The sequence below is a fragment of the Diaphorobacter sp. J5-51 genome (assembly GCF_001023515.1).
Lineage (GTDB): Bacteria > Pseudomonadota > Gammaproteobacteria > Burkholderiales > Burkholderiaceae_C > Diaphorobacter > Diaphorobacter nitroreducens.
Genome location: NZ_JSYI01000024.1, coordinates 1 through 57,671, shown reverse-complemented (window position 1 = coordinate 57,671; position 57,671 = coordinate 1). Strand labels below are relative to the sequence as shown.

Below are 57,671 nucleotides of genomic sequence, written 5' to 3'. Positions count from 1 at the left end.
GTGCCTGTTTCGCGCGCCGCGGCCTTGATCAGCGCGTCGAACAAGTCGATCTCGTAGTTGCTGTGCACGTGCTGCAGGATGGCGGCCAGGCGCTCCAGGCCCATGCCGGTGTCCACGCAGGGTGCGGGCAGCGGCTTGACGTTGCCTTGCTCGTCCATGTCGAACTGCATGAACACGTTGTTCCAGATTTCGATGAAGCGGTCGCCGTCCTCATCCGGGCTGCCGGGGGGGCCGCCGGCAATGTGCTCGCCGTGGTCGTAGAAGATCTCCGAGCACGGGCCGCAGGGGCCGGTGTCGGCCATCATCCAGAAGTTGTCGCTCTTGTAGCGGCCGCCCTTGTTGTCACCGATGCGGATCACCCGCTCGGGCGGCAGGCCGATTTCTTTGGTCCAGATGTCGTAGGCCTCGTCGTCCTCGGCGTAGACCGTGGCCAGCAAGCGCTCGGGAGGCAGCTTGTAGACCTCGGTCAGCAGCTCCCAGGCCCACTTGAGCGACTCGCGCTTGAAGTAGTCGCCAAAGCTCCAGTTGCCCAGCATCTCGAAGAACGTGTGGTGGCGCGCGGTGTAGCCCACGTTCTCCAGGTCGTTGTGCTTGCCGCCGGCGCGCAGGCAGGTCTGCACCGATGTGGCGCGCACATAGGGGCGCTTGTCCGTACCCAGGAACACATCCTTGAACTGCACCATGCCCGAGTTGGTGAACATCAGCGTGGGGTCGTTGCCCGGCACCAGCGGACTGGACGCCACCACGGTATGCCCCTTGGCGGCGAAGAAGTCCAGGAAGGTCTTGCGAATGTCTGCAACGGAGAAAGTCGGTGTGCTCATGGTGTGTATGGGGTTCGTGGGCGGGTATGGCAGCGCAAGGCATCCCGTCGTGACCAACCTGCCATTATAGATTTCACCCTTGCGCACGCACGGCGCTATCCTGCCCCTTTGCCTTGCCCGCCGCGGCCTTCCAGGAGCCACCCCATGGACATGAAGACATCACCCCTTTCCCTGCTCAAGGATCCGAGCCTGCTCAAGACCGACGCCCTGCTGGGAGGCCAGTGGTTCGCAGGCGGCGCACGCTTTGCCGTGCACGACCCGGCCACGGGCCTGAAGTTGGCCGATGTGGCCAACCTGGGGGCCAAGGAAGCCGAGCTGGCCATCGCCGCCGCCAACGAAGCATGGCCCGCATGGAAGGCCAAGACCGCCAAGGAGCGCAGCACCATCCTGCGCCAGTGGTTTGACCTGCTCATGCAGCACCAGGACGACCTGGGCCGGCTCATGACGGCGGAGCAAGGCAAGCCACTGCCCGAGGCCAAGGGCGAGGTGGCCTATGGCGCAAGCTTCGTCGAGTGGTTTGCCGAGGAGGCCAAGCGCGTGAACGGCGAGACCCTGCCGCAGTTCGACAACAACCGCCGCCTTTTGGTGCTCAAGCAGCCCATCGGCGTGTGCGCGGCGATCACACCGTGGAACTTCCCCTTGGCGATGATCACGCGCAAGGTGGCGCCGGCGCTCGCGGCGGGCTGTCCGGTGGTCATCAAGCCGGCCGAGCTCACCCCCCTCACCGCCCTCGCCGCGGCCGAGCTGGCGTTGCGCGCGGGCATTCCCGCAGGCGTGCTGAGCGTGCTGACGGCCGATGCGGAGAACTCCATCGCCATCGGCAAGGTGCTGTGCGCAAGCGACGTCGTGCGCCACCTGTCGTTCACCGGCTCGACGGAGGTCGGGCGCATCCTCATGGCCCAGTGCGCGCCCACGGTGAAGAAGCTGAGCCTGGAGCTGGGCGGCAATGCGCCGTTCATCGTGTTCGACGATGCCGACCTCGACTCCGCCGTGGAAGGCGCCTTTGCCAGCAAATACCGCAATGCCGGGCAGACCTGCGTGTGCACCAACCGCTTCTACGTGCAGGCGGGGGTGTACGACGCCTTCGTCGCCAAGTTTGCCGCTCGCGTAAAAACCGCGAAGGTCGGCAATGGCTTCGAGGACGGCGTGAACCAGGGCCCGCTGATCGAACCCGCCGCGGTGGACAAGGTACAGCGCCACCTGGACGACGCCATCGCCAAGGGCGCCAGCGTCGTGACGGGCGGAAAGCACCTGGCGGAACTGGGCGCGGGCCAGTTCTTTGAGCCCACGGTGCTGGCCAACGCCACCGCTGGAATGCTGTGCGCGCGCGAGGAAACCTTCGGCCCGCTGGCGCCGGTCTTCAGGTTCGAGACCGAGCAGGAAGCCATCGCTGCCGCCAACGCCACCGAGTTCGGCCTGGCCAGCTACTTCTACAGCCGCGACGTGGGCCGCATCTTCCGAGTGGGCGAGGCGCTGGAATATGGCATGGTGGGTGTGAACGTCGGCATTCTCGCGACCGAGCATGTGCCCTTCGGCGGCGTCAAGCAGTCGGGCCTGGGGCGCGAGGGCTCCCACTACGGCATGGACGACTATGTGGAGATCAAATACCTCTGCGTGGGCGATATCCAGAAGTAGAGAGCACTTTTGCTTCTTTTTTCGTAGCTGCCAGCGCTTGCTCCTATTGCCCGATGGCCAGAAATGTCCACGAACCTATGCACCGGCAGGACAGGCTGGTCGTCGGCCGGCGCAGAACGCACGGTTGCCCGGAAAGCACGCGGCAGTGCGCTAGAATCCACCGACTTCGCGGGCGTCGTTCAATGGTAGGACCTGAGCTTCCCAAGCTCAAGACGTGGGTTCGATTCCCATCGCCCGCTCCACTGCATCATTCTGCGGACTTCCGCAGAAGTCCAAGAGAGTCTGCAAGTCGTTGCCGCACAAGGACTTTTCCTCTCTTTGACGTTCTGCCGTGGTCCACTGCGATCCGCCTACAGCCGGGACTTTTAAGTCCACAAACAAGTCCATTTTTGCGGGCGCAGCTGATTCCGGATTGTTGATGGAGGGGCGAGGTCGACGTGACCAGCATCTGGTTCCTGACTCATGTTCAGGAGCAAGAGCATGGCACTCTCAGACCTGGCCGTTCGACAGGCCAAGGCAACAGGCAAGGCATACACCCTCCCTGACTTGGATGGCCTCTCCCTGGCCGTCACGGCTGCAGGGGGCAGGACTTGGCACTTCCGCTACTACTGGGCGGGCAAGCAGAAGCGGATGTCGCTCGGCACCTACCCGGAGGTGACGCTTCGCGAGGCCCGCAGCCTACGCGACGAAGCGCGCGCCCTGCTAGCCAAAGGCACCAATCCTCGCGTTCACCGCAAGCAGAAGCGCACTGCTGTCCGGCTCGCCGACGAAAACACCTTCGAGGCGGTGTATCGCAAGTGGCTCAAGCATCGCGGGCTCAGCCTCAAGGAAGGCCGGCAGACGACCCTCTCGATACTTCCGCGCATCTTCGACAAGGATGTGCTGCCCGCCTTGGGCAAGCGGTCGGTCTATGAGATCAAGCGTCCCGACCTCTTGGAGGTGATCGCCAAGATCGAGAAGCGCAAGGCGCTCTCCGTCGCCGAGAAAGTCAGGACGTGGTTCAACCAACTGTTCCGCTACGCGCTGGTGATCGTGCCGGGCCTGGAACAGAACCCCGCCTCCGATCTCGATGTGGTGGCGCTGCCACTGCCACCCGTCAATCACAACCCGTTCCTGCGCATGGCCGAGCTGCCGAAGCTGTTGCAGCGGCTACGCAGCTATCGCGGCAGGCGGCAGACCCAGCTCGGGCTGCGGCTATTGCTGCTGACCGGCGTGCGAACCGGAGAGCTGCGACAGGCGACGCCGGATCAATTCGATCTGGACCGTGGGCTGTGGATCATCCCGCCCGACGTCGTGAAGCAACTCCAGTTGGATATGCGCAAGAAGCGGCAGCAGGCGAAGGACATCCCGCCCTACATCGTGCCGCTGTCGATTCAGGCCATGGAGATCGTCCGGCACCTGCTGGATGAGTTCAAGCCGGCCCAGCGCCACCTGTTCCGGCACGACAGCGACTTGAAGAAGCGCATCAGCGAGAACACCCTCAATGGTGCCCTCAAGCGCATGGGCTATCAGGAACGCCTGACTGGGCACGGCATCCGCGGCACGATGTCCACTGCGCTCAACGAGATCGGCTACCCGAAGGTCTGGGTGGATGCACAGCTCTCGCATGTCGATCCCAACAAGGTCAGCGCGACCTACAACCATGCCGAGTACGTGGAGCAGCGTCGCCGCATGATGCAGGACTGGGCCGATCGGCTCGACCTCTTCGAGCAGAACCAGGTCGAGGCGGCCAGCATGCCACTCACCGTGCATCTGGAAGGCGTGCCCGCATTCCCGAGTGAGCAAACCGCAAATGCACCCTCCACGCCGGTTAGCGCTTCGCCAATCCTGCTGGTGACGAAGCCGGGTGACGCCATGCCGTTGGTTTCTGCCGCCGCACATCGGCTGCCGGCGGTTCCGATCCCTCGATCAGCCGCGCCGCTGGTGCCTTCGGACATTCAGCGCGAGAGGATGGAACTGTTCGATGTCTTCGAAGCGCCGCACAACCTTCCCGTCGCGGCGTTTGCCAAGATGGCGGGCAAGTCCCGCAGGTGGATCAGCTACGAGATCAAGGCGGGCAACTTGCTGGCGTTGAACGTAGGCAACCGCGGCCAGCGCGTGCCGGACTGGCACCTCGACCCACTCAAGCACGAGCTGATCCAGTCCGTCCTGAAGCTGACCAGGGGTGCGGACCCCTGGCAGATCTACCATGCACTGCTGCAACCGCGCTCGATGCTGCGGGGGCGTTCGGCACTGGAGGGCGTGACGGCCGGCAACCTCGACAAGCTCGTCATGGCAGTGAGCACAGCCGTGAAGGAGAGCGAATGGACCCCGCCGCGAGTCGGGGTCGCCTAGCAGCAGGAATGCGGGATCGTGGCGAAACCGCGATCCCCGCGCGTCCGTCAGGACACCAAGCGCGCGCGGCGGGCGAATCTTGCCTGGGTGTCCGACAAGGAAGCCTCGCGACGGAGCAGGTAAGCCATCACGATCGTTGGTGCGCCGGCCAGCGGCCGCATGGCGATGCCTCGGCGTAGGTAGCTCGCCAGTCTCGCGGCGGGCGCAATGGTGATCCCGTACCCGGCGGCAACCAGCGTCATCACCACATCGAATGTCTCCACCGTTTGCTCCCGCTCCTGCAGCGCGTTCTCGAACACGCGCTGCACGGTCATGCGCCATGGTTCATCGGCCGTGGACTGCGAGCAGATCAACGGCTGCTTGAGCACTTCCTGGCACGGCACTTCACGGTAGGCCAGCAGGTGGGAGCGCTTGGCCACGGCGACCGCCAGCGTGTCATGCCACAGCGGCTCGCATACCCAGCCAGGCCACTGCCGGGCAACCGCAGACAAGGCGAAGTCGAAGCCGTCGCCCGGCAGCTCCGCGCCTCGACCGGGATCTGTCCAGCCGGCCAGGACGGCATGAGTCTCCGGCTCTTCGGCACGCTGCAGGGCGAGCACGTCGGCGAGCTGGGGAGGCACCCATTCGCCGAGGACGGCCATGCGAATTTCGGCGGTGATGTCACTCGATTCCACGTCCAGCTCCCCCCAGGCGGTGAACTCGTGGCAACTGATCTCGAATCCGTTGAATGAGTTAAGTTTAACGTGGTTTAAATCGTGACCGTGTTCGACGCTCTTGGCAATGCCAAAGCGTTCGATCCAAAGGGGCCGCCCCACCGGCACCACTACCTACGAAGCGGAACCAGCCATCGCGTTTGGGGCTGCCGTGCGGGAAGAAAGAACCAACCAGGGTATCGCTCAGGAAACGCTGGCCCACATGGCCGGCATCGAACGGTCGCACATGGGCAAGATCGAGCGCGGCGAGCATGTCCCCACGCTCCCTCTCATCCTCAAGATCGCCCGTGCGCTGAAATGCAGTTCCGCCCACTTGATGACTCTGACCGAAGCCAAGCTGGCAGAGTCGGCCCCATCCGCGGATTGAAGCCGGCCCGCACAGCGGTCGCATGCCTACGCCTGATCGTCGTCCTTGCCCCCAAGGGCTGAATCATCGCGCTTTGCGGCCTCGTTGAGGAGCCGCAGGTATGGGTTGTCTGGCGGCGTCTCCTGGAACAGCGCATCCGGGCTGACGAGCAGGTAGCCGTGCAGCCGGCGCGACTTGCGCGGCCCCGTGACTTCGCAGGTCCAGATGTTCAGCCCGCTCGGCTGCTTGCGGTGCTGTCCCATCTTCTCGAAGCGCTTCTGTACCCACTGCCACCCCTCCAGCTTCTCCTGCTTGGCCAGCGCGGCGACTTGAAGGTACTCCTGCGCGTAGCGCTGGAACACGCCGGGGCTGACGAGGTAGGTCGTACCGGCGACGGTATGCACCAGGGCCTTGGCGTCGTTGATGATGAGCTTGCGCGTCTGGATGCTCTGGCGCAGCCAGGCCATGAAGTGCGCCCCGGAGGGCTCCGCGCGATCCTGGGAAGGCGCGAGGCTCATTCCTGGCGTGGGCACGGTCGAAGGGGCCGGCTCGGCCTCGGCAACAGGGCAAGTCGGGGTCTCCGATGCTGTGGGTGGAGCGGTGTCGCCCAGCAGATCGAGCAGCGCGGCCACGCCGGTGTCTGTGGCTATGGATGCGATCGGCGCCGTGCTCGCGGGTGCAGCTTCGGTGCCTTCCACGCGCGGCCCATCGGCCACCGCCGGCGCTAGCGGCGGCGGCTCCGCCTGTTCCTCTTCGACCTGCACACGGCCTGCGAACGGCGCCAGCCGGTCGGCGGCATCCCAGATCATGGCCGGCGAGAGTTTCAGGAAGGTGAAGGCATGCGACCAGCCGGCGTCGCTGGTGACGGTAGCCTTCCAGATCGCCTTGCCATCCGGCGTCGGTTGCACGATGCCGTGATCCTGCAGCACGTTGAACACCGCCGTATTGCTCGCCGGGATGCCGTCGATGCCCTGCGACAGCAGATGTGCGCGCAGCTTGTCGGAGACGGTCTTGCTCACCAGCCACAGAGCGTCTTGGGTCAGCCAACCGTCCGCCGGACCGGCTTGGTTCAACTTGAATTCTTCCTTGAGCAGGTAGCGCAAGCCGTCGAGCAATTTGCGTTGCAGCGCATGCTTGGGCGCCGCCAGCGCCTTGCTGGGATCGCCGCCGAGTTCCTGGGCGACCGATGCCTGGTCGGCCTGCACGACCAGTTCGCCGAGCGTGCCAGCGTGCTCGTACTGGCCGGCCAGCACGTACAGCAGCGCGGCCCAGAGGTCGGGATAGCCGCTGAGCCAGTCGAAGATGTCCCGATCGAGAAGGCGCGCGTAGAGCAGCCCGGTGGCGGCGCTGTGCAGGCGGTACTCGCGCTCCTTTCGGTAACGGAAGCGGTAGGGCTTTCGCAGCGGGCCGTGCCAGGGATGCCAGACGCTGCCGTCGGCATGTTCGACGTGCAGATCGACGGCAATCTTGCCGATGTCGTGCAGCAGGGCCGCGTAGGCCGTGCCTGCGGTCCAGGCTTCGGCCTGGGCCGCCTGTGCCTCCGGCGTGACGCCCGCAGGCAGCAGGTATGACTGCCGCAGCTTCAGCGCATAGACGACGATCTCCAGGCCGTGGTCCAGCATGCCGCCCGGATAGGCGTGGTGGTGGTTCTCGGAAGCCGGGAACTGCTGGACCAGCTCGGCGTAGCGCTCCAGCGGGGCGAGGTAGAGCGTGGCGAACTGCCGGCGCGAGAGCGATGTGCGCTGCCAGATGTGTTCCAGCAGTTTCTGCCGGCGCGGCGTGGCCAGCAGCGATGCGGCCGACTCCGGCCGCATCGACCCTTTCGGAGTTTCGATGGCGGAGGTGGGCGGCGTGCCGGCGGTGGGTGGCACCCTTTTGCGCTGGAACAGCGAGAGCATGGCGAACCCCGGATGACGGGCTGCTCGGGGCGCCTTTTGGCCTTTTCAGGATAGAGCCTTTCCCCTTGGCGCCCTTCCTTTGCCCCTTCCCAGCCCTTTGGCCTTTATCGGAAGCCTTTGGGTATAGGGCCGCTGCTGCGCGGGCGCCACGATGAATGCGGCATGGGGCAATCCCGGCAAGTGGGGCGCTGCGGGACGCTCGTCAGCTCTGGCCCAAGCCGGTGTCGAGGGCGGCGGATTGCGCTGCGAAGTCGTCGGGACGGCGCTTGCGGAAGGTTTCGAGATTGGCGAGCTTCCAGCGCAGTGCCGGCAGTTGCGCGGCGTGCTGGCACCGCACCAGCGACCAGTCCGGTTCTGCGCGCGCCAGCCCGCTCAGAAACTGCTTGTGCGCGGTGCTCAGTCGCTGTGGCAGCTCGCGCCGCATCCTGGCGCGAGCATCGAGCAGTGTCTCCAGGGAGCAGTCCACTTCGGTCATGCCGACAAAGGCCCGCTCGTACTCGCCGGCGATGTCCTTGTCGTTGCCGAACAGCACTTCGTGGGGCGGCCGGTTGTGGCCCGCCAGATAGATCACGAAGCACTCGACCATGCCGTCGCTGATGTCGCCCGATTCGTAGAGCTGCCACACGTCGAACAGGTCGCGGGGGTGCTGCCGATCCAGCGCGGCCACCAGCTTGCTGGCGTACAGCTCGTCCGGTGCCAGAACCGGCAGCTCGAACTCGACGCCGAACAGATCGCTGGTCTTGGCGCTCAGCGGCCGCCGCTCGACGGGCAGCACGCTGCCTCGGAACACGACGTTGACCTCGATCTTCACCTGGCTGGCATCGTTCTCGACGATCAGCTTGGTGTCCCCCAGGTCCTTGGCGCGAACCAGGCGTGTCTGCACGCCCAGCGGTGCAAGGCGCGCGGCGATGGCGGCCAGCTCCTGGTTGATGGCTTGCAGCGCTTCGTCGCGCGGCGTCTGCCACGGGAGGTATACCACGTCGATGTCCACCGACAGGCGCGGCATGTCCCGCACGAAGAGGTTGATGGCCGTGCCGCCCTTCATGGCGAAGATGTCGTTGGCGAACACGTCGGGCGCGACGGCCAGCAGCAGGCGAACGGTGTCCGCGTAGGTCTTATCCATGAGGTCTCAGGCTCAGCAAGGTGCCGTCATCGAGCCGGCTCATCCAGCGCGTGTTGCTGCCGGTGCGAACCGGGTACTGCTCCAGCAGGGCACCGACATCCACGAGGCTGATCTCGCGCGCCCAGGTGAGGAACAGGCGCACGGCCTTCACGCTGGCGCAGCAGGACAGCAGTTGTCCGAGCAAGTCCTTGCGGGGGGAACGCAGTCCATCGAAGATGTTGCGAGCCTCTTCGAGGCTCTGCTTGACGCCGGCTTCGTACAGCAGCTCCAGAACGGCACGCTCGGAGGCAGCCACCCGCAGATCCTCGGGCAGGCCAGGCGGCGTGGTCAGGGTCTTGCTGGCCAGCGCCGTGTCCGGCCAGTCGAACAGGCGGGCGTGGACGTAGCGGGCCGGAAAGCGCGAGGTGAACCAGGCCGGCAACACGAAACGACCGTCGCCCCACAGCACCAGCGCCTCCCGGCTGCCCAGGTTGTGCCGCACACCCTGCAGGGCCAGGGCGCTCTTGCCGCCGACGTGCAGGCCGGGCACGCGCTGTTGCAGGAACTTCAGCGCACCGTAGACCCCGAATTCATCGTTCGGGAAGGCATAGACGCCATGGGCCAGGCGCACGAGCCACCCGCCGTCGGCATAGTGGGCGGCGAGCTGGGGCGACACCCCGAACTGGCTCAGGGTGGCAAGGTCGAACGGCGCCCCGCGGGGAAGTCCCGCCTGCAGCCGCTTGATTACCTGGTGCCTAGAATTTCCATCCATGCTATAAAAATAGCACGGAATCCAATCAGCCCCTAGAGCTATCGCAGGAACGTGCATGGAAAGTAGCATAAGGTTTGATTTATAGTGCAGAATCTAATCGACCTGCAACCCGAGCCAACCCAGCTCTGCCGGCCGCAACCCGCCCTCCTGATCGCGGTCTATGCTGGAGGGCAGGCCACGACCGGCCGCTCCGCGAGGTGAGGCACCACTGAAGCCGAGGCATATGAGCATGACCACCAACACGCACAACGGGCGCTGGAGCCACCGGCTGGGCCGGGGGGCTGGCCGTGCCTGGCGTGGATACCTGCGCCGCGAGCAGCGTGTCGCCGGCTGGCTGGTGACGCGCGGGGTGCCCGCGGGCGCGGCGACGGCGGTGCTCTGGATCGTCAAGCTCGCCGTGCTCGGTGCGCTGCTCTACTCCGCGTTCTGGCTGGCCCTGCTGCTTGCCTTTGCGGTGACTGCTGCATGGCTCGTGCAGCACGACGACTCTGATCAAGAGGAACCGCAACCCGAGTGGAGGGAAGGCCCCAACGGCTTCGGGCTTTATGACAAGAGCGACTGGCGCATCGACCCGCATGTGACCGACGACGACTGAACGGCGGTCACTTCTTCGATACGGCGCTCATTGCCATACCAGCGCCACGCCCCCCAGCGCCCTTGGCGTCCGAGGTGGCGGTGGACAACCCCTGCACGATATTTCCCGTGCGAACGCCTGCCCAAGCCAATGCCATGACCCAAAACGTCGGCAGCACGATGAACATCATCGCCATGACGAAGTTGAGCAGCATGTCGCCAAAGGCGTTGTTCAAGCCGATCAGCGGATCGAAGTTCGTGTGCGGCCTGTCGGCGCCAAACCCCCAGCCGTAGAGCGCGTCCAGGATCGTGCTGTCGATCCAGCGCGCGAGCTGGAACCAGAAGTCCACGAAGAACAGCGCGAACTGGACGCAGCTCACCGTCACCACCGTCTTCAGGTCGTAGGTGCCGATCAGCAGCACCAGCGGGATGCAGATGACGAGCGCCATCTTGAGCATCGTCAGCACCATCGGCAGCGCCTGGCGCACCACGTCCATCGCCGGAAAGAAGCCCAGCGAGCCGACGGTCAGCCCCAGGTCGCTCGCGCCGCGCGTGACGATGTTCGGCAGCGTCTTGTCGATCTGGCCGCCGTAATCGGTGTAGACGGCGCCCTGGTTCATCTTCTGCTGCCGCGGTGAGACGACGGCGCGGATCACCGAGTCATTGACCTCGCTCTGCGACAGGAAGCCCACCCAGCGCCCGATGCGGGTCAGCAGGTCCGGGTCGACCTGTGCCAGCAGCCGGCTGCGCAGTCCCTGGCCGCCATCGGCCCACCACTGCCGGCAGGACGGATAGCCGCCGCCGCTGTCCACCTGTGCCAGCCCCGCATCGCGGGTCGCGTCGTAGGGCCAGGCCGTGCGTGGGGTCCTGGCGCGATAGGTGTCATAGAAGCCGGGCGTGTCGAGGAAGTAACTCGACCCGATCCAGGTGACGTCGTTCATCTGCTCGTCGGAGAGCGTCGGCCGGTTCATGAACAGCTTGGCGCGCGACGGCCCGTAGCAGTCGTGCGTGAAGTCGGCGACCTCCTGTGCCAGCACTGGATCGTCGATGCGCGTGGCATCCACATCCATGCGAATCTGACGCAGGTCCGTGCCGCAGGGAATCGCCGCCACCGCGGAGCCCGTCACGGCTTTCGACAGCGCGTGCATGAAGAACCACCACACCGGCACCAGCGCGCTCTGGTCGTTGAGCGCCGTGTAGACGTTGGACCAGCCCGTGTCGTTGGGCAGCGGGACACTGACCTGGCATTGCGCGGAGCGCGTGGTGTCGAACCTGATCGTGGCGAGATCCACCGGGATGAACGGGATGCCGGCGAACATGATGACCACGATCGCCACCCACACCCGGTTCTCGATGCGCATCGACGACAGCACGCCCTTGTTGCCTTCGTCCGCACCTTCGCTGCGGGCCTTGAGCCACTCCTGGATCACGATGGCCACGAACGGCAGCGCGAACACGCCGCTGGCCACGAGAATGCTCCAGATGCCGTTGTTGACCACCCAAGCTACCAGGGTCAGGTAATACTCCAGGTAGTCCGTGGTGTAGAGCGTCATGCCTGCCTCCCGGTCTCAGCCGTGCCGCAGCAGTTGGCTGGCTTCCAGCGCGACCACGGAGATCACGGCCGCGATNGCGCGGATGCGTCTCGCGGGACGGCTCCCGCCGCAACAGGCGCCGACGCATCCACCACCAGCCGTAAGCCGTCGCTCCGTAGAGGCACAGCCGCCACACGAAGAAGTGGCCGGCGTGCGCCTGCAGCCAGTGCTGCCAGCCCTCGACGCCGCCGACCACGTAGATGCCGGCGATGTTCACCGCGACCGCGGCGGCGACCACGAGCAAGGTCCACAGCAGCGCCACACCGACGCGGCGGTTGAACAGCCATGGCAGCCGCAGCCAGGCCAGCCGGCTCATGGCGTACCGCTCCGCGGCCTCTGGACTTCCCGCAGACGGTCGCGCGTGGTGTCGCCCTCGAAGACGCCGCGCGAACCGGCAGCGCGGGTGCTGTGGCGCTGGATGATCGCCATCGCCGAGTTGCCGGCCAGCGTGCGCCGCAGCTCCAGTTCGGTCTTGAGGTTGTTGATCTCCTGCTCCAGCGCGCTGTTCTCCTGGTCTACCGCCTGCACGGCCAGTTCGTTGGCGGCGACGTTCGGCTCCTTCTTGCCAGTGAGCAACGTGCGTTGCAGCAGCAGGGCCTTCTCCAGCACGCTGGACAGCGCCGCCTCCGACGCCAGGCGCTTGCCCAGCACGTCCTGGTCGGGTTCGTCACGCAGGGCCTCGATCACGCCGCGGGTGATCGGCAGCGAGCTGCTGCCGGCCGCGTCGAGATTGGCCAGCGTCGTCGGCCGGGTGCCCGTCACCAGTTCCTGCAGCGCCTGCAGCTTGGTCTCGTACTCTTCCTGGATCATTGGCGTGAGCCCGACGCCAGGCGTGGTCTGGGTCTTCGTGCAGTTTTCGCAGGTGCGCTGCTCACGTTCGCCCAACACGCGGGTCGCCCAGTCCGCGGCCGCCTGGGGCGAGGACCAGGTTTGGCAGGTCAGGCGGTTGCCGCAGGCGTTGCGCGCGATCGACGAGGTATCGGTGGCGCTGCGCCCGTTGAGCAGGTTGTAGCCCGCGCGCGTCACGTCGCCGACCACCTTGATCGAACTCTGACCGGAGCCGCCCGCGTTGCCGCCGCCAACCCATGGCACGCCGTTGTTTCCTTTGTTGGACTCGGCCTGCTCGATGGCGGAGACGGCATCGGTGCTGCTGACCGCATCCCGCAGCGCCATCCCCTCGGCGAGCTGGTCCCAGCCGGCCTGGCCGCCGGCCATATCCGCCATGCGATTGGCGATGGCCCGGCAGGTCATCTTCGAGCGGTCGAAGTCCAGGCGCGCCTGGAGGATGCCGTTGGTCAGCAGGTTGTAGAGCCCCGGGTCGGCGCGCTGGATGATCAGCGCCGGCAGCGAGGCCACGGCGCTGGTGGCGTTCTGGATCACGTTGCTCATGATCGTCTGGAAGCCGTTGGTGATGCCGTTGAGCTGGTTCTGCAGTGTCGTGGTGATACTCATGTCGCCGCAGATCAGGTTGCTGTTCCAGCCGACGCCTACGCCGATGCTCTGCATGTTGCCGGCACCACCCATCGACACGGCCCGGCCGCCGCCGATGCTGTAGAGCACGTCGTCGCCGATCATGCTGCCGCTGACGTTCACGCCATTGGGGTCGATGCGGGTCTGCGCCCAGGCGACGCCGACGACCAGCGTGATGGCCGCCACGAGCAGCGTGGCCCGCAGGGGCGACTTCGCGCGGTGCAGGAAGTCAGGGAGGGAGGCGTTCATCGTGGGTTCCTCACATGAAATCGACGCTGCCGAGGAAGACCTGGCCACGGCGCCGGCAGCAGGAGTACGGCCGCCACAAGGCCCAGGCGTAGTCGCCCTGCTGGGCCTGCACGCGGGTGCGGCTGTGCGGGAAGACCACGCAACTGTTCGAGAGCGTGGGCGTCAGCTCCTGCCACTTGCCCGTCGAGGCGTCGGTCTCCATCAACGCGCCGGCCGGCCAGTACCCGTCGCGGGCGTTGGCCAGCAGTGGCTGGTACACGTGAATCTGGTTGCGGCGCGTCACAATGTCGCCCGCGCGCTGCGCGACCACGGCGCCGCTCTTGTGGTCGTCGGTCTGGTGCAGGAAGCCACCGCGGGGATACACGTTGCCCCAGAGGTTCAGGCCGGTGCGCGTACCGATTTCGCGCCGGCCGGGGATGAGCGCTTCGGGGTAGAGCGCTTCCGGGACGTTGTAGCGCCAAGCCAGCGTGTCGAGCGTGCTCAGCAGATACGGCACGAAGGCCGTGCCCGCGCCTTCGCAGGTGTAGCCGGAGGCCCTGGCGAACTGGCTGAACACCATCCCGGCCGGATGGCCGATGACATCCGCGTTCTTGAACTTGGCGAGGTTGTTCTCGTTGTCGTGATTGGTCGTGCCGTCACCGCCAGCCTTGGCGGTCGGGTTGGGCATGCTCATCGCCCTGACTTCCAGCCACGGGTTTTCGCCGGTGTTCGAGTAACTCGACACCACCGCATCGGGGACATAGTGGCGCACCTTGACGGAAGTGCGCACCGAGCAGCCGAAGGGCGTGCAGTACAGCCAGTAGCAGATTCCGACCACGCGGTATTCGAGGCAGTCGGGGGACAACGCCGACGAGACGATGGTGGCGGTGTCCAGGGCGAACGTCGACGTGGCCGCGCTCAGCAGCAACGAGGCGGCGGTGGCGCGCAGGCGCCGGCGTGCCAGCAGGAGGCTCATGGCTGCGTGCTCCGGTAGGCGTTGATGCGCGCGACGGCACGGGGCACGTCGGACTCGCCGTAGACCACGTAGCGCCGATCGACCACCACGGCGGGAATCTTGGCGATGCCCAGTCCCCAGGCATCCGCGACACCTTGATAGGCGTGGCCGATGCGGCGCTGAAGGGCCTCGCCGCCGCCATGCAACCGCTGCCGCACCACGGCTGCGGCCTGTTGCGGGTCGGCCGGCAGGTGCGCGGCGAGTTCGACCTCGATGCGCGTGGCCTGGTCCAGCTCGATGATCCGCACGCCGGCCGGGGCCTGCACCGGATGACGGCTGTCGGTGACGACGAGCACATCGGCGGCCCAGGCGGAGGGGTCGAGCAGCACAGCCAAGAGTCCGGCCGCAAGCAGGCGCCACTGCGCTACAGATGGGTTGGATATGGGAGCTGGCATGTCGAGCCACCGTGAAAACGATCAGGGTGGGTAGTCGACTCCAGGGGGGCGATGGAAGCGACTGTCAAACCGGAATCGGCACTCTCCGGTTTGATGCGACAACAGCAGCGAGCGTTATGGGCTGCTCAGGATGCAAAAAAACGGGGAAGCTGGAAGCTCCCGTCAAGATCAATACGCTGCCATCTGGAGGACCTTGAGTACGAGGCTGCGCCAGAACCTATCCATCAGCCTCCTTCTTCCGCGAGTTCGTCACTTTCCGGCTGGCATGCACGGCCAGCACGTTCTGCACGAAGCGGATGCCTGTCGTGCGCGCAGCGAATGCCGCGACCAGATATTGACCCAGGAACCAAGCGGTCGAAATCAGAATGCGAGGCGTATCCAACCCACTGAAATACATCACCGCGGGTACTATGGGCACGAGCAGCAGCGACATAGCGGCAATGTCGCGGAACAGCAGATAGTTCTTGTGGCTGTCCACGACCGAGGGGTCTGAATCGACCTGCTTGTAGAGGCCATACCACTTCGCGTTCTGGTCGCGTTCACCCACAGGGAACTCGCCGACGTTCTTTTTCAGCTTCGTCAGGTCGATGCGGTGATCCGCCGGCGCGTGCACGGAAAAGGCACGCGAACCCGGCAACGGATGCTTGCAGCGCCAGAATACGAGGATGGCCTTGTGGTCGGCCGAAATCAGCGACGAGAAGATCAACACCGGGATCGGCAACAGTGCGGTCAGGCTGGCGCGAACGGCCGCTAGTCGAGTCGGCGTCAGATCCTCGATCGCGGTGTGGAAGGCAAGGACCAGAAGGACGAGGAAGTCCAGGATGAGCGTCGCCACCAGCCATGCGAGGTTGCGGCCCTTGAGTGTCTTGCTGCCGTAGTCTTTGGTGTCCCTCATCCATAGCACTCCGTATAGATGGTGAAATCGCCACGATCGTTGACGTTGAATTGAATCCAGCCATCGCGTCGCGTTGTGAGCACACGGCGCTGTTTTCCAGTCGTGGCGACAAGAACACCGTTCGGCCAGTGATCGATGACGCGCTGGCGATAGGTCTGAGTCATCCCCTGCGTATCATGGACGATTGCTTTGTCGGACATCACGATCGCTCGCGGGTGACAGTAGTCGAATAGCGCCCGGCAGTAGCCGTTCTCTCGGCCGTGGTGGGATGCCACGAGCACGGTCGTGTCGATGAGCTCAGCTCGAATTGCCGGCTGTTCGAGCAGCGCCAGCCATCCGTCTTCTTCGAGGTCGCCGGGAAACAGAATCTTGAATGGCCCGTACTTGAAGAATGCCACCATGCTCAGGTTGTTCGTGTCGTAAAAGGGTGGCGTCGAGTTCCAAAACGTCCGCACCGAGATGCCTCCCATACTCTCATCGAAGGGGACGTCCACGGGGTAGACGTAGCCGGCATGAATGTCCAAGTATCGTTCGATGTCCTCGGTCAGTTCGCCGCTGGCCTCCTTGATGATCCTCATGACTTCGGGTGACACGCTGCGATTGCGGAAGAACGTGGATACCGTGATTCCTTCTTTCCACAGGTTGTTCAGATCGCTGATGTGGTCGAGGTCCGCATTCGTCACGAACAGGTAGTCCAGAACGTTGCGCTTCAGGTAGTGCTTGATGTAGGTGCTCGGCTTCCAGCCTGTGGTGCTGTTGTCACCCGAGTCGATCATCGCCAGGCGCCCTTCCACGCCGTAGGCAGAGCGATGTGTGAGCATGGCGCAGGCGCCATGTTCAACGTCCCATATCTTCAAGATCATCTCGCCTGGCATATCACTGCACCGCACCTTGCAAGATTTGCAGGTCTTGCTCTCCGACGATGAGCTGAACGGCCGGCAGGCCGTCATCGGCCATGCCGAGTGCCAGATGGACGAGTTGCACGAGGTCGTGCCGGCTCGGAGATGCGGAGTGGCCAGGCGGATGGCTATGCCATTCGCCGACGTAGCCGACCATGCCCGCGGTGCGCTTGGCGGCGTCCTTGACCGCTTCAGCAAGTCCGGCGACGCCACGCTCGAAGGAGTCGGGGCTGGCCTTGCTGTCGGAGGGCGCTGGCAAACCGGCGACGATGACAACAGCCTTGATGTTGAAATCGTAGTACCCGAGCAGCACGCCACCGGTTTCGTTGGGAAAGCTTTGCTGGCGCAAAGCCCGCAACTGTTGTTCGACGCCGTCGTCGATATAGAGGTCAAGCTCACCCAGCGCGATACGCCGCTCGGGCACTGCTGGCACATCATGCACCTCGACGCCGCCACGCGCAGGATCGCGTTGCCAGATCCGAATCAGGGCATCCTCGCGCGCCACAGCGGCCTGGATCTGCTCCGTCAGCGTGCTTGCCTGGCCCAGGATGCGCGAGTAAGGCATCACGAGTGAGATGTCGCGGCAACTCGCCCCGCTCCAGAAGGTGCTCGCGTGGCCGTCGAGGTGGACTCTCCCCCAGTCCTGCTGGATCAGTGCGCGATAGTACTGCGCCTCCAGTGTGCGAAGCCGTTGCATCCGCTTCGCATCCTCGGCAAGCAGCACTGCAGCGTTGCCGTTCGGCGTGACGAAGACGGAGAAATGTCGCGGAAGGGTATCGACCGCGCTGGCCGCTCGTGGGTATTCAAGTGTGGTCGAGGCGTCGATGGCCAGTGCGGCGCCGGCGAGCGTCTGTGCGAAATCCACCTGTGCAAAGTCGCAGGCATCAGCCGCTAGTGGGACGATCTCGGTCGCTCCTTCCATTGCGGCGGCATGTAATCCTGCGACTACCGTGGCCTTGGTCTCGCCAATGTGTTGCGCGTAGGCACCGTGCCGAGAGAGGTTGTGCGGCTTGATGTGATCCTTGTCGATAACCGTCCAACGTCCCCAGCCGCTGCGGCCCCATAGATTCAGCAGAGCGCTGCCGAGCGAGCCTGCGCCGACCAATACGCCCGCTGGCCCTTCTTCCGTGACGCCGGATTGACGCATCGCCGCCGTTCGGTCGTTTTGAGTCAGGACAGCCATGGGCAGGATGGGCTGCTCGCGCCATGCCGTTGCTGGTTGCTGGTTCAGCAGGTCCTTGTAGTACCGTTTTTCATGGACAAACAATGCACCGCAGGCGATGCCGAGTTCGAGGCCGCCAATCGGTACAAGGAATGCCCGATGCGCGACGCCATCGGGCTCGGCTTCGACGCTTCGGCGAATGGGGATATGCAAGAGGATGATCGTGCCCTTGTCGTCAGCCGAGGCGGTCGTGCCTGCTTCATCGATGTCAGCCTGTAGCGCTTCCCGTAGAGGACCAATCAGGTCTACCTCGCGTCGTGCCAGTACATCCGCCAATTGCCCCAGCGTCACAGGATCACGCTCGACGAGGCCGTGCACGATTGGGGGCAGCGCCAGTTCAATGTGCTTGGTCGTCTTGACACGCGGGGCGGTCTTCGCAATGGGTTCCAGAAAGCAAGTGAAACCGCCGTCAGGGCGTTCATGCCGGAGAACGATGGCGAAACGCAGAGCGGGATCTTTGCGGAGTTCGGTCAGATTCCACGGCAGAACGAGTTCGTACTTGCTGGCAAAGAAGAGATGCTCAACCGGCTGGTCCGCCGCGTGTAGCTCGCCTCGGGCGCTCTTCTCCAGCCACCACTGGATGCGACGAAGGAATGCTTCGGGCGTCCAGGTGCGCATTACCGCTCCGGCTGGCTCGAAATACAGGCATAGGCTCGCAGGGGTGCCGGGTACGCCTTGGTTCTGATGCATCAGGATCGGGAAGTCCTGACGCAGCGCCAACACCTCGATCAGCCTCTTGGGGTCATTGGGGACGCACAGCGCCAAGCGCTCACGGTACCGGATGCCGACCGGATTCTTCGGCGGTACGTCGTCACACTCGACCTCCACGACGAGACATTCGAGCGTCGGATCGCCGTCAACGGGATGGCGGAGAATCTGGACAAGCGAATAGTCGCGCTGACGCTGGACCGCGCCAAACAGCGCTTTCGCACGGGGGATCGTTAGTTCGCTGGCGTCCTTGACCTCTACGACGTTCGCGAGCTCGTGGTACGCATCCGGCATCATCCAGCTCGTCAGCCTGCGCGCGGCGGAGTTGAGGTGATGATGGCCGGCGCGCCGATGGACGCTGAACGCTTCCAGGTAACGCCGCCGCTGGCAATCTCGAAAACGATCGGTTCTGGCTTGTTAGCGTTCGGCTCCTCCATCGTCACCAGAAACTTGCGTCCGTCGACTTCCTTCAAGTAGCGCTCGTAGGTGTTGCGGGCTTGGATGTGCGGTGGTTGCACTTGCTCGTAGGACTCCTTGATGTCTGGAATGGGCTTGCTGCAACTGACGATGTAGGCGTCGCGCTTCCCTTGGAGCAACAGTTCCTTGACCAGCGGCTTCGGCTCAGTCTCTTTGTCGCCTTTCTGGCCTTCCTCGTTGAGTGCCAGATAGCTGCAATGGTGCGGGATGTTGTACAGATTCCAGGCGAGGCGATCATCGTTCTTGTGGTACCTCGTCGTGCGGACGATGTCTTCCATTTCCTCCCAGGTGGCATCGCCCACTTCTAGGTAGTCGTAATACGCGCCATCTGCCAGGAAACGTACGTTGAACACCAGCGAGGCGCGGTTGCGGATGATGTCTCCTTCGTCACAATGCTTGATGAAAGGCGAGTGGCAGAAGAACTCAACCCCATCGCTGGCCAGCGAGAATCCGGGGACAATTGTGCCGGCGTCTATGAAGAGATGATCGCGCGCCGAAGCCGCTTCTCCCCGTTCTTTCAGTCGAGGTTCGAGCCAATCGGCGAGCGCCTTCGGCTTCGAGAACACAAGGATGTCCTTGCCTTCCAGTAGGCGGTGTCGCGCCTCTTGCCGGAGCAGTACAAACTCTTCCTGCTGATGGTCCTTGTCGGCCTCCTCCAGCAGCATGGCGGCGGGTACCCAAAGCTCCCAAATCTTGATCCGGCCTTCGCCTTGGTACTTCTTGGCATGCTGAAGCTCGAAGAAGTCGGTGCTGCCTTGGATGTGATCCAGGTCCGCATGAGTGAAAGCCACCACGTCGAAGTAGTCGCGATCGACTGCCTTCAGTTCGTCCTTGAGACGGGACTTCAGGTCGATTTCCGGGGTGTCGGTATCTTCGGCTCTATCGCGGTGGCAAAAGTCGAAGAGAACTCGGCGGCCGCCAGACAGGACAATCTGGGTGGTGTCCCCGTTTCCGACCGGGTAAAAGACAACCTTATGCACGTCTGCCACGGAGTACTCCTTGTTCAGGATAAGTGGCAGCTTTGCTATTAGCACTTTACCACCGAGAGTGCTAACACTATATATAGGAATCCACTGACGATCAACACACTATATGTAGATTGTCAAGCGAAGTGCATCGCAAAAGGTGCGCTCCGTCGTGCAGGCAATACCGCCTGAGTAGCTGGGGTGATCCCAGTGGTCCATCATTGGGACGCGACGGCCCCGCGTCCATGCTAGGTAAAAGGTCCACAGGCGCCCCGGAAGGGACGCCTGCGGTGCGGACTACAACAAGCCGGCTTCGGCGAACGAGTACGGGCTGCCCTTGCCGACGATGAAGTGATCCAGCACCCGGACATCGACGGTGGCCAGGGCGCTCTTCAGCCGCTCGGTGATCGCACGATCAGCGGCCGAGGGCTCGGTGTTCCCAGAGGGGTGCTGATGCGAGAGGATCAGCGCCGAAGCGTTGAGCGCCAGCGCACGCTGGACAACCACCCTCGGATACACCGAAGTCTGGTCGGCCGTGCCCTGGAACAGCGGCTCAAAGGCGAGCACCTGGTGCTGGCTGTCGAGAAACACGACGGCGAAGATTTCGTTCGGCTCCGCGACCAGTTTCAGGCGCAGGTAGTCGCGCACGGCGGCGGGACTGCCCAGCGCCGGACCGGCCTTGAACACGCGGTTCTCCAACAGGGTGATGGCCTGCCGGATGATCCAGTCTTCGTGCTGGGCGGCGATCAGGGTGAGCGACTCCGGGCGGGAGTCGGCGATGACAAGAGACATGGCGAACCTCCAATGGATGAGATCGGAGGGCGCCTGCCCCTGGAGGGCAAACCCTCCTGGGGACGATGGGGATGGAACAGGTGACGAGCGGGCATCCACCACCGCGGGTGCGGTGGCTGTTCGCGTCAAGGGATGCGATGCGAACGGGTTTCGATCAACGCGGACGAGCCGCGCCGCAGCCTTGAAGATCGATGGCTACCTGGGCATGTCACCGGCAACGCCGGCGGGCATGTCTGGGGAATGGGTGGGTTCGGCTGCGGTCGTGCTGCCGGCGGCGAGCAGATCGATGGCCGACAGCAAGGCATCGCCTTCGACGGGACCGTGCAGCAGGAGGGTCTTGCCGGACTCGCGGTCGCGCAGTTGCAAGGCCGGCGTCGCCGCGATGCCCTGCTGTGCCGCTTCCGCCGCCTGGGCACGGATGACGGCATCGGGGCGATCGCTGTCGAGACAACCCTGCATGGTTGGTGTGAGGTCGGGATAGCGCAGGCCCTCCGGCAGGCCCTGGCCGTCGCCACGGGTATTCGAGTAGAGCCACACCACGGCCTGCCAGAACGTGGCATGTCCGCCCGTCTCGCCCGCGCACTCGGCCAGGCGTGCCCCGGCGGTCGCGGCCGGCTCGTGCATGGACAGCGGCAGGTGGTGCCACTGCCAGTTCACCTCGGGATGGGCGTCGATCCAGCGCTTGAGCGCGGGGAAGTAGGCCCGGCAGTACGGACACTCCAGGTCGGCGTACCCGACCACCGTGAAGCGCGCATCGGCACGGCCATACAGCCAGGGCGGGCCGGCCGGTTTCGACGCTTCGGACCCGGCGGCGGCCAGGGACATGGGCTCGGTTGCCGGATGCGGCGCGCGCAGCAGCATCCACGAGGCAACCCCAGTCGTCGCCACGATCAGCAGACCGATCCAGGGATGACGGCGGGCGAATGAAGGCATGCGCATCGTGTTGCTCCTGTCAGGCCAACGTGTCCAGCGCCAGCGGTTCGATGCCCCGCGCACGGTCGATCTTCTCGGCCACGCGGAAGGCGGCATCCAGCTCGCTGATACCGTGCTGCTGCATCAACTGGAAGCGTTCGGCCTTCTCCTCGGGCTCGGTCATCGCCATCGCCAGGTAGAGGCTGGGCGGCACGGCGCGGAACAGCACCTCCATCGACTTGGACAGGATGACGCCCTCGCTGAACTTGCCGGCCTCCTTGCGGGCCGAGAGCATCAGCGCCTTCTGCGAAGCGTTGAGTTCGCGGAAGCGCGCGATCTTCTCGACTTCATCGGGCGGCATGGACAGGCAGATCCACCACTCGATCATGTTGAGCATGGGCTCGGCCGCTTTCGGCAGGTCGTCCAGGTTCTGCGTGGCGAGCCAGAACCAGGCGCCGAGCTTGCGCCACATCTTGGTGATCTTGACCACGTAGGGCGCGAGCAGCGGGTTCTTGGTGATGATGTGGCCTTCGTCCGTCACGTTGATGATCGGGCGGCCCAGGAACTGGTCGCGCTCGGCGATGTTGTTGACGGTGTTGATGAGCGAGATGTAGGCGATCGAGAGTTGGGCGTTGTAGCCCTCGCGCGCGAAGGTGGCCAGGTCCACGATGGTGATGTCCGCCTCGGGCCACGGCGTGCCGGACCGGTCGAACATCTCGCCGTCCACGCCCTGGCAGAACATATCCATGGCGTCGGCCATCTCCAGCAACCGTGCGCGCCGCATCTCAGGCAGCGTGGCGTCGCGGGCGCGCTCGCGCAGCGCGTCGCGCACATCGCGCGTGAGCACCGTGCGTCTGTCCGTCACGCAATGCTGGGCCGCATCGAGAATGCACTGGCGGATCAGGCTGCGGTCGGCGCGCGTCATGCGCGCTTCTTCCTTGTCCTCGCCGCCGGTGATCATCAGTCGTGCAGTGATCTCCAGCTCGCCGAGCACGTCGCGCTGCTCGTCGCCTTCCACGGCCAAGCCGGCATCGGTCTGGTCTTCGTCGAGCGCATCGGCGTCCAGCGTCTGTACCTGGCTCGGCGTATCGACCAGGCGCCAGGCGTCGGCGAACGGAGCCAGACTGACGCCCGCGCCCGGCGCGAGCTTCACGCGATGCACGGTTAGACCCAGCCGTGCCGCGAAGTCACCGAACAGGCCGAAGCTGTTGCCCGCCTCGACGATGAACAGGCGCGGCCGATAGATCGCCGTCACCTGGTTCAGGATGTTGTTGAGCGTCGCGCTCTTGCCCGAACCCGTGGGGCCGAACAGGAACAGATGCGCGTTCATCTGCCGGTCGAGGCGGTTCAACGGATCGAAGGTGATCGGACCGCCGCCGCGGTTGAAGAACGTGATGCCCGGATGCCCCGTGCCCTGACTGCGGCCCCAGACCGGCGCCAGGTTCGCCGCATGTTGCGCGAACATGAGCTGGGTGTACCACTGGCGCTTGTCGGCAGCCGGATCGAACACGCACGGCAGCCAGCGCAGATAGCTGTTCAGCGGCGCCACCTCGTCCTCTTCGCGTACCGGTTGCAGGCCGGCGTTGAGCATCACGTTGACGAGCTGCAGGCCGCGCGCATCGAGCTGGGCCAGGTCGCGGCCGCGCAGGTAGAACGCCAGCGCGCCACGGTAGAGCTTGTGCGCGCTGCCGATCAGGCCGCGCGCCTGCTGCACGTCCTGCCGGGTCTGCTCCGAGGCCAGGGTCTCGCCGACGGCCTTCCTGGCGAGGTGGTTGAGGTGCGCCTCCAGTACGTCCTGGGGTGTGGCGACCAGCGTCAGGCACATCACCGTATCCTCGGGCATCTGGTCGAACAGCGCGTTCATGGCATCGCCGCCCTTGCGCGTCTCGCCCGTCAGATGGCCCGTCACGGGTGGCGTGCGCAGGCGATCCATCACGATCACCCGATGCGGCATGCCGTCGAAGAACCACAGGCCGTTGGGCACGTCCGACCGGGGCTGGCCGAAGAACAGGCGCTGCGCGAAGTCGGTGCCGCTGGCGAGCTCGATCTCACCCTCCTCCCGCTCTTCCGGGTAGCGGGTCAGCGCGTAGAAGCGTTCCCGATCTTCGGCAGTGGCGCCGAGCAAGGTCGGATTCGGGTTGAACCAGCGCAGCAGCCAGGCGTGAATGTCCGCCGCGCCGAGACGTCGGGCCTTCACGCCGGCATTCGCCAGCCCGCCGACGAGGCGGTCGCAGATCGTGGTCAGCGCCTGCTCGGGCGACTGGCCGCGCCGCGGGGTCGGGGCCGCGGACGTGCAGCGGTAGACCACCATGCGCACGCGCCGCACCTGGCCGCGCCACGGCAGGCGCGTCACCGTGGTGTCCTCGAACAGGCCACCCGGCTTGGCGATGGCCCGCAGGTGATGGGCGAAGAAGCGCAGGTAGAAGTCGCTGAACGCGCTGCCCTGCGCACGCGGCTGCTGATAGTTCGCCAGGGAGCGCAGATAGTTGTCCCAGTCGGCCTCGTCCTGGGCGTAGAGTTGCACCACCCAGGGGTTGTCGTCCAACTCGTCGAAGGAGTCCTGCAGGGCGTTCTCCAGCGCATCGCGCGCCTGCCACAGCCAGGCCATCTCGCGGCCCTCGGTGCCGACCGGCGCCAGCTCGAAGAAGGCCGCCACCGACTGGCCATCTTCCAGCAACATGCACTTGCTGCCGGGCAGGTACTCGACCCAGGGCAGCAAGTCCGCGAACGACGGCGCGACGCCGTAGAGCGCATCGTGGTCGGCCTGGGTGGCCGGCCTGCGCCGACCCCGGCGGAGCGCGCTGCCCGGCTCGGCGACACCCTGTGCCGCCAGGGCCGTTACGTGCCGTGCCCAGGCATCATCGGCCGCATCCACGGCGTCAGCAGGCGATGCGCCTGGCTTGCGTGACCACGGCAGCGACCAGGCCATCAGTAGTCCTCCACGCGCTCGCCCGGCATCGCGTACTGCACGCGCTGGTAGAGCGGGAACACCGTGCTGTAGCCGGGCACCGGCACCGGGTCGGTGCCCGCCAGGTGCGGGAACACGTACATCACCAGATCGGGGTTCGGCAGGCGGTGGAACTGGCGGTAGATCTCGTTCTGCGCGGTACGTGTGTAGCGCGCCTGCACGTCGGGCGCCGCCTGCACATCGGCATCGGCCAGCGGCCGGCGCAGGCCCTGGCGCGCGTCGAGCAGTTGCCGCGCGGCCTGGCCGCTGCCCGCGCCGCCGCTGGTCTCCTGATGCCAGATGTCGAGCATGGTGCTGTCGCCGTGCGGCAGCAGCTTCTCCTTGCTGGTGGCGCAGCCGCCGAGCAGGGTGGCCGCCAGCAGCACAGCGGCCGCGTCAATCCAGATCCGAGGCATGGGCTTCTCCGGTGCGGTGGTGGACCCGACGCCCCTTGGCGTCGTAGTCGATGTCGAGCGGTTGCTCCAGATGCACGGCCACCCTGGCGCCGGGCTGCACGTAGACCGCTGCGAAGGCCTGGCCGTAGAGCTTGTTGACCCAATCGGCCATGTCGCGCACGCCGCCCGCGAGGATGCGGCCCATCGCTTCGTTGCCGCTGATGCCGACGGTGCCCAGCGAGCCGTTGTTGTTGGCGACCACGGCCACGCTGCCGTTGTCGGACTTGATGAGCGAGGCCGCGCCGGCGCCGGCTGCGGTGATGAGCGCCTGGCTGCCCAGGTACTGCTGGGCGTTGCTGCGCCGCTCGCCGCTGACGCAGGGGATGCCGTAGGGGTCGCTGATCCAGCCCAGGCCGCCCTGGATGCTGGCGCCGTTGTGACCCGAGTTGCCGCCGCTGCTACCCCCCTTGCTGCTGTCCTCCGGCACCGTGCGGATGGTGCCGTCCTGGAACACGAACGTGACCGAGCGGATTTGCCCGCGCACGCACGAGAGCGTCCAGTCGCCCGAGGCCGTGCCGCTGACCACGGCGCCGGCCACGTCGGGGATGTCGATGCCGTTGGCCGTGAGGTTGTCCGGGCCGATCAGCACCTTGAACGGATACGGGTCGTTGACGGTTCCATCGATCGGCACGCGCCCGATCAGCGCCGTCATGGCAATCGACCCCATGAGCGTCGAGTTCGACGGCACGGTGTAGACCGCCTTCGTGGATGCGCCCACCGCGCGGCTGCCGACGTTGGCGACGGATTCCACTGCGGCCGACAGGCTCTTCTGGGCCGGCCCGAAGCTCAGGGGAAAGCTCGGCTCCTTGCTGCCGTTCTTGGCGTCGACCTTGGCATCGTCAGGCTCGACCCACTGCGTGCCGCTGGTGCCGCTGGTGCCGCGGTTGAAGCGCTTGCCGTCACCCTCTTCGAGCCCCAGTCCGACGGGCAGGTCGGACGGGCCACCCTTGCCGGAAAGGCCGTCCAGTTGCCGCTGCAGATCCTGCAGCAGCCCCTGGGTCTGCTGCCTGTCGCTGGCCACTTGGTTGCGCTCCTGCTCCAGGCGGTTGCGTTCGCCTTCCAGCGCGCTCTGGATGCGCTGGTCGATCGCGCTTTCCCGCGCACGCAGGCGCTCGTTCTCGGCCTTGTGCTGCTTGTTGTCGCCAAGCGCGCTCTGCAGCTCGGTGCGCAACTGCTTCACCTGGGCCACCAGCGTGGCGACGGTATCGCGCGGCGTGTCGCCGGCGATGCCCAGAGCCTTCATCTCCTCGGGCGTGAGCGTACTGGCCGCGCCCTTGGGGGCGGGCTGGCCGCCGGGGGCGCCGGAGAACAGTTTGATGGCGACGAACACCAGCAGCAGCGCCATCGGGATCAGCAGCCATTTGAGCAGCGGATTACTTTTCATCGCGCGCTCCTCCGGTCGAGCCGGCTGCGGCGGCCGGCGGCAGGTTCACGGTGGCGTCGATCGGGCTCAGCGCCGGCAGCAGCGACTCGGCCAGGCCGTGGCCGCGCGTGACCAGGTAGAGCACCGTGGTGTCGGACGGGGTGCCGGCCGGACCCAGGTTCGGATGCTGGAAGGTCGCCGCCACGAAATTCCCCTGCAAAGCGCGCGGGTCGAGGTCGAGCCAGCGCGCGGCGGTGTTGGTGAGTCGCACGGCCGTCACCCACTGGTCTTCCAGGCGCCACGCGGCCAGTGCCCGCGCGTGCACCGGCAGCGTCGGCAGCAAGGTGTCCAGCGCGAGGTCGCGGCGCAGGTTTACGCGCCCGATGCCGGCGACCGGCTCGACGGTGCGCAGCGGCGCGTACAGGTTCTGTGCGGCATGGCGCGTCAGCACGACCGGCACCGGCGTTTCGCGCCGGGGAACGGATTTGTCTGCGGGCGCTTCGGCCTGCTCGTCCGCGCCGCCTGCTGCACCGCCGCCGTAGCGCTTCGCCGGGGCGTCTGCTTCCACGATGCGCACCGGCTCCAGCGGCGCCTGGCCGTCCTTCGCTGGCTCGGCGGCGATGTCGAGCAGGATCAGCGCGCCGGATTCCACGTCCTGCAGTTGCAGCCGCGTGGGCGGAATCGGCTCGCTCGCCCGCAGGTAGATCGCGCCGCCCGCACTCTGCACGCGCAGGTGGTCGCCGACGCTGGCCGGCACGCCGACGCGCACATTGCGGTCGATGAAGACCACGCGCTCCTGGCCGACCACCAGCGGCACCGGCAGGGGCAGACGCTCCCAGCGCAGGATTTCCACGGCCTGGCTGGCCGGCACGAAACCGAGGGTCAGCAGGACGCCGGCCAGGGCCGACAACGCAACGGACTTCATGGGGAGTCTCCCTGCAGGTGGCCGGAGGCGTTGGCGGGCGCGCCGGACTGGGGCGGCGTCGGCGGCGGTTCGATGCGCTGGGGTGCGCCGGCGTAGCAGTCCAGCGCCAGGCCGAAGGGGTTGTGCTCGGGATCGATGTCCAGCCGGACGACCTTGATGGGGTAGCGCACCAGGGCGCGCTTGACCTGCTCGGAGCCGTAGTATTCGTCCGCGCTCACGTCGAGCGTGACGATCCAATCGCGGTCGGAAACCACCTTGACGCGCGTGGCCGGATCATCGCCGTAGCCGCGTCCGGGAATCTCGTAGATGCCGCGCACGCGCTGACGCAGCTCGCCACTGGCGCGCCGGTACTCGTAGTCCTGTTGAAGGAAGGCCCGGCAGCTCGGCGTCAGGTAGGCCGACAGCGCGCGCAGGTTGCGCGGATAGTCTTCCTCGCCGTTCGTGGGCCAGCGCTGCACCTGCTGCCAGATGTAGAACGAGAAGGCATACACGCTCTCGGGCGGCACGTCCCACCACTTGCGCGTGCTGCCCGAACGCAGGTCCGGCGGCACATGGATGGTCAGACTCTTCGGCGCACTCCACCAACCGAAGCCGAGCAGCAGCGCCACCACGAACAGCGCGCCGGCCCCCAGGCGCAGCGTCTTCACGTGCGCCTGCAGGTGCGCAATCTCGTTCTTGAAACGGCTCATGGCGACCCTCGATCGGCATTGCGCCGGATAGTCCAGCAGCCCGAGCGGGTGATGAGGCGCTGCCCGCCCAGGAGCGCCGCCAGCGCCGGGTGCCGCAAGGCCAGCCGCCACTGGAGCTGCCGGTACAGCCAGGTGTCGGGCCGGCCGCGCTTCTGTGCGCGCAGGAAACCACCGCCGATGAAGACGCCCAGCGCGATGCCGGCGACGATCAGCGTGGGCACCATGGCGATGCTGTGCGTGAGCCAGGCCAGCGGCAGGCCGAGCGCAAACCCGGCTGCGGCCGACAGGCCGGCGCAGATCCACAACTCGTCGGCGGTCAGCCCGCGCACGACCACCGGCTGGCGGTTCAGCCGGTGCGGCAGGAAGGTCACCAGCGTGTCGCGCGGGGTCTCCGAAGTGACGGCCATCGCTTGCCGCCCTTACAGAACGCCGGTGGCCTTGGTGAGCAGCCAGATGCCGACCACCAGCAGGATCGCGCCCACGGCGACCGTCAGGCCGAACTGGCCCCAGGTGGCGCGGCCGGTGTGGATCTCCGAGTAGCGTGTGTAGGCGTGATAGCAGACACCGACGAACATCGAGGCGACCACGAGCAGCGCGATCAGCAGCACGATGTCGTAGCCGTAGTTCTGCAAGGTCTGCAGGATGCCGCTGCCCTGGCCGCGCGATGGGTCTTCCATGGTCGGCAGGCCCTGCGCGAAGGCCGACAGCGGCAGGCCCGCGAGCGCGAGCGGCAGCAGCGGAGCGGCGATGCGGGACGGAATGCGATGGGATGTCGGTGGCGTGTTCATGGCGTATGGCCTTTCGTGACGGTCAGGAGAGGAGGAAGAAGGTCAGCACCAGGTACATCGCCACGAAGCGCACGACGACGGCGAGGAACTGACGCTCAGTGATGCGGTGCTCGGCCCAGCCGACGTAGGCGGTGCGCATGGCCCACACGCCCCACAGCAGCAACACGGCGAACACGAAAGCGAGCACCACGGCAGAGACGGCCGAAGGCGCAAAGCCGCCGTTGGCCTGGAAGGCGGCGACCTGATCGGCAGAGGGCGTCATAGCGACGGCTCCTCGTCGTCGGCGCGGTCGCGGCGGACGTAATCGCCGGCCAGCGGGACGGGATCGCGCGGCTGGGCGCGCTGGGGCGCGAGGTAGTCCTGCAGGCCGGCGCGAACGCGCTTCAGGTCCGCGCGCAGTCGGGCGTAGTCGAAGTGGTAGCGGGCGCGTTCCTGCGGAGCGGTATTGGCGGCGTGCTCGGCGAGGCGGTCGATCAGGTTGAGTTGGCGGGCGAGCGCGGCGAGCTGCTCACGCTCCGGAGTGTCGTCGGCAATGGCGGGTTGCAAGGCCGAGAGCGACACGGCCAGCAGCACGGCCAGCGAAGGCCATGCGGATGCGCGGCGGTTGGTCTGTCCCATCGTGCCATTCCCAAGTGAAGCGAATGGCCTTGATGCTGTGTCCCTTGCTCGGCTCGCGCCGCAATCAAACGGAACCGGTGGTCAACCGTATTTCAGATGTGTTGCTTGATCTGCTAGCCAACGCTCTATCTACTGTCACGTAGCAGGGCAAGCAATCCCTCCTTACCCGCTTCGACCATCAAACTATTTCCTTGCTCAGTCGCTAGCCCACAACCGCTCGTCATCCTGGGTCGCCGCCCAGAAGTCATCGAACAGCGCCAGCTTCGCCTCGTCCTTGGTGGCATAGGTCTTTGCACTGAAACGGCTGTCGATCCGATAACCCCATCGCTTTGTCTTCGTCGGATGCACGCCGAGGTTATGGCCGTCGACATTCAGAAAGCTGCTGCCCTTGGCGGAGACCCGCCACTTGCGCTGTAGCCATCGAGTGCGTCGGACGGCGCGGTTGCGCAGCTTGGCCTCACGCCGCTTCGGCCCCTCGTAGTCGCCGCTCATCTTCTCGGCGCAGACGCACCCGACTTCGAAAGTCTCGTCGAGATCCGGGTGCTCCATGATGTGGACGTAGCGGATCTTCTCGTTGCCGCACATCTGGCAGGTCGCGTAATCGGTTTCGTCCGCCGACTCGCCGTCGGCCCGCAGATCGACCACATCCACGCAGTGCCATCCTTTGTGGGGCACACCCGGCTGATCCCATCGATTTCCACTCACGACTGACCTCCCTGATCCTGGGTCATCGAATACTTGCCTGTATGGCATTCCACGCCACATCCCAGCGTATCCGCTCCTGTTCGAGGCGGACTTGTTGACCGCAGGCATTTCCCTTGATCGACTGATAGAGCTTTTGTTCGGTACTTTTGAGTAGTGGGAGTTCTGTGGAAGAGTGCTGGTCTTTCTCTTCGACCCATAAATCACGATGACTCATCAGCGTTGACTCATCCATAAGCACAGTCTCCAGGCTAGGGATGTATGTTCTGGCTCGATTAAGAATGGCAAAGCCATGCGTATCAATGTCGCCCCAGTAGATACATTGCGCCTGTTGTAGCCATGGAAGCTGTCCCAAAACGTCAACCGCGTAACCCAGTCGCATGATCACAACCGCCCCTGGCAGGTCATCAAAGGCAAGTCCGGTTTGAAGGTTCTCAACAACGAAGACATTCTTTGGTCGTATGCCAATGCTTGCCACCTCCTCACAAGGAGCAGAGATATCGCCAAGACCGCCCAAACGGGCTCTCAGCTCTGGATCTAGAACGCGCATGCGCATTAACTGCGGCTGTGCCCTCAAACCGCAGCGTCTAAAAAAATCGCGCGCTCCTGTCGGGTCACCCTGGAGCGTCGCAACCAAGTCAGAGATGAGGCCCTTTCTAGAATCCAGCCACTTGCTGTCGGCACCGGCAACCGGAATTTGTCGTGGGTAGAGATTCGATTTCGGATTGAGACTGATCCAATCCAGCATCTCTGCCAGCCGACGAAAATCGGCATCGCCGTAGTCAGCGAGGACATCAAAATGTCTCGGCAACTGCTGCGCCAGTACCGGCCAGCGAGCAGTGAGCGTCTGATAGCGAGACTGGGCACGCACCCACCGTGCGGATTCACCAATCCACAGGGCAACATCTTCAGGGCCTCGTAGCGCCAGTTTCTCTGGCAGTCGCTGGGCGCCAAGCGCTTTCCACCGGCGCTCACACCAGGACAGGGTACCGACTCCTTGCCAGCCTTGCCATGCACTCACCCAAGCGCGAACGCCGTCGACTTGCCTCAGCGCAGCCTGTTCCGTCGGTATGCCGAGCGGAACTTCCAGCGGCCATTGGCTCTCGCGAGCATCACCGATCAACCACTCGCGGTGTTTGCTCTGAAAGCGACGGGCAAGAAACAGCCGAACATCTTCAGGAAGCTTCAACGCTAGCCTCCTCTCGAGCGTGCTCCGGCAGCTTCAACCGCTGGCGGTCACCGTCGTACTCGATCAACAGGACGCCTGACACCCGCCGGTCGCTGATATCTACGAAGCAGGCGCCACCGATGAATGGTTCGAGGGTCATGACGGACTTCAGCGGCGTAGCGACCACCATTTGAAATCCGAAATTGGTAAAGATGTTCATCGCCAAAGCGGTGAACTCGTTGTCGGCCTTGTCGAAGGCTTCATCAAGCACGACGGGCGCATACATCGGCACGCCGTGGTCGTTCCCTCCCAGCTGATACCGCAGGGCTGCGGCCAAGCACGTGGTGGCCAGCTTCTGCCGTTGACCGCCTGATTTGCCAGCACCGCTGCGGTAAATTTCGACCTCAACGCCGCTTTCATCGATCTCCCGTCCGATAAACTCAACATGCTGTCGAACGTCGAGCACAGTCTCGCGCCAGCGTTTCTGCTCGGGATCCTGACTGGCGAGTCGATCAACAAGTCGCCGCAGGGCCAGGAACCGCGCCTCGGCAAACTCGCGATCCTCCGTCCACGCATGGCTAAGTGCCTGCTGGATCTCCTGCTTGAACTCCTTGACGTCGACAAGCTGCCGGTCACTGGCGTCGATGTGGAGATAGGTACGTTGATTGGCGCTTTGGTTGAACGGCACCTGGCCAAGACTGTCGTTGACCAGATCCATCCGCTCTAGGATGGCTTTGCGCGCATCGTTCAGGTAGGTGGACAGTGCCGCCAGATTCTGGTGGCTTTGGTTCTGCAGCAGTTCGAAGAATCGCTGCTCATAGGCGGGCAGGCCATCCGTTTCCAGTCGAACCAACTTGGCGAAAAAGTCCGCTGCGCTGGCTAGGCTCGTGTCCATGTCCACAGCATCCATTGGCCACTGCCGTTTGAAATCGGCAAAGCGTGCTTCTATTTCCTTCTCGCAATCGCCGATCTCATCTTTGATCTCACCGATTTCTGTGTTGAGCCCTCTCTCAACAGCGGTTGCTACCTTGTCGAGGCTTTCGAGCCTGATCGCGTCTGACTGCTTGGTGAATCGTTCGTCGAGCCCCTTGATCTGGTGGGGAGTCAATGGAACTCTGGAAGCATCTTGAAGGAGCGATTCAAGCTTCTGCGTGCTGTCGTTGATCTGCTTGAGAACTGAGTCATGCGCGACCTTGGCATCTCGGAGGTCCTTGTCTGCTTGATCAACCAAGTTCTTTTGCTTGTCGATCCGCCCACTGATTTGCAGTAGGGCTGTATTGCCCTCCCGCGCTTCGCGAATCTGTTGTTCGATGGTGGAAATGCGGTCTAGCAACGGTACTACATCAATTTCCTGCCACTGGAGATTCACCAAGGTCTGGCACTGAATCGCTCGGGTCGCACGATTCTTGTCTTGGTCGGCGAGGGTTTCGATTTCTCCCCCGAGGCGCGTAATCGTCGCAGCCAGCTCCTGGGCCTGTGCTTGAAAGAGCCCAAGCTTCTCGCGGTTATCGAACCCGAGCACCCAGTTTCGTCGGTCGCCGACACTTCTCCGGTCGTCTTTCTCATGCCGGGTTTTGCTGTGCTTGACCTGGCCCTCGCGGGTGATGGCTCGATCAGCGCTCCTGAACGCCTGAATGGAGTCGACGCACGCGTAATCGAATCGTTGCCGTAGCTCGGCCTGCAGCCAATCGGCATACGTACCGTCCTTGACGTTCAGCTTCAGGACGAGCGAGTTAGCGCCGATGGGCTTCGCCTGCCAGGTCTCCGAGCGGCCAGTTCGGTAGTACACCAGACGCTGCCCAAGATGGGTGTTGTTGATGTAATTGGCCAGCGCCGAATACTGGCGTTCGTCCACCAAGAGTGAGAGCGCAAATCCGTGCAGTACGCGCTCGATGGCACCTTGCCACTCGGCCTCGTCAGGCTTCACCTCAATGAGTTCGCCGACGAAGGGCAGAGCCGATTCTGATATCCCAATAGCTGCGGCGATGTCTCGGCGCATTTCGAGCATATCGGCAGGAATGTTCGATGGCTGGCGCTGGAGTGCCTGCACCTCCTTCACCGCTTGCGAAAATGACGTCTCTGCGTCTTTCTTTTGACCTGCCAAGCGGAACTGTTCTTCGCGGTTCTCGTTGCTGCGCTGCTCCCAGTTTTCGACTTCCTGCCGCGCGTTGCCCAACAGTTCAGCGAAGGCCTGAGGCGAATCCGGGAGGCTCCAGCCAAGCTTCTTGCACGCATCTTCAGCCTGGCCGCGTTTGCGCAGGCGATCCGTGCGCTGGCCCTCCAGCCCAGATTTCTCTGCTTCCCATTGCTCGATCTGATCACCGCCTGCTTCACGGTGCTGTCGCTCCAGATCGCGCAAGGTTGTGGTGTGGTTATCCAGGATGCTCTGACGTCGACTTACTTCACCTTCCGAGCCGCTGGCCTGCACCTCCAGGGACTCGACATGCTGCTTGAGGAGTTCAATGCGGCGGGTTTCGCGGTAGCCATCAACACCCAGCCGAAGCTCATCCAGCCCATTGCGTTGCAGCATCAACGAATCTCTGCGCTGATACTGCTCTTGCGCTGGCGCGAGCGTTTGAACCTGCTCGCGAGCTGTCACTACCGCCTGGTGGGCAGCATTGAGTTCACCAAATTCGCTGACCAATCGATCCGCGACCTCGAAGGTCTCGGGCTTGTCGAGCATGAAGTCGCGCAGGAAGGTATTGAGGTCGCCGAGATTCTTGGCCGACTGGGTTTTGTGCAGCAAACGCAACGCCATTTCGCTCTCGATACCGAGCAGGCGGCAGAATCGTTCGCAATAGGGACGAAACTCGTCGCGAGCGAACGCCTCGGGGAAAGACTGCTTGAGCTTTCGGATGTCGAAGTTGGATTGACCGAAGTCCTCCAGCTCGCGCAGGTCAAAGGCCCGCTCCAGGACAAGGTAGTGGCGTTTGACGTCGGTGCTTCCATTCGCATTGCCGCGAAGCCAGAACACCTGAACCAGCACCACAGACTGGCCCAATGCGTTCTGGTAGGTCAGTGCCAGGGCAGACCACGTTGTCCCCGAGCGCAAGTAGCGGGTTGCGATCTCACCCGACTCTCCATCCTTCTGTTCGGCCCACGCGCCCCGTATGTAGGTGACGAGGTTTCGATCACGGCCACTGCGGTCCGCCTCTCGCGCGGCAGCGTTGAAATCGATCCAGCGAGGTGGCACCAGCAACGCCGAAAATGCGTCGAGAAGAGTCGATTTCCCAGCCCCGGATCGACCGACAAACAGAAAGCCTCGTTCGCTGATTGGTACGTCATGCAGGCCAGAAAAAGTGCCCCAGTTGTAAACCTGTAGGCGAGTCATCCTGAATTGCTCCCGGGCGAACAAGGACGCGGTTTGGGGTTCCGAGATCATTGATCGGCCCCCTCATCGGACTCAGTCTGAGCCAGTTGTGCTGGCGTCTCACCGGCGGCCATGCGCTGATACAAGTGGGTCAGGGCTTGTATTTCTTCTGCAGAGAAGAGGAGCTTCAGCGTTGGCGAAATCTCGAAACGATCTTCACTCGAGCGAATTTTCTGGAGGATGCTGTGCTTCTTGATCTTCTCGATAGAGGCATGAACACGTTTCACGAATCCTGCGCGGTCGGTGTTGGAGGCACGCTCATAGAGGGTAAGAAACTCCATGATCTCGTCAGTCGACACCACGGCACGATCGCCCTGCGAGTCCGCTTGGGTCAATCGCTGGCGAAGGTGGAGCAGCAGAATGGAGTCAATGAAGGTCAGCTGCGCGCGACGCAGCAGGAGTGGCACTTCAAGGTCGCCGGTATCTGCCTGACGGGTGAAGGCAACTTGTACGTCCCGGTCGATGACTAGTTCGAGAAACAGTTCGGCAAGGCGCCGACGTATCACCGCTTCGTCTCGCACCAATATCAGCCAGAGCTTTGGATGTCGACGTCCGTCGAGCGAAGGTCCCGCAAGTAGCTGCACCAGGGCGCGCCGGGTATCCAGCGCCAACTCGCCGCCGTCACCCATGAAAAGGGTGTTAGCAGATGCCTGCGAAGCATCTGGCGCTTGTGCTTCGGCTGGCATTGCCGCTTCGTCGTTCTCAGACCAGTTCATTGGCCCGCTCCCTCAAAAAGAAGATCTTTGGAATTCGGGCGCTACGACGCTCGTCGTCGCCTCCAACCCAGCCTACGGTTTCGCTATGGTCGGCTTTGAAACCATGCCGACTGCCCAATGCAAGCAGGCCGACGACGCTGCCCAAACCCTGTGCAGCGGGGAACTGCTCCAGCACGTCAGCGATGGATGCCTGGGACCGTTGCTCCAGGACCGCCAGCACGTTGGCCTTCAATGTTCGGAAGTCGATCTCGGACTGGGCGACCAGTTCGCTGACGGACTCCAGGTCGATTGGCGGGGCATCCCCTTCCGCCATTTGGCCGGGCAAAGCTTGTAGGGAGGGGTCGTATAGCACCCATTGAGACAAGGAGCGCAAACGGCTGCTCGTGAGCTCAAGCGTGTACTGGAGGGTTTCTGTGGCCCTGACTTCGTCCTTCAGGGCGAGTGCTGCTCGCTGAGCGTCTTTCAGAAGGTGATTGAGTCGGCGTTGCTCGAGGTATTCACGACTCTGGACGAAGTGCTTCAGGCTGCGCGCGAAAGTCTGGAGCACCTCGTGAACCATGCCGCCCTGCTCGAGAAGGGTCCGCGTCAGCCGAAGAAGGAATCGTCGCTCCTTGGCTTCGAGCTGCCCCACGAACTCCCGCGACATGACGCTATCAAGGGCCTGATCAAGCGTTGCGCCCTGTTCTGGGTCCGTAAGCAATCGCCAGAAAGCGGAGAAAGTCCTTCCGGCGTCGCTCTCTGAAATCAGGTCGATTCCGGCGAACAGTGAATCCAGCACATCCCCCCGATTGCCATCGTTGTCCATGATGCGTTCACGGAGATCGCGATTGAGTTGGTCGAACTGATCGCGGACACGGCGGAAATCACCTGCAAGACCATCAGCCAACGTGATGATCTCCCGCGTGCGCTCCAGCGCCGTTGCGTGGGGCAACACGCGCATCTGCCCCTTCTGGATGGCGTCTATCTCCTTATCGATGCGGGCTTGCTCGGCCATGAGCCGGTCTATGCGACGGAATTTGTCGGTGTCGGTGTCCTCGGCAAGCCGGGCTAGTGCCTCGATAACAAGCGTCAGGCGGCTTTCGGTTGCCGCTGAGTGCGGCTGCTCCAGGCCAGAGACAAATCGAATGGCTTCGACGGCGGCCGTGGAGAGTTCATATTCCTCCTCTGAAGCCCCAGCCGGGAAGCGTCGCTCCAGGTACCCATCGGCGAGCCAGCTGGCGACGTACGCTTGTGCCGTTTGGGGGAAGTCTTCGCCTTGGGCGCGTAGATCTTCCAGATCTCTTGCGATCCGTTCGTGAAAAATGGAGGCAGGAAGACTTCGCTCTCCCTCGTAAAGATGGGCCTGAAGCAGGCCAATGACGGTAGGTCCAGTGTTCGAGGCAAGCAGGCGCCACAGCGGCTTCGCCCGCATGCGCCGGTACGTCGCGATGGCTTTGTCTGCTTTCACTCCTGTGCTCCAAGTGCGCGTCTCGCCCGTCTTGTGGTTATCACAACACGACGTATACGCGCATCAAAAACAACTGATAGACAGATTCTAGAGCAGACAATATACTTTCCGCAATAACCCTCACAAGCATTCGCTAACCCGAACGAGCCAGCCAGGATGTCGAACGANCCCAGCCACAACGCGATCGGCTCGCGTTCGTGGAGTTGCGCGTGCGCTTCGTCGGGGAGATACGCCGCCAGGACTTGGTCACCCGGTTTGGCATCCAGTCCGCCGCTGCGTCCAGGGATCTGGCGCTGTACAAGGAGCTGGCCCCCGGCAACATCGACTACGACTCCAAGGGCAAGTCCTACGTCCTGGGGCCGAGCTTTCAGCCGGTGTTCGACTTCCCCCCGGAGCGGGTGCTGTCGTGGCTGACCCAGGGCTTTGGCGACGGCGAGCCGATGCGCCTCAAGGCGTGGGTGGCCAGCGAGAGCCCGTCACGACTCACGCATCCGGATCTGGATGTGCTGGCGAGCGTGACCCGGGCGATCCACCAGGAATGTCCGCTCGGCATCGAGTACCACTCCATCTCCAGTGGCCGCACCCAGCGGGAGATTGTCCCGTTCGCGCTGATCGACAACGGCCTCCGTTGGCACGTCCGCGCCTTCGACCGGAAGTCCCAGGAGTTCCGCGATTTCGTCATCACCCGGATCAGACGCCCCGTCGTGCTCAAGGGTCAGCCAGTGGCGCCCCACGAGATGAGCGATCAAGACATTCAGTGGACCCGGATCGTCGAGCTGGAGTTGGTTCCGCATCCGGATCAACCCCGGCCGGAGATCACGGAAATGGACTACAGCATGCGAGACGGCGTGCTGCGGATGAAGCTGCGTGCCGCCACGGCCGGATACATCCTGCGCAAGTGGAGTGTGGACTGCTCCCCCGACCACAGCCTGCGCGGCCATGAGTACCGGCTCTGGTTAAGGGATCATCTCGCCATCTATGGGGTGCGCAATGCCGTGCTGGCTCCAGGGTATTCGGCGCCCGATACCGCTGGCGCCGGGGCGGAATTTGACTGAACAACGGATACCTCTGCTTGCGTCGATCGCGCCGGCAGAACCAACGAACAAAGAGAGATGAGATGAAGGAATCCTACCTATCGACATTGCTGCAAATGAGGTTGATCGTCGGCTTCCTTGGTGAGCGTGCTCAATGCGCTTGGTGGCCAACGGCGTTTTATGAAGCGTCAAGCCGGCTCTTCCTGGAGCCTGTCTTCTCTAAAACTTCCCGGCTCGCTCAGTACCACGGTGTGCTGGAGGCAGCTAGACGATTGCACGATGAGCATTTGAGCGTCGGCAGCTACCACCTATTCCGTTTGCCGGAAGAGATCGAACAAGACCTGCACGTGATGGTGCAAGGCGTTGGGGGCGAGGAACTCGCCAGCCAGGTTGCACAAAGCAAAGAGGCTGCGATGGATGCCTTGAAGCGCTTGGCCGCGACGAGCGGCACGCCCAGCGTGGGACCTACAGCAGTCGGCGGCATCAAGGATCTCGATTCCACTGACACCCTGAAGGCCATTGCTGCAGCCTACCTGTCGGCGTTCAAGCAGAACGCCAAAACGTATCCGTATCTGGTGGGGTGATCGTGGCCGACAGCAAGCCCTATACGACACAGTTACAAGCAGGCCTTGGACTCGTCAATGAGACCAAGACGCTGCTCGACCTGTGGTCGCCCGGCATGTCGGCGAACCAGCTACATCAGGCCGCGCTGGAATCGGGGCGATTCCCCACGGTCACCGCACGCCGGCTTCGCAACATCGTCGTTGAATGCTTTGCTCCGCGCTATTTGGTGGCCGGCGGCGCACCAGCCGCACACCTCAAGCGACTGTCCTCAACGATTCCAACCGCTGACCTGACGCAGCTCATGCTCGTGTTTACGAGCCGAGCGAACCCGATTCTCGGCGACTTCGTGCGGCACGTGTACTGGACGCGGTATGCCGGTGGTTACACGCATGTCACCAATGACGACGCTCGCACCTTTGTCGAGCGCGGCATTGACGATGGCAAGACGGTCAAGCACTGGTCCGAAACTACGGTTCGGCGTGTCTCCGCCTATCTGACCGGATGTTGTGCCGACTACGGAATGCTTGAACGAGGATTGCGTTCGAGCCGTCGCATTCTGCCGTTCCGCATCTCACCATCGGTGGCCGCTTACCTTGCCTACGAGCTGCACTTTTCCGGCGTCGGTGATAACGCGCTGCTGACCCACGAAGACTGGCAGTTGTTTGGCCTGGCACGGGAGGACGTGCTGGAAGAGCTCAAGCGACTTTCGCTGAAAGGGTTGCTCATCGTCCAAGCGGCGGGTGATGTGATTCGCATCAGTTGGAAACAACAAAACATGGAGGCGCTCTGCGATGTCCTCACTCAAAGCTGATTTCGACGAGTTGCGCGAGCGCATCCGCCACGGGCGCGAGCTCGGCCATGCGAGCTTCGAGCCGATCTACTACTTGGTCTTCCCGCCAGAGCAAATCCTCGAGGTGAAGCGGCAAACACCCGCTTGGGTGGCCAAACTGCACCAGGAAGGCTGGGACGTGCACACGTTCTCCATCGCCGAACAGATCTGGGCGCTGCTCAAAGACGACCCGTTCTGGTCGCTCTGCGTGATGGAAGACAAGTCAGCACCACTGGATTGGCCGCGTACCAACAAGGCGCTGGCGGACATTCTGACAGCGGATAACGGCCTGTTGAAGCGACTAGAAGATGCCCTACAGCCGCTCGAAGGCCAGCAGAACGCGTTGCTCTTGGTAACGGACCTTGAGGCACTGCACCCGTTTATGCGGATCGGTGCCATCGAGAGTCAACTCCAGGGCAAGTTTCATGTGCCGACGATTTTTCTGTACCCCGGCGTGCGAACCGGCAAGACGCGCCTGAAGTTTCTCGGCTTCTACCCGGAAGACGGCAATTACCGCTCCGTCCACGTCGGCGGCTGAACAGACAAAAGAACCCTGGGAAAAACCTATGACCATTCGCTCGCTCTTCGATCCAAGCAAGGACATCTACCGGACCATCGAGAAGGTCATCACCTATGGCGCCTCGCAAGAAGGCCGCCTCAAGGCTGAGATCTCCGAATATGTGGTCACCGAGAGTATTGAGGAGCAGTTCCGCAAGCTTCTCGATCGCATGCAGCTGGCGATGGAGTCTGGTGGCGAAAATGAGGTGGGCGTCTGGGTCTCCGGCTTCTACGGCTCCGGTAAGAGCTCGTTCACCAAGTATCTCGGCTTGGCGTTTGATGATCAGCGCACCATCGACGGCACGCCGTTCATCAACTACCTGCAAGACCGCCTGCACAAGCCACAGACCAAGGCGCTCCTCAGCACTGTAGCGAAGCGCTTCCCGGCTGCTGTGGTCATGCTAGATCTGGCCAGTGAAATGCTCGCCGGCGCCACGATGGAAGACGTCTCTACCGTCCTCTACTTCAAGGTGCTGCAGTGGGCCGGCTACTCGCGCAACCTCAAGGTTGCCGCCTTCGAGCGAATGGTCGAGAAAGACGGTCGCACACCCGAACTGCATGAGCGTATCGCCCAAGCGCTGCCAGGTGCCACCTGGGCCCGAGTGCAGAACAACCCACTGGCCATCGATGGCTTGATTCCGAAGATCGCTCACGAGATGTACCCGGCGCTCTTCCCGGAGGCCAAGTCCTTCTCGTCCAGCACCGAGGGCTTCTTTCAGTTCGAAGACCAGCGTGTGCAGGAGATGATCGACATCGTCCGCGAAAAGAGCGGCAAGCAGAACATCATTTTCATCGTCGACGAAGTCGGCCAGTACGTGGCCTCGCGCGACAATCTGATCCTTAACCTCGATGGCCTGGCCAAGAACCTCAAGCGGCTCGGCGATGGCAAGGCCTGGATCATCTCCACTGCGCAGCAGACCCTCACTGAGGACGACCCGCGCGCAGCGCTGAACTCGGACAAGCTCTACAAGCTGAAAGACCGCTTTCCGATCCAGATCGACCTGGAATCGAGCGACATCAAGGAGATCTGCTACCGCCGCCTGCTCGGCAAATCACCGGCTGGTGAGACCGAGCTCGGCAAGCTGTTCGAGGCCCACGGCCAGGCGCTGCGGCACAACACCAAGCTGCAGGACGCCAAGTACTACGACGCAGACTTCAGCAAAGAGAGTTTCACCAATCTCTACCCGTTCCTGCCGGCGCACTTCGACATCCTGCTGCACTTGCTCGGCGCGCTCGCCAAGTCCACCGGCGGCATCGGCCTGCGCTCTGCGATCAAGGTGATTCAGGACGTTCTGAAAGGCGAAGGCGGTTCCAAGGCCATGGCCGATCAGCCGGTCGGCTGGCTCGCCACCACGGTCACGCTTTACGACGAACTGGAGAAGGACATTCGTCGCGCTTTCACGTCCATCCACCAGGCGGTTGGCAAGGTCCAGATTCGCTTCCCGGATTCGCAACTGCACCAGGACATCGCCAAGTCCGTCGCCGTGCTGCAGATCCTCGGCAACCTGCCGGTGTCGGTGCAGAACGTCGCCAGTTTGATGCACCCGTCGATCACTGCAGCATCGCAGCTTGATACGGTAAAGAAAGCCGTCGAAGAGATGCTGAACGACGTGCATGTGCCGCTGGGCGAGAAGGATGGCAACCTCGTGTTCCTCAGCGAGAAGCTACGGGATATCGAGCAGGAGCGTGGCGCCATTGCGTTGCGCACCGTGGATGTGAAGCGCATTTTCAATGATGCGCTGCGCGAGTCCTTCGATCCGCTGCCCCGCGTCAGCCTCCACAGCACGATGGCCGTCGCAACGGGCCTGAAGGTCCAGGCCGGCAGCGCCATCACCAGCCTAGCCGGTGATCAGAGCACCATCCAAACCGTTGTCGAGTTGGTGCCCGCCAGCGATTACGAAACCGCCAAGAACCGGATGCTGGATGACTCCCGCAGCCGCGCCGGTCGGAATGTCATCGGGCTCTTGGCTCGCGCAAATTCCGAACTCGACGATCTGGCGAACGAAATCTATCGCTGTCAGCGCATCGCCGAACTGCACCGCAACGAGCCCGACCAAGAGGTCAAGGCCTACTGCACCGGCCAGCTCGACCGTGCTGCCAAGCTGGCGACCCAACTCCAGAGCAAGATCAAGCAAACCCTGCAAGCCGGTTCGTTTGTGTTCCGTGGCCAGGCCACGGCGGTGTCGGCACTGGATGCTGATTTGCTTGAAGCCGCCAAGAAGTTGCTCTCCGACGTGGCCGAACAGGTGTTCGATCGGTATGCCGAAGCGCCGGTACGCGCGGGAACCGACACCGCCGAGAAATTCCTCAAGGTAGCCAATCCCGCCGCCATCAGCAGTGCGCTGGACCCGCTCGGCCTGGTGCAAACCGTCGCGGGTCGTGCCTCGTTTAAGACCGACCACAAGGCGATGATCAGCATCCGCGACTACATCGACAAACGCGGTACCGTCGATGGCAAGCGGCTGCTCGACGATTTCAGCAATGATCCGTTTGGCTGGTCACCCGATACCACGCGCTACATCGTGGCCGCCATGCTCATGGCGGGTGAAATCAAACTCAAGGTATCCGGGCGTGAGGTCACGGCTGCAGGGCAGCAGGCGATCGACGCCCTGAAGACCAACAACTCCTTCAAGCAGATCGGCGTCGCGCTGCGCGATGAGCGCCCGTCCATCGAAACGCTCGGACGTGCCGCTGAAAGGCTCACCGAACTGGTGGGCGACATGGTGATCCCGCTGGAACAAGAGATCAGCAAGGCGGCGGCAAAGCACTTCCCGCGCTTCCAGCACGATTATGGTTCCTTGGCCGAAAAGCTCAGTGGCCTTGGGCTGGCAGGCAGTGACCGCATCCGCACTTTGAACCAGGACATTGCCGATGTCCTGTTCACCGACGCCTCCGACGCCCCGCAGCGCCTGGGTGCCGAAACGTCCGCCATTTACGACAACCTCAAGTGGGCCCTCGAAGTGAAGCGGGCGCTTGACAACGGGCTCGACGCCACGCTGCGCGACTTGCAAGCCCATCGCCGCGACATCGAAGCCTTGCCGGACACCGGCGTGCCAGGGGAGCTGCGTCGCGAACTTGCGGAAGACCTGGGAACCCTGTCGGAGCGCTTGGGCAAGGAGGACTTCTACAAGCACACGGCTGATTTCAATTCACAGCTCACCCATCTGAAGGGACGCGTGCGCGATGCGGTCATCACGCTCTCCGATCAGCAAAAGCTGCGTTTGAAGGAAGGTGTCGAGGATCTGCAGCGCATCCCCGAGTGGGAAGAGCTCACCCAGGAGGAGCGCGGTAACGCCGTAAACCGGCTGGACGGGCTCGCCCTGGCAGCAACGCAGGATCTGGCCGGACTCAAGAAACTGCTGGCCCGCGACTACGACATCAACAGCACCCTCGAAGATCTGAAGCGCTCCATCCAGCGCCAAGGGCAGGAACGCCTGCGCAAGCGTATGGAGGAAGAACGAGCCAAGACCGGTGAGAAGGGGCCGGCCAAGCTCACCAAGTCGATCGCTGTGCCGGTGAAGATGACCTCTGCGGCGGACATCGACTCGCTGATTCAGCAACTCCACGAAATCAAGGCTCAGCTCGCGCTGTATGCCGAGATCGAAGTGTCTCTTGTCGTGGGTGAACAGCCTGGAACAGGTGGGAGCTAAGCATGGAGCTGACCACCGAATCCAGGCAACACATCGAGCAGGTCGCTGGCGAGGCGCTCACCCAGCTCGACAGCATCGCTACGGCTGCAAAACGCAATCTGCACGATGGGCGAACGCTGGGCTCCGATGCCTTGGCGAGCGTCAATACGATGACGTCCAGTTCGGCCATCCAGAAACTGGATCAGATCAGTCAGGCCAACCGCGAGAGCTATCAGGTATTGGCAGCCGAGCCTGCGATCGCCCGTGTCGTCGTTGTGGATGAGGCAGGCGAAGAGCGCACCTATTACATCTGCCGAACCACGCCGGTTTCGGGATTCCAGAATCTGGCCAGTTACCGTGCCCCGGTCGGTCGCTTGGCCTCTTTGGCGATCGGGGCCGAGTTCACCCTGCCCAATGGCACCGTTGTCGAGGTCTTGGAGCGCACCCAACTCCGACCCGCCGCACTAGCCGATGGCTGGGATTCGCGCGACACCGTGGTGGAAGCTGAGCATTTCGGCCCACTCACCATCGAGTCGTTGCGAGCGCTACTGACTGAGGTTGCCGGAGAAGAAGTCACCGAAGACCTCCTGGGTCAACTGCTGGCCGAAGAAACCGTCAAGGCCAATATCATCGACGGCGTGCGCCGCAGCGTGATCACCAAGATGGGGCTGCGCGATCAGCCCGTTCTGGATCAGTACCAGGATGAGATCTTCCGTCTTCCCCTCGACAAGCGCTTGCTGATTCTTGGCCCGCCCGGCACGGGTAAGACGACGACCCTGATCCGCCGCCTTGGCCAGAAGCTCGACACCGCCTTTCTGGAGGAAGGCGAACAACGTCTGGTTGAAGCTGTGGCTACTGCCCAGGGCGTCTCGCACGCCAACAGCTGGCTGATGTTCACGCCCACCGAATTGCTCAAGCAGTACCTCAAGGAGGCTTTTGCGCGTGAAGGCGTTCCCGCCTCCGATCTGCGCATCAGAACCTGGCAGGACTACCGGCGCGAGCTGGCCAGAAACGCTTTCGGCGTCCTCAGAACCGCATCGGGTAGTGGCACATTTGTCCTGAAAGACAGCCTGCCAAGCCTGAGCGCAGAGGCGCTGGATCGCCCGATTCAGTGGTTCGACGATTTCAACACATGGCAGCGCAACGCCTACGTGCAAGAGCTGCATGAAGCGGCCAACATGCTCCGCGAAGCCAAGGTGCCAGAAGTCCAGAGCTTGGGCGAGCGGCTGCACAACATCCTTCCGCAAGCGGGCGATGGCGCGTTGGCGTCCACCTTCGGATCGCTGGCAGCCGAGCTCCCCAAGGTCCAGGCGCTCGTCGCCAGCCTGAAGGAAGCCTCTGACGGCAAGATCAAGGCAGCGCTCAACCTCCAGCTCAATCGCAATCGGGCGTTCCTGGATGAGTTGGCGCGCTTCATCGATGGCCTGCAGCAAGCCCAGACCACCGATGCCGACGAACAAGACGAGCTTGATGCCGATGAGGAAGAAGACACCACAGCACCGCGTACCGGTCGTGCCGCCGCGCTCAACGCCTACATGCAAGCCGTGCGTGCCCAAGCTCGGGCTGCAGCCTCAAAGCGCGCGGTCAGCAAGTCATCACGCAACGGCAAGATCATCGAGTGGCTGGCAGATCGTGGCCTGACAGAAGCCGACCGCGTCGAAGTGGGTGCGAGTCTGCTGGTGCAGACCAACGCGCGCCGCTTCGTGAACCCGGTCAAACGCTATCTCGACGGTATGCCGAAGCGCTACCGTGCGTTCCGGCGCGAACACCAGCAAGCCGGGATCTGGTATCGCAACGAAGGCTTCGAAGCCCGCGATATCCATCCGCTCGAACTGGACATTGTGCTGCTCGCCATCCTGCGCGCCGCAGGCGACCTGATCAGCCGGCCCAACGTTCAGCGTGACATCGACAGCCCCGCTTGGTCTGCGCTTCAGCCCATCCTGGGCCATTACCGCAACCAGGTCTTGGTGGATGAGGCGACAGACTTTTCGCCTATCCAGCTGGCCTGCATGGCCGCCCTGGCGCATCCACGGCTGCGCTCGTTCTTTGCCTGCGGCGACTTCAACCAGCGCCTGACCACCTGGGGTGCGCGATCCGCTGACGAAATGAAGTGGGTCTTTGCCGACTTCGACATCAAGGAGATCACCGTCTCCTACCGGCAAAGCAAGCAACTGAACGATCTCGCTCGCGCCATGATTCGTGCCGTCGGCGGCACCGAGCAGAACGTCAGCTTGCCCGCGCATGTGGACAGTGGCGGCGTAGCGCCCGCGCTCCTCGAGCACGCCACGGACACAGCAATCGTTGTCAGTTGGCTGGCAGACCGCATCCGAGAGATCGAGCGCTTCGTCGGTCAGCTGCCATCCACCGCCATCTTTGTGAATGCCGAAGACGATGTGGCACCGGTGGCTGAGGCGCTGAACGAAGCCCTGTCCGAACACAACATCCAGGTCATTGCCTGCCGCGAGGGTCAGGCGGTTGGCCAGGAAAGCAATGTGCGCGTCTTCGACATCCAGCACATCAAAGGCCTGGAATTCGAAGCCGTGTTCTTCGTGGGCATCGACCAGCTCGCCGCGCTGCATCCAGCGCTTTTCGACAAATATCTGTACGTGGGCGCCACGCGTGCGGCCACTTACCTGGGCGTGACCTGCAACGGCGCCTTGCCACCCGCCATCGAGAGCCTGCGCGCTCACTTTGGCCAGGACTGGCAAGCGCCCGAATCACTCCAAGCGGTCACAGAACAATAGGAATCGATCGATGGCATTCGACCAAATAACAAGAAACCGCCTTCAGCGCTTCGTCAACGACGCGCGTCGGGTGCTGGAAGAAGAGTTCACCCGCCAGCTGCAGAACGACTACGGCATGGACCCGAATGCGGGATCTGTCGCCGAGTTGGCCAGCCTGCGGCATATCAACGACGCCCAGCGCGAAACCGCCCGCATTCTGCGCGACACCCTGGCGCACTACACCGCCAGCGGCGATATGAACGCCACGCAGGGGCTGGGTCGCATCGTGCGCGAGCAGGCCTTCACGGTGCTCAACCGCTTAGCGGCACTGCGCATGGCCGAGGCGCGTGGTCTGTTGGTCGAATCGGTCGGCAACGGCTTTCAGGCCAAGGGCTTTCAGCTCTATGCGCGGCTCGCCGGCACCGGCCTCGGCGAAACCGGCGATGCCTACCGCGTGTACCTGTTCAGCGTGTTCGATGAGCTCGCCCAAGACCTGCCCGGTCTGTTTGACCGCTACTCACCGCAGGGCCGCCTGTTCCCGCGCGAGGCCGCGCTGCTGCAAGTGCTGAACCTGATCAACGATGCCGACATCGCCCCGCTGTGGAGCGAAGACGAAACCATCGGCTGGATCTACCAGTACTTCAACTCCAAGGAAGAGCGCAAGGCGATGCGCGATGCCAGCCAGGCACCGCGCAACAGCCGCGAGCTGGCCGTGCGCAACCAGTTCTTCACACCGCGCTACGTGGTTGAATTCCTGGTGGACAACACCCTCGGGCGTCTCTGGTTCAACGCCACGGGCGGGGCCACCGGCCTGCGCGATCGCTGCCGATACCTGCTGGTGAAACCGGACGAAACGCCACAAGCCGCCACCAAGCTGCGCGACCCGCGCACCCTCAAGCTGCTGGACCCGGCCTGCGGCTCCATGCACTTCGGCCTGTATGCCTTCGATCTCTTTGCCGAGATCTATCGCGAGGCCTGGGCTTGGGAGCAGCAGCATGGGCCCGGTTCGCTGGATGTTTCCACCCAGCCACAGGCAGCGCTCAAGCCACTGAGCCAGACCTACGAGGACGAGGCTGCATTCCTGCGCGACGTGCCGCGCCTGATCATTGAGCACAACATCTATGGCGTGGACATCGACCCGCGCGCCGCGCAAATCGCCTCGCTGGCGCTGTGGCTGCGGGCGCAGCGCGCTTGGCACGATGCGGGCGTGAAGGCCAAAGACCGTCCCTTGATTGGAAGGGGGCATGTCGTTGCGGCCATTGCACCACCAGCAGAGCGTGAGTTGCGCCAGCAGTTCGCGGCCAACCTCGATAAGCGCGATGCCGAACTGTTCGAGAAGACCCTGCAAATGCTCAAGGGGCTACCTGAAATGGGGGTGCTGCTCCAGGTTGAGCAAGAGTTGCCGAACTTAATTCGCCAAGTCTATGTGGGCAAGGGCACCGGCTTGTTTGCCCAACAGGAGCAGGAGAACTGGCTGCAGGCTGAGGCGCGGCTACGCGCGGCGCTCACCAATTTCGCCCAAGCAGCGAAATCCACATATCAAGGCCGCTTGTTTGCCCAGGATGCTCTGCAGGGCCTGCGTCTCATCGATCTGTGCCGTGAGGTGTTCGATGTGGTGGTGATGAATCCGCCTTTCGGAGCGCTGGCGGCCAATACGAAAGACCTGCTCGCCAAAGCCTACCCACGCAGCAAGAACGATTTGCTGGCCATCATGGTTGAGCGCGGGCTGGAGCTATTGCGCGCAGGTGGTCGTATAGGTGCAATCACCGCTCGAACCTGCTTCTTCCTGCCTAGTTTTTTGAAGTGGCGCGAGGAAATTGTCTTAGGCGTAGCACAGCCAGAAGTCATGGCCGATTTGGGGATCAACGTAATGGATGATGCCATCGTCGAGGCGGCCGCATACGTTCTGGAGAAGCAAAGGTGACACATTTCATTCGCGTACTAGAGTTCTCAAACAAAGAGGATGCTCTGAAGAATTTCTGTGGTTCCTTCAGGTCTGGCGAATCTGATTTTGGAATATTCTCAGTTGATGCATCTACCTTCGGATCACTTCCAAGCTCTGTCTTTGCCTATTGGATGAACCCAAGTGTTGGCGATGCGTTTTCTCGATTCAGAAATTTCGCTGAGCGTGGCTTGAAGGCACAAGTGGGATGCTCGACAAAAGACGATTTCCGATTTCTACGTTTGTGGTGGGAACTGCGGGAGCCGAGCGACAAATGGATCGACTTGGCAAAAGGGGGACGTTATTCACCCTTCTACTCAGATATTCATCTTCAGATTAATTGGAAAGACAATGCGGCAGAACTTGAGGCCGCAATTCTCAAAAAATATCCCTACTTAGGTGATTCGGCAAATTGGGTTCTACACAGGGAGAGTGATTACCTGAAACCTGGCATTACTTGGACTCGCCGAACGAAAAGTGACTTCTCACCACGATTCCTCCCTGCGGGCTGCGTATTTTCTGAAAAAGGCTTGAGCGCTTTTATTGATGGCGGCAGTAGAAAAGACATCTCTGCGGCATTGGCAATCCTTTCATCAAAGCCGTGCCGTTCGCTTATCGAAGTTCAGCTGGCCGCTGCAGATAAGTCGCAGGCTGGCGGCGTCGCTAACTCATATGAAGTTGGGATCATCAAGTCCACGCCAGCCCCTGACACGGATGCTGAAGTTACTGAGCGTCTAGCTGAACTAGCTTGTCGCGCGTGGAAGCAAAAGTTAACTCTCGATGGCATCCAGGAAAGCTCTCACGCGTTTCACTTGCCAGCAGCCTTGCGCGACCGTCTGGGCAGCTTCGATCCGCCCGCTATCGAAGCGGAGTTGGCCCGCATCCAGGCCGAGATCGATGCTATCGCCTTTGACCTCTACGGTTTTAGCGAAGAGGATCGCGCCCCGGCGCAGGCAAGCCATGCTGCGGCCCGCACGGACGATGAAGAAACAGACGCAGACGATGAAGGTGAGGACGAAGAGAACGCCGCGCTCATCGACCAGACGGCCGGCTTATTGAGCTGGGCCGTCGGCGTGGCCTTTGGCCACTTTGACTGGCGTTTGGCCACCGGCGAGCGAGCCGCGCCGCCCGAGCCCGCCCCCTTTGACCCGCTGCCCGCCAAGAGCCCCGGCATGTTGCCGGACGGCGCAGCGCCCTTCCACGCCAATGCCGGCATCCTGGTGGACGACCAGGGCCATCCGCACGACCTGGCACGTCTGATTGAAGAGGTGCTCGCCCGTGTCGAGGCTCCCGTACCGGAAGACGTGCGTCGCTGGCTACAAAAGGACTTCTTCCCCTTCCACCTGCAGCGCTACTCCAAGAGCCGCCGCAAAGCGCCTATCTACTGGCCGCTGTCCACCACGTCTGGCAGCTACACGCTGTGGGTCTATTACCCCAGTCTCACCAGCCAGACGCTGTACACCGCCATCAACGACTTCGTCGAACCCAAGCTTAAAGAAGTCGGCGCTGACGTGACGGCGCTGCGCAACAAGGCTGCGGCCCGCACGCGTGACGATGAGAAGCAGTTCGAAGCCCTGCAAGCCTTCGAGCTGGAGCTGATCGAGCTGCGCGACACTTTGCTCAAGCTCGCGCCCACCTACAAGCCCAACCACGATGACGGCGTGCAGATCAGCGCCGCGCCGCTGTGGCCGCTGTTCCGTCACAAGCCCTGGCAGAAGGTGCTCAAAGACACCTGGGCCAAGCTGGAAAAAGGCGACTACGACTGGGCGCACCTGGCCATGAACTACTGGCCGGAGCGCGTGCGCGAGAAGTGCAAGACTGACAAGTCGCTTGCGATCGCGCATGGTCTGGAGCATCTGTACGTCGAGCCCGAGGCAGCGCCGAAGAAAACTCGCGGAAGGAAAAAGGGAGAGTGAAATGAGCAGCGATGCGCCGAACAGTATTGAAACGATCGTTTGTCTGGCCAACTCAAGGAAGATTTCTGGGCGCTGTGTTGCTGGCAAGCGTACGGGCGATAACTCCTGGTTCCGCCCAATCAGCAATCGAGCAGGGCACGAAATCTCCGAGTTGGATCGTCGCTATTCGGACGGCAAAACGGCGCAGCTGCTCGATGTCATTGAGATTCCGTGCATTGAGGAACGCCCCCACGGCCACCAGAGCGAGAATGTTCTGATTGACGACAGATTCTATTGGAAGAAGAAAGGGAACGCGTCATGGGACGACGTCCTTGAATTGGTTGACCCTGCTGCGGCCCTCTGGGCGAACGGATTCAGTGCCTACTACAACCGGAACAATCGCGTTCCAGACGGACTCATCGACGAAGATGGCGGCTCCTTGCGCTTGATCGAACTGGACGAGATGGTTCTTCATGCGGGCCCTAAGGCCCCGGACTTCGGCGACATGAAACCGATCGTGCGGGCCAGTTTCAATTACCGTGGGCAGCACTACAAACTGGACGTTACCGATCCGGAGTATGAGCGCGCATGCTTGGAAAAAGGGGCTGGAGAGTATCGAATTCCTTCAGTCGTTGCATGCATCAGCCTGTCTGAGCCCCACACCAACCAGAATGGGGAGACGTTCGCGTACAAGCTCGTGGCCTCGATCATCACCAAAGAGAGAGCGGGCGGATGAGCGAACTTCTAACCATCGGACACTCTACGCATCCAATCGATGTGTTTGTCGCCTTATTGAAGCAGCATGGCGTTACGGCCTTGGCTGATGTCCGTTCGCATCCCTACAGTCGGCATTTTCCGCAGTATTCCAAAGACGCGCTTAAGAATGCGCTTGCTCAAGCGCAGATAGCCTATGTGTTCCTCGGCAAGGAGCTAGGGGCTCGAAGTGAAAACCCTGCTTGCTATCGCCAAGGAAAGGTGCAGTACGACCTGTTGGCCAAGGAACCCTTGTTTGCACAAGGTCTAGAACGTCTGCGCCAGGGCATGGAAAAGTATCAAATCGCGCTGATGTGCGCGGAAAAAGACCCGCTTGATTGTCATCGTGCAGTACTTGTCGCGCGGCGCATGTTCGAATCCGGAACGCCAGTGCAGCACATACATGCCGACGGGCATTTGGAAGAGCATCGCGCAATGGAGGCGCGAATGCTCCAGCTCCATAAGATGTCCGAAAACGACATGTTCCACACGCGCGAAGAAATTCTCATCGATGCATATCGGGTTCACGGTGAGCAGATTGCTTATCAGGATGAGGCAATGCTGCAGGAAGAACTGCGAGAAGGGGCCAAACAATGAAGGTATTTACCATCGGATTCACAAAGAAGAACGCCGAACAGTTCTTCACGCGCCTCAATCAGCCAGGCCTGGTAAGGCTGGTTGATGCTCGCCTGAACAATGTGTCCCAACTCGCAGGGTTTACGAAGAAAGATGATCTTCGCTTCTTCCTTCGCGAGATCAACCGCATTGACTATGTTCATCGGCCGGACCTCGCGCCAACCAAAGAGATCCTCGACGAATACAAGAAAAACGGGGGTGACTGGGCTAGCTATGAAAAGCAATTCATGGACTTGATGGCTCGGAGAAAAGTTGAGGAAAAGGTTCCTAAAGATCTCATTGATGGTGGATGCCTTCTCTGCAGTGAGTCGACTCCTGAACACTGCCACCGGCGGTTAGTTGCTGAATACCTGAAGTCCCGCTGGGGTGACCTGGAGATCGTGCATCTATGAGTATTGCGGAATTCATTCGAGAAAGCGTGCTGAAACCGCGCCTGAAGCACGCCGGCTGTTTGGTGGTGTACGACGCCGACAAGCGCTACCGCGAGCAGTGTTTCGACTTGGCGGCCGACAAGGTCCGGGTGGTAGATGCGTCTGAAAGCAGTATCGAAAGCCGTGAGGCGGCGCTGCTGGCGCTGCGTGAGGTGGGGCAACCCAAGGCACCGCTGGAAGGAGTCTTGATCTATGTGCCGACCAAGCGCCCGGAAACCGACGAGCAGAAGCAAGCTGATCCATTCGCCCTGTACGCAGAATGCGGCGCGGTGTTCCCGCAAGATGATGGCGACGAGTATCTGAGCCTGTGTCTGCGCGCCAGGCCGGATCACGCGACCGAGATCCGGCAAGTGTTTGCCACTTCTCCCTCTGGGCCGACCTTTGCCGTGATCGATGCCATTGGCGGCGGTGTGAGCTGGCCCCAGTTGCGAGCCACGTTGCGGGTGGAGTCGGGTCGCGAGATTCTGGCCGCACTGCTGGCCCCGAGTATCAGCCAATCCGAAGCACTCAAGGGGCAGGAAGGCTGGGTGCAAGAAGCGCGCGATTTCCTTCGCGCTACCTTGGGCCTGAGCGTGAAGACGCGCGGCAAGACGTGGTCTGCCCTGGCGGATGAACTGTGGCGCTACGTGCTGTTCAGCGAGTTTGTGTTCGATTTGCCGGTGGTCCTGCCAGACACATTGAAGGGCGTGCCGCACGCACCGATGGAAGCCAGACCCATTGTCGAGGATGTGTGCGACCGTCTGCGGAGTGACCCCAAATCACGCGCGGCATACATCGAGCGTGCCGAGGCCATTGAGGCTGAACTCAATCTGACCGATCTATGTGGTGCGATTGAAGATCTGGGTGAGCGCGACACCTTCCCCTTCGAGGAGCGGACCTTCCTTCGCACAGCGATCAAGGGCATTGTCAGCGGCGACACCGANCCCGCCACAAGAGTTCGGTATGGCTCGGCAAGGGCGAAAGCCAGGCTCAGTGGGAGTTGGTGCGGTCTGGCTTGAGCCTGGTTGAGGCCTGCGACGATTTTGAGCGCCAGCTCCCGGATCACGCCCGCTCGCAAGCTGAGTTGATCGATTTCTACCTGGGCAGCCTGCGTGAAGCAGACCGTCTGCAGCGCGAGTTTGAGCAAGCGGCGGGTGACTTCCTCGATCAGCATGGCTTGATGCATGAAGTGATCAGCCAAGCACGGGCGCGCTATCGGCGCTTGGCGGAGAAGGTTCAGGGCGTGTTTGTGAAGCACGTCGAGACGACGGGATGGCCGCCCACCGGGCGCCTGGCCAACGCCGATGCCTTTGATCGGCTGGTGGCGGATCGACTCAAGGAAAGCGGCCGTAAGGTGGCCTACCTGATGGTGGATGCCCTGCGCTATGAGTTGGGCGTTGCGCTGGAAAAGCTGCTGGCCGAGGACGGGCCGGTCGAGCTTCAAGCGGCCTATGCGCAGCTGCCGACCATCACGCTGGTGGGCATGGCGAGCTTGCTGCCTGGCGCACGCACGGGGCTGACCCTGTCGGTGGAGAACGATTCACTGGTGCCCAAGCTGGCGGGTGCGCCGGTGAGCAACGTCCCGCAGCGCATGAATGTGCTGGCCAAGCGGTATGGAGATCGTTTCGCGGAAATGCCGCTCAACGATTTTGTTCGCGGTAAACCGAAGATTGCAGAGACCGTCGATCTGCTGGTGCTGCGTTCCACGGAAATCGACAGCCAGCTGGAAAGCAACCCTGAGACGACCTTGGGGCTGATCCCCGGCACGCTCAAGCTGATCCGCGTGGCACTGCACAAGTTACGCGGCATGGGGTTCAAGGAGGCGGTCATCGTGACCGACCACGGCTTCTTCCTCAACGCGCAAGCCGAGGCCGGCGATGTGTGCGTGAAGCCCCAGGGCAAATGGCCAGTGAATGCGCATGACCGCATGATGCTGGGCGACGGCACCGCAGATGGTCACAGCTTGGTCGTCAGTGCCGAGAAGGTGAGCATTCGCGGTGATTTCACTCAAGTGGCGCTGCCGCGCAGCATGGCCCCCTATCGCTCGGGGCATCTGTATTTCCACGGAGGGGCATCCCTGGCGGAGGCCGTCGTACCTGTGCTGGTAGCTCGGCTGGATACCGCTGCCCATGCGGAATTGCGCAAGGTGGTGGTGGAGCTGAGCTACAAGAACGGCGCCAAACGAATCACTACGCGATTGCCGGTCATCGAAGTGATACTGGTGGCCGACGATATGTTCTCGCAAGACATGAACGTGGAGATCCTGCTGGAAGCGCAGGACAGCAAGGGTAATGTGGTGGGAGAGCCGCGCCCAGGCGGCGATGTGAACCCCGCGACCAGGACCGTGACCCTGATGCCAGGCCAGCGCAAACAGATTGCGCTGCGGATGGATGATGAGTTCAGAGGCAAGTTCTCGGTCAAAGCGCTGAACCCCACAACCCTGGCGGCCTACAGCAATCTGGCGCTTGAAACCGACTATACGGAGTGAGCCCTATGGACGAACTCGACCAAAAGCTGAACGCCACTTTCGACGGCAAAGTTCTTCGCAAGGACTTGCTGCATCGGATCAAGAAAGGCACCAACGTCCCGACGTTCGTCCTGGAGTTCCTGCTCGCCAAGTATTGCGCCAGCAACGACCAGGCGGAGATGGATGCCGGCATGGAGGCGGTGCTGTCCTCCTTGCAGGAGAACTACGTTCGCCCCGACGAAGCCAATGCCGCTCAGTCCAAGGTGGCCACCAAGGGCAAGCATCGCTTCATCGACAAGGTCCACGTTCGTTACGTCGAAAAGGAAAAGCGCCACTGGGCATCGCTGGAGAACTTCAACTCGCAACGCATCGCCATCGGCGAGAAGTTCTACCGTGACAACGACAGGCTGCTGGAAGGCGGCATTTGGGCCGAAGTCACCCTGGCGCACAACGACATCGATGAGGACGACTACGCGTTTTCCATCGAGGACCTGCGCCCGATCCAACTGACCCGTTTCGACTTTGACCGCTATGCGGAAGGCCGGGCAGCCTTCACTCGCGATGAGTGGATCGCGGCGGTTCTGCGCTCTGTGGGTCTGGAGCCCAGTAAGCTCTCGAAGCGCGTTCAGATGCATTTCATCGCCAGGCTGGCCGCGCTGGTGGAGCCCAATTACAACTACATCGAGCTGGGCCCGCGCGGCACTGGAAAGTCCTACTTCTTCAGCGAGTTTTCGCCCTACGCCACCTTGATCTCGGGCGGCCAGGCGACCAAGGCAACGCTGTTCTACAACAACGCGCGCCGCAAGGTGGGCTTGGTCGGCTTCTGGGACACGGTCGCCTTTGACGAGGTCGGTGGGATCAAAGTGCGCGATCCGGACACCATCCAGATCATGAAAGACTTCATGGCCAACGGGCGCTTTTCGCGCGGGGCCGAAGTCATTGCCGATGCCAGCCTGAGTTTTGTCGGCAACATCGATGTGTCTGTACAGCAGGTGGTCAATTCCAACGAGCACGACCTATTCCAACCACTTCCGCCAGAGCTCGACCTGGCCGTGATGGACCGATTCGCCGCGTACATCCCGGGCTGGGAGATGCCCAAGAACAGTAGCGAGTTCCTGACCAGTAATTACGGATTCATCACCGATTACCTGGCCGAGGCCTTCCACTACCAGTTCAAGCACACGAACCGGTACGAAGAAGTTAGCAAGCGCATCCGGCTCGGTAAGTCGATTGAGGGGCGTGACGAGAAAGGCATCAAGAAAACCGTCTGCGCTTTCTTGAAGGTCTTGCATCCGAACGGGCCACCGACCGACGAAGAGTTCGAGGAATACGTGGCCTATGCGACGGAATGCCGCCGTCGTGTCAAAGAGCAGATGAACAAGCGCAAGCCGGATGACGAGTTTGCGCGCATCAACCTGTCCTACTTCAAGGCCAGCGGTGAGGAAGTGGTGGTCTTCTGCCCGGAGTCGAAGGATGCGCCCGCGACGCAAGAACCGGCTCGTCGTCGTTTGAGCCAGGCGGATGGCCAGCCTGCTGAGGCAGTCGAAGTGCAGCCCGTCGCCCACCCGGCGCCTGCTGCAGCAGTGGAACCTCCAGTGGCGCCGATACAGGCTGCTCCGGCACCAACGGTGGTTGCTCCGTCATCGGTCGAGCTCAAGGAACAGCACTTCACCATCCTCTATGGCGATACCGGGTACAGCTATGAGTCGATCCTCGGCCCCTACCTGCAAGGCGCGAAGTCCGTCGTCATCGAAGACCCGTACATCCGGCTGCAGCACCAGATTCAGAACTTCGTGCGCTTCTGCGAGACGGTACTGAAGGCTGGCACCGTGAAGAAGATCAGCCTGATCACCGGCTACGACGACAAGACCCAGTTGGCCGACATCGCCGAAAAGCTCGATGAGCTGAAGCAAAGTCTGCTGGAGTTAGATGTCGAGCTAGAGGTGAAACTCAACCCGAACATCCATGACCGCGAAATCCGACTGGATAACGGATGGATCATCAAGATCGGGCGAGGCCTCGATTTCTACCAGAAGCCTGGGGGTTGGTTCGAGGTTGGTGCAAACGATCTGAGTCTTCGCAAGTGCCTTGAAACCAAGGTGGATATCTTTCGAGCATGAGATTTGGGGCCTGTGGTGAGCTTGTCTACAACGATTGAAGCTGCCGGACGTCCAGCGACTGCGTTGCCCGCGAGCCCGATGTCGGCACGCTGGGACGACATTGGTTTGTTGTGTCGCTATTCCACAGGGGAAAATACTGATCCTTGGCCCGAACTTGGCACCAACTCAATATACAGGGCATTTCGGCCAACAATGACAGCGAGCGTTGGTCGCTTATCCCGACGCTTGGCCGACAGACGGTTCCACTCCGATCTATCGAGGCCCGACGGGCTGGGGTTGTCTTCCGGATGGGTGTGCCATTCGCCCAAATAGCGGATGGTTCCCTGGCTCGCCGTCCATCGAGCCCGTGCAATGGCATCGTGGCCGAATGGCATTCTCTCGAACAGGTAGCGAAACCGTTTGTCCCATGCCGTAGGAACCGTTGCCTGCTCAATGAGCATGTGAGTCCCATGGACCGAGCCGAGCAGCAGCCCCCCAGCTTCGCAGTCAGAGTCACTGACCTGGACATGCTGGCGGAAGGTCTCCAGCGTGGACTTCGAAAAATGCAGCAGCGTTCTGTTGTCGTCGGCCGCCCAAGAACTCATGAACTGCATAAGGGACATTCACGATCCCGCAGCGGATCGCAATCGGGTGTGGCAAGCTGCTGGGCGCGGTCGATCAACCTGGTTCGCAACGCGGGGGAATAGACGCCGTTGACCCAATCAAGGGTCATCTCAGCGCCCAGGCTGGCAGCGTGCACCGACACCGAAGCGGGGAATGGCACGTACAAGCCCTCGCATCCATGCCCCGCCAAAATGGCAGGAAGAGGATCAATGGTAGAACGGAGCTCGCCTCTTCTGTTGCTATGCCAAAGACATCGATAGCACGCATTAGATGCTTTCGTCCTCAGGAGCGCACGGACAGCCGTTCCCGGCCCCTCGATCCAGACCGAAAGCATGGGAGTCGGAGGCGGATAGTGGCCGCACAGCCAATGCCCGAGGGATTCTTCCCCGGTGGCATCTATGAGCAGGTCCAGCTCTCCCAATTGGGCCTGCCTGACATCCACGGGCAGCGCACGAATCTCGGCGCCTGGCGTCAAGCGCTTGAGTTCCTTCGCCATAGCCTCGGCTTTGTTAGACAACAGGTCCGGAAATCCCAGGCGATGACGCCCGATGTTTTG

47 protein-coding genes, 1 tRNA gene and 2 pseudogenes (1 of these 50 running past the window's edge) are annotated in these 57,671 nt (G+C 62.7%); 18 read left to right on the top strand and 32 right to left on the bottom strand.

All coding sequences use genetic code 11. From position 1 onward, the window contains the following. Positions 1-821, bottom strand: the start of a protein-coding gene (alaS, locus tag OX89_RS03315) for an alanine--tRNA ligase (protein WP_047349548.1). It extends 1,804 nt beyond the left edge of the window; only the first 821 of its 2,625 coding nucleotides appear in the window; it begins with the start codon at positions 819-821; the stop codon falls past the left edge of the window. Positions 822-965: 144 nt separating this feature from the next. Here alaS and OX89_RS03310 point away from each other — a divergent pair, with 144 nt between their 5' ends. From OX89_RS03310 to OX89_RS03300, 3 genes are all read left to right on the top strand, one after another. After that, positions 966-2,456, top strand: coding sequence for an NAD-dependent succinate-semialdehyde dehydrogenase (locus tag OX89_RS03310; protein ID WP_047349547.1), 1,491 nt, complete (start codon positions 966-968; stop codon positions 2,454-2,456). A 168-nt stretch (positions 2,457-2,624) separates the two neighbouring features. Beyond that, positions 2,625-2,698, top strand: a tRNA-Gly gene (locus tag OX89_RS03305). Between the two features lie 238 nt (positions 2,699-2,936). Then, complete coding sequence (locus OX89_RS03300) at positions 2,937-4,790, top strand: integrase arm-type DNA-binding domain-containing protein (protein WP_047349546.1); 1,854 nt, start codon at positions 2,937-2,939, stop codon at positions 4,788-4,790. Positions 4,791-4,837: 47 nt separating this feature from the next. Here OX89_RS03300 and OX89_RS03295 read toward each other — a convergent pair whose 3' ends face one another. Continuing rightward, on the bottom strand, positions 4,838-5,464 hold the full coding sequence (locus tag OX89_RS03295) for a LysR substrate-binding domain-containing protein (protein WP_031640195.1): 627 nt from the start codon (positions 5,462-5,464) through the stop codon (positions 4,838-4,840). Positions 5,465-5,570: 106 nt separating this feature from the next. Here OX89_RS03295 and OX89_RS03290 point away from each other — a divergent pair, with 106 nt between their 5' ends. Beyond that, positions 5,571-5,870 (top strand): helix-turn-helix domain-containing protein, encoded by a 300-nt coding sequence (locus OX89_RS03290; protein WP_003282197.1) that lies wholly within the window; start codon positions 5,571-5,573, stop codon positions 5,868-5,870. A gap of 26 nt (positions 5,871-5,896) precedes the next feature. Here OX89_RS03290 and mobH read toward each other — a convergent pair whose 3' ends face one another. The 3 genes from mobH to OX89_RS03275 all read right to left on the bottom strand — a co-directional run bounded on the left by mobH (position 5,897) and on the right by OX89_RS03275 (position 9,621). Continuing rightward, a complete protein-coding gene (gene mobH, locus OX89_RS03285; protein WP_047349545.1) occupies positions 5,897-7,747 on the bottom strand; it encodes a MobH family relaxase in 1,851 nt (616 codons plus the stop codon). A gap of 202 nt (positions 7,748-7,949) precedes the next feature. Next, the gene (locus OX89_RS03280; protein ID WP_021248620.1) at positions 7,950-8,870 is read right to left on the bottom strand and encodes a nucleotidyl transferase AbiEii/AbiGii toxin family protein; all 921 of its coding nucleotides are present in this window, start codon (positions 8,868-8,870) and stop codon (positions 7,950-7,952) included. After that, the gene (locus tag OX89_RS03275) at positions 8,863-9,621 is read right to left on the bottom strand and encodes a type IV toxin-antitoxin system AbiEi family antitoxin domain-containing protein (protein ID WP_047349544.1); all 759 of its coding nucleotides are present in this window, start codon (positions 9,619-9,621) and stop codon (positions 8,863-8,865) included. The genes OX89_RS03280 and OX89_RS03275 overlap by 8 nt, the downstream gene beginning before the upstream one ends. Positions 9,622-9,844: 223 nt before the next feature. On the opposite strand from OX89_RS03275, the gene OX89_RS03270 reads away from it, so the two are divergent. After that, positions 9,845-10,216, top strand: a complete 372-nt coding sequence (locus OX89_RS03270; RefSeq protein ID WP_008906272.1) for a DUF3742 family protein — start codon at positions 9,845-9,847, stop codon at positions 10,214-10,216. A gap of 7 nt (positions 10,217-10,223) precedes the next feature. On the opposite strand, the gene OX89_RS03265 is transcribed toward OX89_RS03270, so the two are convergent. The 25 genes and pseudogenes from OX89_RS03265 to OX89_RS03155 all read right to left on the bottom strand — a co-directional run bounded on the left by OX89_RS03265 (position 10,224) and on the right by OX89_RS03155 (position 36,916). After that, positions 10,224-11,747: a conjugal transfer protein TraG N-terminal domain-containing protein gene (locus OX89_RS03265; protein ID WP_023115033.1), complete on the bottom strand. Its 1,524-nt coding sequence runs from the start codon at positions 11,745-11,747 to the stop codon at positions 10,224-10,226. A 76-nt stretch (positions 11,748-11,823) separates the two neighbouring features. After that, positions 11,824-12,102: pseudogene (locus OX89_RS17940) on the bottom strand (hypothetical protein); the annotation flags it as partial. Then, on the bottom strand, positions 12,099-13,505 hold the full coding sequence (locus tag OX89_RS03260) for an integrating conjugative element protein (RefSeq protein WP_047349543.1): 1,407 nt from the start codon (positions 13,503-13,505) through the stop codon (positions 12,099-12,101). The pseudogene OX89_RS17940 and the gene OX89_RS03260, both read right to left, overlap by 4 nt. A 10-nt stretch (positions 13,506-13,515) precedes the next feature. After that, complete coding sequence (locus tag OX89_RS03255) at positions 13,516-14,460, bottom strand: TIGR03756 family integrating conjugative element protein (protein WP_012584729.1); 945 nt, start codon at positions 14,458-14,460, stop codon at positions 13,516-13,518. Beyond that, positions 14,457-14,894: a TIGR03757 family integrating conjugative element protein gene (locus OX89_RS03250; RefSeq protein ID WP_047349542.1), complete on the bottom strand. Its 438-nt coding sequence runs from the start codon at positions 14,892-14,894 to the stop codon at positions 14,457-14,459. Before OX89_RS03250 ends, OX89_RS03255 begins: the two co-directional genes overlap by 4 nt. Before the next feature lie 217 nt (positions 14,895-15,111). Next, positions 15,112-15,789 (bottom strand): hypothetical protein, encoded by a 678-nt coding sequence (locus tag OX89_RS03245; RefSeq protein WP_047349541.1) that lies wholly within the window; start codon positions 15,787-15,789, stop codon positions 15,112-15,114. Next, positions 15,786-16,652: a ComEC/Rec2 family competence protein gene (locus OX89_RS03240; RefSeq protein WP_234305487.1), complete on the bottom strand. Its 867-nt coding sequence runs from the start codon at positions 16,650-16,652 to the stop codon at positions 15,786-15,788. Before OX89_RS03240 ends, OX89_RS03245 begins: the two co-directional genes overlap by 4 nt. A 13-nt stretch (positions 16,653-16,665) precedes the next feature. Continuing rightward, on the bottom strand, positions 16,666-18,912 hold the full coding sequence (locus OX89_RS03235) for a Mov34/MPN/PAD-1 family protein (RefSeq protein ID WP_047349572.1): 2,247 nt from the start codon (positions 18,910-18,912) through the stop codon (positions 16,666-16,668). 11 nt (positions 18,913-18,923) lie between these two features. After that, positions 18,924-20,084, bottom strand: coding sequence for a hypothetical protein (locus tag OX89_RS03230; protein WP_047349571.1), 1,161 nt, complete (start codon positions 20,082-20,084; stop codon positions 18,924-18,926). A gap of 273 nt (positions 20,085-20,357) precedes the next feature. Continuing rightward, entirely contained in the window at positions 20,358-20,852 is a 495-nt protein-coding gene (gene radC / locus OX89_RS03225) for a DNA repair protein RadC (RefSeq protein ID WP_047349539.1), read from the bottom strand. Between the two features lie 195 nt (positions 20,853-21,047). Further along, positions 21,048-21,791, bottom strand: a complete 744-nt coding sequence (locus OX89_RS03220) for a thioredoxin domain-containing protein (RefSeq protein WP_047349538.1) — start codon at positions 21,789-21,791, stop codon at positions 21,048-21,050. A 13-nt stretch (positions 21,792-21,804) separates the two neighbouring features. Further along, a complete protein-coding gene (locus tag OX89_RS03215) occupies positions 21,805-24,693 on the bottom strand; it encodes a conjugative transfer ATPase (RefSeq protein ID WP_047349537.1) in 2,889 nt (962 codons plus the stop codon). After that, entirely contained in the window at positions 24,693-25,127 is a 435-nt protein-coding gene (locus tag OX89_RS03210; protein WP_047349536.1) for a TIGR03751 family conjugal transfer lipoprotein, read from the bottom strand. Before OX89_RS03210 ends, OX89_RS03215 begins: the two co-directional genes overlap by 1 nt. Next, on the bottom strand, positions 25,108-26,550 hold the full coding sequence (locus OX89_RS03205) for a TIGR03752 family integrating conjugative element protein (RefSeq protein ID WP_047349535.1): 1,443 nt from the start codon (positions 26,548-26,550) through the stop codon (positions 25,108-25,110). Before OX89_RS03205 ends, OX89_RS03210 begins: the two co-directional genes overlap by 20 nt. Further along, on the bottom strand, positions 26,540-27,454 hold the full coding sequence (locus OX89_RS03200) for a TIGR03749 family integrating conjugative element protein (RefSeq protein ID WP_047349534.1): 915 nt from the start codon (positions 27,452-27,454) through the stop codon (positions 26,540-26,542). Before OX89_RS03200 ends, OX89_RS03205 begins: the two co-directional genes overlap by 11 nt. Beyond that, entirely contained in the window at positions 27,451-28,143 is a 693-nt protein-coding gene (locus tag OX89_RS03195) for a PFL_4703 family integrating conjugative element protein (protein WP_047349533.1), read from the bottom strand. The genes OX89_RS03200 and OX89_RS03195 overlap by 4 nt, the downstream gene beginning before the upstream one ends. After that, positions 28,140-28,550 (bottom strand): TIGR03750 family conjugal transfer protein, encoded by a 411-nt coding sequence (locus OX89_RS03190; protein ID WP_047349532.1) that lies wholly within the window; start codon positions 28,548-28,550, stop codon positions 28,140-28,142. Before OX89_RS03190 ends, OX89_RS03195 begins: the two co-directional genes overlap by 4 nt. A gap of 12 nt (positions 28,551-28,562) precedes the next feature. Then, a complete protein-coding gene (locus OX89_RS03185) occupies positions 28,563-28,931 on the bottom strand; it encodes a TIGR03745 family integrating conjugative element membrane protein (protein ID WP_031754986.1) in 369 nt (122 codons plus the stop codon). Positions 28,932-28,953: 22 nt separating this feature from the next. After that, a complete protein-coding gene (locus OX89_RS03180; protein ID WP_003140997.1) occupies positions 28,954-29,193 on the bottom strand; it encodes a TIGR03758 family integrating conjugative element protein in 240 nt (79 codons plus the stop codon). After that, complete coding sequence (locus tag OX89_RS03175; RefSeq protein WP_047349531.1) at positions 29,190-29,549, bottom strand: RAQPRD family integrative conjugative element protein; 360 nt, start codon at positions 29,547-29,549, stop codon at positions 29,190-29,192. Before OX89_RS03175 ends, OX89_RS03180 begins: the two co-directional genes overlap by 4 nt. 195 nt (positions 29,550-29,744) lie before the next feature. Next, a complete protein-coding gene (locus OX89_RS03170) occupies positions 29,745-30,200 on the bottom strand; it encodes a hypothetical protein (protein WP_234305486.1) in 456 nt (151 codons plus the stop codon). 76 nt (positions 30,201-30,276) lie between these two features. Next, on the bottom strand, positions 30,277-31,440 hold the full coding sequence (locus tag OX89_RS17935) for a Wadjet anti-phage system protein JetD domain-containing protein (RefSeq protein ID WP_084001976.1): 1,164 nt from the start codon (positions 31,438-31,440) through the stop codon (positions 30,277-30,279). Continuing rightward, the gene (locus OX89_RS03165; protein ID WP_047349529.1) at positions 31,427-34,801 is read right to left on the bottom strand and encodes an ATP-binding protein; all 3,375 of its coding nucleotides are present in this window, start codon (positions 34,799-34,801) and stop codon (positions 31,427-31,429) included. The genes OX89_RS17935 and OX89_RS03165 overlap by 14 nt, the downstream gene beginning before the upstream one ends. Then, the gene (locus OX89_RS03160) at positions 34,798-35,505 is read right to left on the bottom strand and encodes a DUF4194 domain-containing protein (RefSeq protein ID WP_047349528.1); all 708 of its coding nucleotides are present in this window, start codon (positions 35,503-35,505) and stop codon (positions 34,798-34,800) included. The genes OX89_RS03165 and OX89_RS03160 overlap by 4 nt, the downstream gene beginning before the upstream one ends. Beyond that, the gene (locus tag OX89_RS03155; protein ID WP_199856199.1) at positions 35,492-36,916 is read right to left on the bottom strand and encodes a DUF3375 domain-containing protein; all 1,425 of its coding nucleotides are present in this window, start codon (positions 36,914-36,916) and stop codon (positions 35,492-35,494) included. Before OX89_RS03155 ends, OX89_RS03160 begins: the two co-directional genes overlap by 14 nt. A 204-nt stretch (positions 36,917-37,120) precedes the next feature. Between OX89_RS03155 and OX89_RS03150 the strand changes: the two genes are divergently transcribed. The 13 genes from OX89_RS03150 to brxL form a co-directional block, all read left to right on the top strand. Then, a partial coding sequence (locus OX89_RS03150; RefSeq protein ID WP_157497282.1) for a YafY family protein occupies positions 37,121-38,007 on the top strand: 887 nt, incomplete at its 5' end. A gap of 62 nt (positions 38,008-38,069) precedes the next feature. Next, positions 38,070-38,570: a BrxE family protein gene (locus OX89_RS03145; protein WP_047349525.1), complete on the top strand. Its 501-nt coding sequence runs from the start codon at positions 38,070-38,072 to the stop codon at positions 38,568-38,570. A gap of 2 nt (positions 38,571-38,572) precedes the next feature. Then, positions 38,573-39,361, top strand: a complete 789-nt coding sequence (locus tag OX89_RS03140) for a DUF1819 family protein (RefSeq protein WP_047349570.1) — start codon at positions 38,573-38,575, stop codon at positions 39,359-39,361. Next, positions 39,342-39,917 (top strand): BREX protein BrxB domain-containing protein, encoded by a 576-nt coding sequence (locus OX89_RS03135; RefSeq protein WP_004146420.1) that lies wholly within the window; start codon positions 39,342-39,344, stop codon positions 39,915-39,917. Before OX89_RS03140 ends, OX89_RS03135 begins: the two co-directional genes overlap by 20 nt. A gap of 28 nt (positions 39,918-39,945) precedes the next feature. Beyond that, positions 39,946-43,587: a BREX system P-loop protein BrxC gene (gene brxC, locus OX89_RS03130; RefSeq protein ID WP_047349524.1), complete on the top strand. Its 3,642-nt coding sequence runs from the start codon at positions 39,946-39,948 to the stop codon at positions 43,585-43,587. A 2-nt stretch (positions 43,588-43,589) separates the two neighbouring features. After that, positions 43,590-46,310 (top strand): ATP-binding domain-containing protein, encoded by a 2,721-nt coding sequence (locus OX89_RS03125; protein WP_047349523.1) that lies wholly within the window; start codon positions 43,590-43,592, stop codon positions 46,308-46,310. 10 nt (positions 46,311-46,320) lie between these two features. Further along, positions 46,321-48,213: an SAM-dependent methyltransferase gene (locus OX89_RS03120; RefSeq protein ID WP_047349522.1), complete on the top strand. Its 1,893-nt coding sequence runs from the start codon at positions 46,321-46,323 to the stop codon at positions 48,211-48,213. Further along, positions 48,210-50,147, top strand: a complete 1,938-nt coding sequence (locus tag OX89_RS03115) for a hypothetical protein (protein WP_047349521.1) — start codon at positions 48,210-48,212, stop codon at positions 50,145-50,147. Before OX89_RS03120 ends, OX89_RS03115 begins: the two co-directional genes overlap by 4 nt. 1 nt (position 50,148) lies before the next feature. Beyond that, a complete protein-coding gene (locus tag OX89_RS03110) occupies positions 50,149-50,862 on the top strand; it encodes a hypothetical protein (protein ID WP_157497278.1) in 714 nt (237 codons plus the stop codon). Continuing rightward, the gene (locus OX89_RS17930) at positions 50,859-51,476 is read left to right on the top strand and encodes a DUF488 family protein (protein ID WP_084001975.1); all 618 of its coding nucleotides are present in this window, start codon (positions 50,859-50,861) and stop codon (positions 51,474-51,476) included. The genes OX89_RS03110 and OX89_RS17930 overlap by 4 nt, the downstream gene beginning before the upstream one ends. Next, positions 51,473-51,907 (top strand): DUF488 family protein, encoded by a 435-nt coding sequence (locus tag OX89_RS03100; RefSeq protein WP_047349519.1) that lies wholly within the window; start codon positions 51,473-51,475, stop codon positions 51,905-51,907. Before OX89_RS17930 ends, OX89_RS03100 begins: the two co-directional genes overlap by 4 nt. Before the next feature lie 1,198 nt (positions 51,908-53,105). Beyond that, positions 53,106-54,413 carry a PglZ domain-containing protein gene (locus OX89_RS18800; protein WP_369799237.1) on the top strand — a complete coding sequence of 436 codons (1,308 nt, stop codon included), beginning with the start codon at positions 53,106-53,108 and terminating at the stop codon, positions 54,411-54,413. A 5-nt stretch (positions 54,414-54,418) separates the two neighbouring features. Next, the gene (gene brxL, locus OX89_RS03090) at positions 54,419-56,512 is read left to right on the top strand and encodes a BREX system Lon protease-like protein BrxL (protein ID WP_047349518.1); all 2,094 of its coding nucleotides are present in this window, start codon (positions 54,419-54,421) and stop codon (positions 56,510-56,512) included. A gap of 116 nt (positions 56,513-56,628) precedes the next feature. On the opposite strand, the gene OX89_RS03085 is transcribed toward brxL, so the two are convergent. Both OX89_RS03085 and OX89_RS18945 read right to left on the bottom strand, forming a co-directional pair. Beyond that, positions 56,629-57,105, bottom strand: coding sequence for a Mov34/MPN/PAD-1 family protein (locus OX89_RS03085; protein WP_047349568.1), 477 nt, complete (start codon positions 57,103-57,105; stop codon positions 56,629-56,631). Continuing rightward, a pseudogene (locus OX89_RS18945) lies at positions 57,093-57,671 on the bottom strand (ThiF family adenylyltransferase); the annotation flags it as partial. The gene OX89_RS03085 and the pseudogene OX89_RS18945, both read right to left, overlap by 13 nt.

Excerpts from the sequence above, each read along its gene's own strand:
- OX89_RS03300 (WP_047349546.1), top strand. The coding sequence starts at position 2,937 with ATGGCACTCTCAGACCTGGCCGTTCGACAGGCCAAGGCAACAGGCAAG.
- OX89_RS03235 (WP_047349572.1), bottom strand. The coding sequence starts at position 18,912 with ATGCCGGATGCGTACCACGAGCTCGCGAACGTCGTAGAGGTCAAGGAC.
- OX89_RS03205 (WP_047349535.1), bottom strand. The coding sequence starts at position 26,550 with ATGAAAAGTAATCCGCTGCTCAAATGGCTGCTGATCCCGATGGCGCTG.
- OX89_RS03310 (WP_047349547.1), top strand. The coding sequence starts at position 966 with ATGGACATGAAGACATCACCCCTTTCCCTGCTCAAGGATCCGAGCCTG.
- OX89_RS03125 (WP_047349523.1), top strand. The coding sequence starts at position 43,590 with ATGGAGCTGACCACCGAATCCAGGCAACACATCGAGCAGGTCGCTGGC.
- OX89_RS18800 (WP_369799237.1), top strand. The coding sequence starts at position 53,106 with ATGCATGAAGTGATCAGCCAAGCACGGGCGCGCTATCGGCGCTTGGCG.
- OX89_RS03155 (WP_199856199.1), bottom strand. The coding sequence starts at position 36,916 with ATGCGGGCGAAGCCGCTGTGGCGCCTGCTTGCCTCGAACACTGGACCT.
- OX89_RS03145 (WP_047349525.1), top strand. The coding sequence starts at position 38,070 with ATGAAGGAATCCTACCTATCGACATTGCTGCAAATGAGGTTGATCGTC.
- OX89_RS03280 (WP_021248620.1), bottom strand. The coding sequence starts at position 8,870 with ATGGATAAGACCTACGCGGACACCGTTCGCCTGCTGCTGGCCGTCGCG.
- OX89_RS03160 (WP_047349528.1), bottom strand. The coding sequence starts at position 35,505 with ATGAACTGGTCTGAGAACGACGAAGCGGCAATGCCAGCCGAAGCACAA.
- OX89_RS03180 (WP_003140997.1), bottom strand. The coding sequence starts at position 29,193 with ATGACGCCCTCTGCCGATCAGGTCGCCGCCTTCCAGGCCAACGGCGGC.
- OX89_RS03165 (WP_047349529.1), bottom strand. The coding sequence starts at position 34,801 with ATGATCTCGGAACCCCAAACCGCGTCCTTGTTCGCCCGGGAGCAATTC.
- OX89_RS03240 (WP_234305487.1), bottom strand. The coding sequence starts at position 16,652 with ATGATCTTGAAGATATGGGACGTTGAACATGGCGCCTGCGCCATGCTC.
- OX89_RS03270 (WP_008906272.1), top strand. The coding sequence starts at position 9,845 with ATGAGCATGACCACCAACACGCACAACGGGCGCTGGAGCCACCGGCTG.
- mobH (WP_047349545.1), bottom strand. The coding sequence starts at position 7,747 with ATGCTCTCGCTGTTCCAGCGCAAAAGGGTGCCACCCACCGCCGGCACG.
- OX89_RS03255 (WP_012584729.1), bottom strand. The coding sequence starts at position 14,460 with ATGAGCCTCCTGCTGGCACGCCGGCGCCTGCGCGCCACCGCCGCCTCG.
- OX89_RS03275 (WP_047349544.1), bottom strand. The coding sequence starts at position 9,621 with ATGGATGGAAATTCTAGGCACCAGGTAATCAAGCGGCTGCAGGCGGGA.
- OX89_RS03110 (WP_157497278.1), top strand. The coding sequence starts at position 50,149 with ATGAGCAGCGATGCGCCGAACAGTATTGAAACGATCGTTTGTCTGGCC.
- OX89_RS03215 (WP_047349537.1), bottom strand. The coding sequence starts at position 24,693 with ATGGCCTGGTCGCTGCCGTGGTCACGCAAGCCAGGCGCATCGCCTGCT.
- radC (WP_047349539.1), bottom strand. The coding sequence starts at position 20,852 with ATGTCTCTTGTCATCGCCGACTCCCGCCCGGAGTCGCTCACCCTGATC.
- OX89_RS03245 (WP_047349541.1), bottom strand. The coding sequence starts at position 15,789 with ATGAGGGACACCAAAGACTACGGCAGCAAGACACTCAAGGGCCGCAAC.
- OX89_RS03175 (WP_047349531.1), bottom strand. The coding sequence starts at position 29,549 with ATGGGACAGACCAACCGCCGCGCATCCGCATGGCCTTCGCTGGCCGTG.
- OX89_RS03195 (WP_047349533.1), bottom strand. The coding sequence starts at position 28,143 with ATGAGCCGTTTCAAGAACGAGATTGCGCACCTGCAGGCGCACGTGAAG.
- OX89_RS03085 (WP_047349568.1), bottom strand. The coding sequence starts at position 57,105 with ATGCAGTTCATGAGTTCTTGGGCGGCCGACGACAACAGAACGCTGCTG.
- OX89_RS03265 (WP_023115033.1), bottom strand. The coding sequence starts at position 11,747 with ATGACGCTCTACACCACGGACTACCTGGAGTATTACCTGACCCTGGTA.
- OX89_RS17930 (WP_084001975.1), top strand. The coding sequence starts at position 50,859 with ATGAGCGAACTTCTAACCATCGGACACTCTACGCATCCAATCGATGTG.
- OX89_RS03210 (WP_047349536.1), bottom strand. The coding sequence starts at position 25,127 with ATGCCTCGGATCTGGATTGACGCGGCCGCTGTGCTGCTGGCGGCCACC.
- OX89_RS03120 (WP_047349522.1), top strand. The coding sequence starts at position 46,321 with ATGGCATTCGACCAAATAACAAGAAACCGCCTTCAGCGCTTCGTCAAC.
- OX89_RS03185 (WP_031754986.1), bottom strand. The coding sequence starts at position 28,931 with ATGAACACGCCACCGACATCCCATCGCATTCCGTCCCGCATCGCCGCT.
- OX89_RS03190 (WP_047349532.1), bottom strand. The coding sequence starts at position 28,550 with ATGGCCGTCACTTCGGAGACCCCGCGCGACACGCTGGTGACCTTCCTG.
- OX89_RS03260 (WP_047349543.1), bottom strand. The coding sequence starts at position 13,505 with ATGAACGCCTCCCTCCCTGACTTCCTGCACCGCGCGAAGTCGCCCCTG.
- OX89_RS03200 (WP_047349534.1), bottom strand. The coding sequence starts at position 27,454 with ATGAAGTCCGTTGCGTTGTCGGCCCTGGCCGGCGTCCTGCTGACCCTC.
- OX89_RS03100 (WP_047349519.1), top strand. The coding sequence starts at position 51,473 with ATGAAGGTATTTACCATCGGATTCACAAAGAAGAACGCCGAACAGTTC.
- OX89_RS03290 (WP_003282197.1), top strand. The coding sequence starts at position 5,571 with ATGCCAAAGCGTTCGATCCAAAGGGGCCGCCCCACCGGCACCACTACC.
- OX89_RS03250 (WP_047349542.1), bottom strand. The coding sequence starts at position 14,894 with ATGCCAGCTCCCATATCCAACCCATCTGTAGCGCAGTGGCGCCTGCTT.
- OX89_RS03135 (WP_004146420.1), top strand. The coding sequence starts at position 39,342 with ATGTCCTCACTCAAAGCTGATTTCGACGAGTTGCGCGAGCGCATCCGC.
- OX89_RS03220 (WP_047349538.1), bottom strand. The coding sequence starts at position 21,791 with ATGCGCATGCCTTCATTCGCCCGCCGTCATCCCTGGATCGGTCTGCTG.
- brxC (WP_047349524.1), top strand. The coding sequence starts at position 39,946 with ATGACCATTCGCTCGCTCTTCGATCCAAGCAAGGACATCTACCGGACC.
- brxL (WP_047349518.1), top strand. The coding sequence starts at position 54,419 with ATGGACGAACTCGACCAAAAGCTGAACGCCACTTTCGACGGCAAAGTT.